58 protein-coding genes and 1 tRNA gene (1 of these 59 cut by a window edge) are annotated in these 56,371 nt (G+C 62.3%); 17 read left to right on the forward strand and 42 right to left on the reverse strand.

The features are described 5' to 3' along the window. Positions 1–91: 91 nt before the first annotated feature. Positions 92–292, reverse strand: a complete 201-nt coding sequence (locus tag ABIB99_RS10530) for a hypothetical protein (RefSeq protein WP_354175742.1) — start codon at positions 290–292, stop codon at positions 92–94. Between the two features lie 1,067 nt (positions 293–1,359). Between ABIB99_RS10530 and ABIB99_RS10535 the strand changes: the two genes are divergently transcribed. Continuing rightward, entirely contained in the window at positions 1,360–1,551 is a 192-nt protein-coding gene (locus tag ABIB99_RS10535; protein ID WP_028150075.1) for a ParB N-terminal domain-containing protein, read from the forward strand. Between the two features lie 173 nt (positions 1,552–1,724). On the opposite strand, the gene ABIB99_RS10540 is transcribed toward ABIB99_RS10535, so the two are convergent. The 14 genes from ABIB99_RS10540 to ABIB99_RS10605 form a co-directional block, all read right to left on the reverse strand. Then, complete coding sequence (locus ABIB99_RS10540; protein ID WP_354175743.1) at positions 1,725–1,913, reverse strand: hypothetical protein; 189 nt, start codon at positions 1,911–1,913, stop codon at positions 1,725–1,727. 345 nt (positions 1,914–2,258) lie between these two features. Beyond that, positions 2,259–2,789: a DUF1269 domain-containing protein gene (locus tag ABIB99_RS10545; protein ID WP_028150077.1), complete on the reverse strand. Its 531-nt coding sequence runs from the start codon at positions 2,787–2,789 to the stop codon at positions 2,259–2,261. Between the two features lie 790 nt (positions 2,790–3,579). Beyond that, a complete protein-coding gene (dhaK, locus tag ABIB99_RS10550) occupies positions 3,580–4,569 on the reverse strand; it encodes a dihydroxyacetone kinase subunit DhaK (protein WP_354175745.1) in 990 nt (329 codons plus the stop codon). 39 nt (positions 4,570–4,608) lie between these two features. Beyond that, positions 4,609–5,034 carry a hypothetical protein gene (locus tag ABIB99_RS10555; RefSeq protein ID WP_028160804.1) on the reverse strand — a complete coding sequence of 142 codons (426 nt, stop codon included), beginning with the start codon at positions 5,032–5,034 and terminating at the stop codon, positions 4,609–4,611. Next, positions 5,031–6,629 (reverse strand): phosphoenolpyruvate--protein phosphotransferase, encoded by a 1,599-nt coding sequence (gene ptsP / locus ABIB99_RS10560; RefSeq protein WP_208088535.1) that lies wholly within the window; start codon positions 6,627–6,629, stop codon positions 5,031–5,033. The genes ABIB99_RS10555 and ptsP overlap by 4 nt, the downstream gene beginning before the upstream one ends. 5 nt (positions 6,630–6,634) lie before the next feature. Next, positions 6,635–6,949, reverse strand: coding sequence for an HPr family phosphocarrier protein (locus ABIB99_RS10565; protein ID WP_028150081.1), 315 nt, complete (start codon positions 6,947–6,949; stop codon positions 6,635–6,637). After that, positions 6,942–7,343, reverse strand: a complete 402-nt coding sequence (dhaM, locus tag ABIB99_RS10570) for a dihydroxyacetone kinase phosphoryl donor subunit DhaM (RefSeq protein ID WP_028150082.1) — start codon at positions 7,341–7,343, stop codon at positions 6,942–6,944. Before dhaM ends, ABIB99_RS10565 begins: the two co-directional genes overlap by 8 nt. Then, a complete protein-coding gene (gene dhaL / locus ABIB99_RS10575; protein ID WP_354175748.1) occupies positions 7,340–7,954 on the reverse strand; it encodes a dihydroxyacetone kinase subunit DhaL in 615 nt (204 codons plus the stop codon). The genes dhaM and dhaL overlap by 4 nt, the downstream gene beginning before the upstream one ends. Then, positions 7,951–8,958 (reverse strand): ABC transporter ATP-binding protein, encoded by a 1,008-nt coding sequence (locus ABIB99_RS10580; RefSeq protein ID WP_354175749.1) that lies wholly within the window; start codon positions 8,956–8,958, stop codon positions 7,951–7,953. The genes dhaL and ABIB99_RS10580 overlap by 4 nt, the downstream gene beginning before the upstream one ends. Beyond that, positions 8,951–10,048: an ABC transporter ATP-binding protein gene (locus ABIB99_RS10585; protein ID WP_063981215.1), complete on the reverse strand. Its 1,098-nt coding sequence runs from the start codon at positions 10,046–10,048 to the stop codon at positions 8,951–8,953. The genes ABIB99_RS10580 and ABIB99_RS10585 overlap by 8 nt, the downstream gene beginning before the upstream one ends. Before the next feature lie 6 nt (positions 10,049–10,054). Further along, complete coding sequence (locus tag ABIB99_RS10590) at positions 10,055–10,267, reverse strand: hypothetical protein (RefSeq protein WP_166102948.1); 213 nt, start codon at positions 10,265–10,267, stop codon at positions 10,055–10,057. After that, positions 10,264–11,217 (reverse strand): carbohydrate ABC transporter permease, encoded by a 954-nt coding sequence (locus ABIB99_RS10595; RefSeq protein ID WP_028150087.1) that lies wholly within the window; start codon positions 11,215–11,217, stop codon positions 10,264–10,266. Before ABIB99_RS10595 ends, ABIB99_RS10590 begins: the two co-directional genes overlap by 4 nt. Continuing rightward, positions 11,214–12,173: a carbohydrate ABC transporter permease gene (locus ABIB99_RS10600; protein WP_166344242.1), complete on the reverse strand. Its 960-nt coding sequence runs from the start codon at positions 12,171–12,173 to the stop codon at positions 11,214–11,216. Before ABIB99_RS10600 ends, ABIB99_RS10595 begins: the two co-directional genes overlap by 4 nt. A 103-nt stretch (positions 12,174–12,276) precedes the next feature. Then, complete coding sequence (locus tag ABIB99_RS10605) at positions 12,277–13,623, reverse strand: ABC transporter substrate-binding protein (RefSeq protein ID WP_063981213.1); 1,347 nt, start codon at positions 13,621–13,623, stop codon at positions 12,277–12,279. A 249-nt stretch (positions 13,624–13,872) separates the two neighbouring features. Between ABIB99_RS10605 and ABIB99_RS10610 the strand changes: the two genes are divergently transcribed. Continuing rightward, positions 13,873–14,049, forward strand: coding sequence for a hypothetical protein (locus ABIB99_RS10610; RefSeq protein WP_354175751.1), 177 nt, complete (start codon positions 13,873–13,875; stop codon positions 14,047–14,049). Here ABIB99_RS10610 and ABIB99_RS10615 read toward each other — a convergent pair. Beyond that, the gene (locus ABIB99_RS10615; RefSeq protein WP_354175752.1) at positions 14,046–16,616 is read right to left on the reverse strand and encodes an ATP-binding protein; all 2,571 of its coding nucleotides are present in this window, start codon (positions 16,614–16,616) and stop codon (positions 14,046–14,048) included. The two genes, ABIB99_RS10610 and ABIB99_RS10615, sit on opposite strands and share 4 nt — an antisense overlap. Before the next feature lie 783 nt (positions 16,617–17,399). Between ABIB99_RS10615 and ABIB99_RS10620 the strand changes: the two genes are divergently transcribed. Beyond that, positions 17,400–17,822: a hypothetical protein gene (locus ABIB99_RS10620; RefSeq protein ID WP_080586612.1), complete on the forward strand. Its 423-nt coding sequence runs from the start codon at positions 17,400–17,402 to the stop codon at positions 17,820–17,822. A gap of 364 nt (positions 17,823–18,186) precedes the next feature. Here ABIB99_RS10620 and ABIB99_RS10625 read toward each other — a convergent pair whose 3' ends face one another. Further along, a complete protein-coding gene (locus tag ABIB99_RS10625; RefSeq protein WP_354175753.1) occupies positions 18,187–18,402 on the reverse strand; it encodes a hypothetical protein in 216 nt (71 codons plus the stop codon). A 191-nt stretch (positions 18,403–18,593) separates the two neighbouring features. Between ABIB99_RS10625 and ABIB99_RS10630 the strand changes: the two genes are divergently transcribed. Continuing rightward, positions 18,594–18,881, forward strand: coding sequence for a PilZ domain-containing protein (locus ABIB99_RS10630; protein ID WP_354176191.1), 288 nt, complete (start codon positions 18,594–18,596; stop codon positions 18,879–18,881). A 624-nt stretch (positions 18,882–19,505) separates the two neighbouring features. On the opposite strand, the gene ABIB99_RS10635 is transcribed toward ABIB99_RS10630, so the two are convergent. Further along, positions 19,506–19,883: a hypothetical protein gene (locus tag ABIB99_RS10635; RefSeq protein WP_208088545.1), complete on the reverse strand. Its 378-nt coding sequence runs from the start codon at positions 19,881–19,883 to the stop codon at positions 19,506–19,508. Between the two features lie 372 nt (positions 19,884–20,255). On the opposite strand from ABIB99_RS10635, the gene ABIB99_RS10640 reads away from it, so the two are divergent. After that, a complete protein-coding gene (locus ABIB99_RS10640) occupies positions 20,256–22,052 on the forward strand; it encodes a flavin-containing monooxygenase (protein ID WP_354175755.1) in 1,797 nt (598 codons plus the stop codon). A gap of 222 nt (positions 22,053–22,274) precedes the next feature. Here ABIB99_RS10640 and ABIB99_RS10645 read toward each other — a convergent pair whose 3' ends face one another. From ABIB99_RS10645 to mnmA, 5 genes are all read right to left on the reverse strand, one after another. Beyond that, positions 22,275–22,592 carry a hypothetical protein gene (locus ABIB99_RS10645; RefSeq protein WP_354175757.1) on the reverse strand — a complete coding sequence of 106 codons (318 nt, stop codon included), beginning with the start codon at positions 22,590–22,592 and terminating at the stop codon, positions 22,275–22,277. 239 nt (positions 22,593–22,831) lie between these two features. Beyond that, a tRNA-Met gene (locus ABIB99_RS10650) sits at positions 22,832–22,908 on the reverse strand. Between the two features lie 247 nt (positions 22,909–23,155). After that, on the reverse strand, positions 23,156–23,518 hold the full coding sequence (locus tag ABIB99_RS10655) for a hypothetical protein (protein ID WP_354175758.1): 363 nt from the start codon (positions 23,516–23,518) through the stop codon (positions 23,156–23,158). 187 nt (positions 23,519–23,705) lie between these two features. Next, positions 23,706–24,344, reverse strand: a complete 639-nt coding sequence (locus tag ABIB99_RS10660; RefSeq protein WP_063981205.1) for a class I SAM-dependent methyltransferase — start codon at positions 24,342–24,344, stop codon at positions 23,706–23,708. A gap of 21 nt (positions 24,345–24,365) precedes the next feature. Further along, entirely contained in the window at positions 24,366–25,547 is a 1,182-nt protein-coding gene (gene mnmA, locus ABIB99_RS10665; protein WP_166080957.1) for a tRNA 2-thiouridine(34) synthase MnmA, read from the reverse strand. A gap of 355 nt (positions 25,548–25,902) precedes the next feature. Here mnmA and ABIB99_RS10670 point away from each other — a divergent pair, with 355 nt between their 5' ends. The 9 genes from ABIB99_RS10670 to ABIB99_RS10710 all read left to right on the forward strand — a co-directional run bounded on the left by ABIB99_RS10670 (position 25,903) and on the right by ABIB99_RS10710 (position 35,685). After that, on the forward strand, positions 25,903–27,465 hold the full coding sequence (locus ABIB99_RS10670) for a flagellar hook-length control protein FliK (RefSeq protein ID WP_354175760.1): 1,563 nt from the start codon (positions 25,903–25,905) through the stop codon (positions 27,463–27,465). 13 nt (positions 27,466–27,478) lie between these two features. Then, positions 27,479–28,186, forward strand: a complete 708-nt coding sequence (locus ABIB99_RS10675; RefSeq protein WP_208072931.1) for a flagellar hook assembly protein FlgD — start codon at positions 27,479–27,481, stop codon at positions 28,184–28,186. Between the two features lie 372 nt (positions 28,187–28,558). Then, the gene (gene sciP, locus ABIB99_RS10680) at positions 28,559–28,834 is read left to right on the forward strand and encodes a CtrA inhibitor SciP (RefSeq protein ID WP_002714638.1); all 276 of its coding nucleotides are present in this window, start codon (positions 28,559–28,561) and stop codon (positions 28,832–28,834) included. Between the two features lie 188 nt (positions 28,835–29,022). Continuing rightward, a complete protein-coding gene (fliF, locus tag ABIB99_RS10685; protein ID WP_354175761.1) occupies positions 29,023–30,633 on the forward strand; it encodes a flagellar basal-body MS-ring/collar protein FliF in 1,611 nt (536 codons plus the stop codon). A gap of 17 nt (positions 30,634–30,650) precedes the next feature. Continuing rightward, positions 30,651–31,742 carry a flagellar motor switch protein FliG gene (gene fliG, locus ABIB99_RS10690; protein ID WP_028153248.1) on the forward strand — a complete coding sequence of 364 codons (1,092 nt, stop codon included), beginning with the start codon at positions 30,651–30,653 and terminating at the stop codon, positions 31,740–31,742. Beyond that, positions 31,742–32,365, forward strand: coding sequence for a FliH/SctL family protein (locus ABIB99_RS10695; RefSeq protein WP_063981200.1), 624 nt, complete (start codon positions 31,742–31,744; stop codon positions 32,363–32,365). The genes fliG and ABIB99_RS10695 overlap by 1 nt, the downstream gene beginning before the upstream one ends. A gap of 3 nt (positions 32,366–32,368) precedes the next feature. Beyond that, positions 32,369–32,719: a flagellar motor switch protein FliN gene (gene fliN, locus ABIB99_RS10700; RefSeq protein ID WP_018318401.1), complete on the forward strand. Its 351-nt coding sequence runs from the start codon at positions 32,369–32,371 to the stop codon at positions 32,717–32,719. Between the two features lie 51 nt (positions 32,720–32,770). Beyond that, entirely contained in the window at positions 32,771–34,156 is a 1,386-nt protein-coding gene (flbD, locus tag ABIB99_RS10705) for a sigma-54-dependent transcriptional regulator FlbD (RefSeq protein WP_166344298.1), read from the forward strand. A 380-nt stretch (positions 34,157–34,536) separates the two neighbouring features. Further along, positions 34,537–35,685, forward strand: coding sequence for a M20 family metallopeptidase (locus ABIB99_RS10710; protein WP_354175762.1), 1,149 nt, complete (start codon positions 34,537–34,539; stop codon positions 35,683–35,685). Positions 35,686–35,815: 130 nt separating this feature from the next. Here the strand turns inward: ABIB99_RS10710 and ABIB99_RS10715 are convergent, their stop codons facing one another. The 19 genes from ABIB99_RS10715 to ABIB99_RS10805 all read right to left on the reverse strand — a co-directional run bounded on the left by ABIB99_RS10715 (position 35,816) and on the right by ABIB99_RS10805 (position 54,534). Next, entirely contained in the window at positions 35,816–35,971 is a 156-nt protein-coding gene (locus ABIB99_RS10715; protein ID WP_354175763.1) for a hypothetical protein, read from the reverse strand. A gap of 97 nt (positions 35,972–36,068) precedes the next feature. Continuing rightward, complete coding sequence (locus ABIB99_RS10720; RefSeq protein ID WP_354175765.1) at positions 36,069–36,650, reverse strand: flavin reductase family protein; 582 nt, start codon at positions 36,648–36,650, stop codon at positions 36,069–36,071. 32 nt (positions 36,651–36,682) lie between these two features. Continuing rightward, entirely contained in the window at positions 36,683–37,519 is an 837-nt protein-coding gene (locus ABIB99_RS10725) for an ATP-binding cassette domain-containing protein (protein WP_063981197.1), read from the reverse strand. A 7-nt stretch (positions 37,520–37,526) separates the two neighbouring features. Further along, on the reverse strand, positions 37,527–38,333 hold the full coding sequence (gene ssuC / locus ABIB99_RS10730; protein WP_063981196.1) for an aliphatic sulfonate ABC transporter permease SsuC: 807 nt from the start codon (positions 38,331–38,333) through the stop codon (positions 37,527–37,529). Then, positions 38,330–39,496 carry an FMNH2-dependent alkanesulfonate monooxygenase gene (gene ssuD / locus ABIB99_RS10735; RefSeq protein ID WP_063986101.1) on the reverse strand — a complete coding sequence of 389 codons (1,167 nt, stop codon included), beginning with the start codon at positions 39,494–39,496 and terminating at the stop codon, positions 38,330–38,332. Before ssuD ends, ssuC begins: the two co-directional genes overlap by 4 nt. Positions 39,497–39,504: 8 nt before the next feature. Beyond that, on the reverse strand, positions 39,505–40,467 hold the full coding sequence (locus tag ABIB99_RS10740; RefSeq protein WP_354175769.1) for a sulfonate ABC transporter substrate-binding protein: 963 nt from the start codon (positions 40,465–40,467) through the stop codon (positions 39,505–39,507). A 38-nt stretch (positions 40,468–40,505) separates the two neighbouring features. Continuing rightward, positions 40,506–41,456, reverse strand: a complete 951-nt coding sequence (locus ABIB99_RS10745; protein ID WP_354175770.1) for a sulfonate ABC transporter substrate-binding protein — start codon at positions 41,454–41,456, stop codon at positions 40,506–40,508. 378 nt (positions 41,457–41,834) lie between these two features. Next, positions 41,835–42,278 (reverse strand): hypothetical protein, encoded by a 444-nt coding sequence (locus ABIB99_RS10750; RefSeq protein WP_354175772.1) that lies wholly within the window; start codon positions 42,276–42,278, stop codon positions 41,835–41,837. A gap of 81 nt (positions 42,279–42,359) precedes the next feature. Then, positions 42,360–43,526, reverse strand: a complete 1,167-nt coding sequence (locus ABIB99_RS10755; RefSeq protein ID WP_354175774.1) for a cytochrome P450 — start codon at positions 43,524–43,526, stop codon at positions 42,360–42,362. Positions 43,527–43,746: 220 nt separating this feature from the next. Then, on the reverse strand, positions 43,747–44,985 hold the full coding sequence (locus tag ABIB99_RS10760) for a hypothetical protein (RefSeq protein WP_354175775.1): 1,239 nt from the start codon (positions 44,983–44,985) through the stop codon (positions 43,747–43,749). A 337-nt stretch (positions 44,986–45,322) separates the two neighbouring features. Continuing rightward, positions 45,323–46,198 carry a L,D-transpeptidase gene (locus ABIB99_RS10765; RefSeq protein WP_063981191.1) on the reverse strand — a complete coding sequence of 292 codons (876 nt, stop codon included), beginning with the start codon at positions 46,196–46,198 and terminating at the stop codon, positions 45,323–45,325. Positions 46,199–46,544: 346 nt separating this feature from the next. Continuing rightward, positions 46,545–47,468 (reverse strand): dienelactone hydrolase family protein, encoded by a 924-nt coding sequence (locus ABIB99_RS10770; RefSeq protein WP_187387926.1) that lies wholly within the window; start codon positions 47,466–47,468, stop codon positions 46,545–46,547. A gap of 149 nt (positions 47,469–47,617) precedes the next feature. Further along, on the reverse strand, positions 47,618–48,406 hold the full coding sequence (locus tag ABIB99_RS10775; protein ID WP_354175777.1) for a helix-turn-helix transcriptional regulator: 789 nt from the start codon (positions 48,404–48,406) through the stop codon (positions 47,618–47,620). Positions 48,407–48,677: 271 nt separating this feature from the next. Then, a complete protein-coding gene (locus tag ABIB99_RS10780) occupies positions 48,678–49,883 on the reverse strand; it encodes an LLM class flavin-dependent oxidoreductase (RefSeq protein WP_354175778.1) in 1,206 nt (401 codons plus the stop codon). A gap of 56 nt (positions 49,884–49,939) precedes the next feature. Continuing rightward, positions 49,940–51,178 carry an acyltransferase family protein gene (locus ABIB99_RS10785; protein WP_354175779.1) on the reverse strand — a complete coding sequence of 413 codons (1,239 nt, stop codon included), beginning with the start codon at positions 51,176–51,178 and terminating at the stop codon, positions 49,940–49,942. Between the two features lie 86 nt (positions 51,179–51,264). Further along, a complete protein-coding gene (locus ABIB99_RS10790) occupies positions 51,265–52,404 on the reverse strand; it encodes a helix-turn-helix domain-containing protein (RefSeq protein WP_354176193.1) in 1,140 nt (379 codons plus the stop codon). Positions 52,405–52,569: 165 nt separating this feature from the next. Beyond that, positions 52,570–53,064 carry an SLC13 family permease gene (locus ABIB99_RS10795; protein ID WP_354175780.1) on the reverse strand — a complete coding sequence of 165 codons (495 nt, stop codon included), beginning with the start codon at positions 53,062–53,064 and terminating at the stop codon, positions 52,570–52,572. 236 nt (positions 53,065–53,300) lie between these two features. Further along, on the reverse strand, positions 53,301–53,549 hold the full coding sequence (locus ABIB99_RS10800) for a hypothetical protein (RefSeq protein ID WP_166080580.1): 249 nt from the start codon (positions 53,547–53,549) through the stop codon (positions 53,301–53,303). A 121-nt stretch (positions 53,550–53,670) separates the two neighbouring features. Further along, positions 53,671–54,534 (reverse strand): transglutaminase family protein, encoded by an 864-nt coding sequence (locus ABIB99_RS10805; protein WP_063981184.1) that lies wholly within the window; start codon positions 54,532–54,534, stop codon positions 53,671–53,673. Between the two features lie 329 nt (positions 54,535–54,863). Here ABIB99_RS10805 and napE point away from each other — a divergent pair, with 329 nt between their 5' ends. The 3 genes in view from napE to napA are tightly spaced (at most 26 nt apart) and all read left to right on the forward strand, a layout consistent with a single transcriptional unit that may run on beyond the window. Beyond that, a complete protein-coding gene (napE, locus tag ABIB99_RS10810) occupies positions 54,864–55,049 on the forward strand; it encodes a periplasmic nitrate reductase, NapE protein (RefSeq protein ID WP_027532529.1) in 186 nt (61 codons plus the stop codon). A 26-nt stretch (positions 55,050–55,075) separates the two neighbouring features. Further along, positions 55,076–55,390 (forward strand): chaperone NapD, encoded by a 315-nt coding sequence (locus tag ABIB99_RS10815; RefSeq protein ID WP_063981182.1) that lies wholly within the window; start codon positions 55,076–55,078, stop codon positions 55,388–55,390. Positions 55,391–55,407: 17 nt separating this feature from the next. Then, positions 55,408–56,371, forward strand: partial view of a nitrate reductase catalytic subunit NapA gene (napA, locus tag ABIB99_RS10820; RefSeq protein WP_063981181.1) — the start only. 1,550 nt of this gene lie beyond the right edge of the window; only the first 964 of its 2,514 coding nucleotides appear in the window; the start codon lies at positions 55,408–55,410; its stop codon lies beyond the right edge, outside the window.

Here is a 56,371-nt window from a genome sequence, read left to right on the forward strand (position 1 = left end):
ACTGCTGCCATGGAATTGGCGCTCTGCCATCCGGAACGTTGATCAAGCCGCCTGAGCCGAAAATGACCCGCGCGCGGTCTTCGCCGGATGCTTACCTCGGATCGTGCTGCCCAGCGGCACCGAGCTCATCACGTTGCGCGATGCGATCCGGCACTTCAGCGAGACGGTGCCGAAACGCGAGCACAAGCACCCGCGCGTACTTCTCGCCGCCGCCGCGCTGACCGACGCCGCCGAGGGCCGAACCGCGCAGCGATTGCCTCGGATACCGCTGCGCACCTCCTATCGTCCGCATCTCAACATATCCTCGGATTGTCGCCATTGTCGCAAATGCGGCCGGGCACGCCCCGGACCGACGGACCGAACCATATTGGAATGCCCTCCCAGACAATCCAGCAGCCGCCGGGGCCGGTATTGAATATATGACAGGGCTTGCCGTACACCGTGATGCGCGTTGGCCCGGCTGCGAATTTCTCGCGAGCCACGGCGGTCGTTGTAAGGACGGTGATCGCGATCAATCCAGTCGCCAAGAACTTGATTGTGGTCATCAAGCTTGTCCTTTTGACCCTTGATGGGGGCTGCGACCTTAGCCTGTTTCCTGGGCCAGTGGAGGACCGGATGCGCTTGCTCGTTCGCATCCTGCCTGACGAAGCTCACAGTAGGTAACGGCAAGGACCTATTTGCCCAATCGTCGCAAAGAGTGGCGTTTGGCGCTGGAACGAGGACAAGAGCAAGACGCCCCGGCTCTGTGATTTATTGGGCCTCAAGCGCTTCACGCCGCACGATCTCCGCCGAACGGCGCGCGTCGGCGGTCAAGGCGTCAAGTAAAGCGCGAGCCACGCCAGTCGATTAGACTATTAGGCTCGTAAAGAAGGGCTTGGTTATCTCGACGACCGAGGGTTCTCTCTCATCAGGAGTGGCGGCGGTGACAAACTCGCTTTTGCACGCCAAAGGTCATGGATTTCTTGGGCATTGACGCGCTCGCGCCACTCTAGATGGACCAACCCAGAACCACATTGAGGGCATTTTTCTGGATGGGGCGTCGAGAAGATTGATGCCATGTGGAACCTCCCTCGTTTTCGGCGCAGCGTACGACTGTCTGGGCACATTGGAATTGATCCACAACAAACAATTTGCCCATTTGTCATCGCCGGGCGGCTTCCAGGCCCGGGACCGTCGAGTGCTGGCGCGCGCCCTCCGCAATCGGGCCTTGCCAGTTGGTACACAAAGGGCGGCGATGTGGCGCATGTCGAATACGGAAGCCATGATCTTCATGGGTTGGAACGCCCAGGGCCCGCATAAGGTTAGATAGATTGCGCACCATCGCGGCGGCCTGACCGCACGCTGGATTGGAGGCAGCACATGAAAATCGTGGACGAAGACGGCGAGATCATCGCAACAGCATCCGATGACCATACTTTAATCGGCGGCCACCACCGCCTCGCAGTGGCGGCCAGCCTCGGTAAAAGACTGTTCTGGCGAGATACCGGCGAACCAGTGAAGCTTGATAACTTCTTCAAGCATTATGGAAGTTCTCTTCGACATACAGCCTGAGCCGCTCGCCGAGCGTACGTTGTTCGGCGCATCGCAACAACGCCAACGAGGATTTTTGCCATCGCGCATTCCTGGTTTAATTTTTATGCGATCCCGTACACAAAGGCGGCGCGCCATGTGGCGCAAGTGCGACAATCGATCACTCCGACTTGCGCGGGCCCGCCGCCGATCTATCAGGTCTGCCTCTTCACGATTTCAAATCCCTTTGCGTGCAATTCCAGCAGTATGCCCTGTGCCAAGTGCGTGCACTCTTCAGACTTGATCCAGTGCAGACTTCTCCAATCCGGGTCATCTTCCTTTGGGTAACTGGTGAAGGCGGAGCGAATGGCGGCTTCGATCACGTCGATGGGATTGTCCGACATCTGCATCCCTCACGCATTTGGCGAAATAGATCAAAATCCGGGGAATTAAAGAACAAGCCCACCCGGACACTCACGCGGCCCTCTCCGTTCAGAAGAACGTCACCGCCATCAATGGCTTGATCTAGGTCAACGCTGTGCCTCGGGCTCAGGCACGTGAACGGATCTCACTAAATTTGACGCGGTATGATGAATTGCAAATATATTCATACGGCGCGGTCGCGCGGTCCCGGCACTTGCCTCTAGGACCCGGAACTGCACCAATGACCGCACCCGGCGCGGCGTCACTGGGCCAGAGAGGGCTGCGGTAATGCCGAGAGCGGTCGTCGGCAGGCGGTCGCCATCGTTTCAAGCGCCCGGCAAATCAGGAGGCGAAGCCGCCGGTACCGCCGCTTTGACCTCCGCCAGCGCCGCTTGCAAGGCGGCTTCCTTAGTGTGGTCGAGAGAAGTCTTTAGCACCGTGCCGCCTTCGCCTTTTAGCCTCTCAAGAACCTTGTCTGCCGTGACTTTGCGCACCAGTACGAAGAGCGCTGCGGTTCCGGGTTGAACGGCGGCAGCGGTCTCTTTCATCCATTTGTCGTTGATGCCGACATCCGTTAAATATCCGCTGAGTGTGCCGGACGCGACGCCAAGGGCAGCACCAGCAAGCGGCATCAAAAAGATCAGGCCAATCAGCGTGCCCCAAAAGGCGCCAGTAGCCGCACCAGCAGCCGTGGTATTGATCAGTTGATTTAGTTTGATGTTTCCGTTGCTGTCTTTCACGGCGATCACGGCATCGCCGAGTTCGATCAAATACTCCTTCTGCATGGCCAGCAATTTTTGACGAACTTCCTCCGCCTTCGCCTCGGTTGGAAATGCAATTACGACAAGGTCGCTCATCTGTTCTGCTCCTCTACTCGAACGATTGCTGCCCATGCGAGAGAGGATGCGCCCGGTCGCGCGGGACAGGCAAGCCGCTACGGATAGCGGATGACGGCGCTCCGGGCACAACGGAAGGCGGCGGGCACACCCGGCACGGGCGGACCGGCTCGCGAGAACCGACAAGATGAGGCGTCAGGGTTCGAGTCAGGAGACCGCTAACGCCTCTCCCCACACGACGCAGATCTGCGATATTTCCTCCGATCGTCCGCCTAAACTCAGAAGCTTGTCGAATGGCGGGTTCAAATCTGGCCCATGATTTGAACCAACGCAAACGTCTCAAACGCGACAGTCATGCGGGTCTGCCGCAGACAAACCAGGGTCGTTACCGGCTCAGAATTTGGAACGATGTTGGCTCCCCAAATTGGGTGCGTTAGATTTTTGTGAATTCTCGGTGCACACATCGTGCATACGCACTGTTCCAACTATTGAAACAATCAAACTCTCGCCCCGATCCATGATTGGGAAGTTTGAGCTAGATTCAGCCAGCGGGAGCTATTCAGCTCCAACATCTACACCCCAACGTCCCTTTTTGCGCTACGAGTGGATCCTCTGATCGGGTCCTTCTTGTTGAATCTTACTTCTCATTGCCCTCGATCCAGGTTTTCTCGGCAGCCACACTACCTTGGCGGCGCGGACGCCACTATTCGATCGATCGAGCCGACGAGAAACGGCTCCCTTGCATGGACGGGCCTAAGCGGGGCGGAGTCGATAGGACTTCGATTGCAGCAAAAAATGAGCCGCGCGGAAATCAGACGCCCCAACGCAGAGCTGCGGTCTGCACCGGGGCATCCCACAATGTCATGGCTTTGCGATCGAGCACCGATACGGTGATCGAGACACCGGCCATGTCGAGGGATGTGACGTAGGAACCGGTCAGGAAGCGCGTCACCGTGATCCCCGCGCGATCCAGAGTCCGCTTTGCGGCATTGACCATCAGATAGAGTTCGATCAGAGGCGTCGCACCAAATCCGTTAATGAGAAGCAGCGCTTCACTGCCCTTGCTCGGCGCAAGATCCTTCAGGATCGCGTCGAGCACCTCGGCGGCGATCGCATCGGCGGAAGCCAACGGTACCCTGCGCCGGCCAGGCTCGCCATGAATGCCGACGCCCATTTCCATTTCATCGTCGGCCAACGTGAAATTTGGTCGTCCGGCGGCCGGCACAGTGCATGGCAATAGAGCTACCCCCATCGAGCGCGTACGCCGGTTGACTTCATCGCCGAGCGCCTTGAGCGCGGCAAGCGGCATTCCGGTCTCGGCAGCGGCGCCGACCATTTTTTCTACGATCAACGTTCCAGCGACACCGCGACGACCGGTCGTGTAGGTCGACTTTTCGACCGCCACGTCGTCGTTCGTCACCACGCTTGCGACCTCTCGGCCGGCCATCTCGGCTGCCATGGTGAAATTCATCACATCGCCTTCGTAGTTTTTGACGATGAACAGCACACCTGCGCCGGTGTCGACGGCCTCCGCAGCCTCGATCATCTGATCTGGCGTCGGCGAGGTGAAGACCTGGCCAGGACAAGCCGCGTCGAGCATGCCCAGGCCGACAAAGCCCGCATGCAGCGGCTCATGTCCCGAGCCGCCTCCCGAAATCAGCGCAACCTTGCCCGGTTTCAACGTGCGACGGCGCACAAATTTGCGCTCGGCGCCGAGAAGCAGGATATCCGCGTGCGCTGCGGCGAGGCCGTCAAGACTTTCTTCGAGTACCGTATCGGCGCTGTTGATCAGCTTTTTCATGAGCGTTCTCCCAGTCCGGTCTAAAGTTCGATTCAATGGCTAACCGACGCTTTCCGCAAAGCGCGCGAGCTGCGCGGCTAAATCCACGATGAGCTGCTCGAGCGCACGATTCTTCTTGTCGTCACCAAGTTCAGGAACGGTCACGGTAATGACACGCGTGCGCGCTTCGCGGTGGGGTGCGCGCAGTCTTCCGGGGTGCGCGCGGCCATACGCATCGAGAAATGCCGCACGCTCGGCGCTGGACAGATGGCAGACGTCGAAGATGACCGCGACATGCTTCGCCGGGATCGGCACCAGATAAGCCGGATTCGTGATTTGACTCACGAACGAACGATTCTTGCCCAGCGCCGCCGCAAGCTTCAGGCGCGTCCCCGAGGGCCGATTGTCGAGTACCTTTCGCAGGATTATTTTGTATTCTGCGACATTCTTGTCACCGGGCGTGTCCTTGCCGACATCGTCCTTCATGAACTCACCTTTGCGATTGCGGCCTTGAGCCGTGCGACGGCAATCGGCGACACAGAGAGAGTTGTCAATCCGGTCGCGAGCAGCGCCGCCGTGAGGTGAGTGTTGGCCGCGGCGTCGCCACAGAGCGAAACCTCGACGCCTCGCTTTAGCCCGGCCTCGACGGTCGCGGCTATCAGTGCCAGCACAGCCGGATTGCTGGTATCATTGAGGTCAGCGACTGCGCCGATGTCGCGCGCCGCCGCCATGGTGTACTGGGTTAGATCGTTCGAACCGATGGAATAGAATGCAGCGCCAAAATCCGCTGCACAGAGCGCCGCCGCTGGAACCTCGACCATAATGCCGAGCGGCGGTCGAGCGCAGGCAACTCCTTTCGCTTGGAGGGCTGTGAACTCCGCGTCAAGTATTTCGTTCGCGCGGTCCAATTCCGACGGGACCGCAACCATAGGCAACATCACTTTCAGCGTGCCATGGACAGCCGCACGGCAGAGCGCGCGGAGCTGCATGCGAAACACCTCCGGCCGCGCGAGCGAGAGGCGGATACCGCGGAGGCCGAGAAACGGATTGCTCTCACCTTCGACCGTCAAACCGGGAACCTGCTTGTCTCCGCCTGCATCCAAGGTCCGGATCGTCACCGGCTTATCTTGGGCCCAGACGAGAATGTCTCGATAGACCCTGTATTGCGTTTCCTCGTCCGGCAGGCCGTGGGCCGCCTCGAACAGGAATTCCGTGCGTACAAGGCCGATGCCGTCGCAAATTGCGGAATCAAGGTTTGCAAGATCTTCAGGCCCGGCGACATTGAGCAGAACCGCTATCCGCCGACCATTGGCGACGAAGGCAGGCGCAAGGGTGGTCGCCTCGGCGACAGCCAGTTCGGCCTTCGCAGCCGCCATACGCAGCTCAAAGAGACGGATGGTCTCCGGCTCCGGATCGAAGATGACCCTTCCGGCGTCGCCGTCTACCAGCGCCAAGACTGGTGGCTGTCCATGCCACGACAACGGACCTAACCCAACGACCATCGGCGCCCCGCGCGCACGCGCCAACATGGCGACATGCGAGGAAGGTGAGCCACTGGCCAGCGCGATCGCGCCGCCTTGCGACCAGTCAGTCGCAAGAAAGGTCGAAGGCGTGATATCTTCAGCCGCAACAATCGAACCGCCCGCGATTCCGGCGACGACATCCACACCGCCCAGATGCGCAAGCACGCGATCGCGGATGTCAACGATATCAACGGCCCGGGCACGGAAATATTCATCTTCAGCCGCGCGATAGCCGGCGATCTCTAGGTCGAGTGCCCGGCGCCAGGCATGGTCGGCAGCGATCCCGATCGCGATAAGTTCATATGCCGTATCTGTGAGTGCATCGTCTTCCAACATGGCGGCCTGGAACTCCAGAATGTCTGCCGCCTCACTCTGAATCGTCTTGATCTGCTCGGCGAGTTGCGCCCTTGCCCCCCCAATCGCCGCCCGCAGCGCCGCAGCCTCCTGCTCCGGATCCTCGCTCGCCATTCGCCCGGCCACGGCCGCAGTCAGCACCGCGACCGGCCCGAACGCGAGGCCCGGCGATGCAGCACGGCCGATAAGTTGGATCTCTGCCACTGCCGTTAAGCCTCACCAAAACCGTCATGCACAAGCGCAAGCATGGCAGCAAGCGCCACCTCTCCGTCCGGTCCGGCGACCCGGAAATGCAGCGTCGCCCCCTGCGGAGCTTTTACACGCATCACCTTCACCGGACTCTTGGCATCCGTCCAAGGCCCGTCTCCAGAGAGGGCGAGTTCGATCTTTGCGGCAAACCTCTTCGCACACTGCGTGAGCTTGACCGACGGCCGCGCATGAAGTCCGACCTTGTTGACGAGAACCGCCGAGGCGGTCAGCGGCACCGACGTCTCACCTGCCCGGCTGGCGTGGGCATCATGCATAGAATTCCTCCGCGCTACGCTTGACGGCTGCGAGCGATGAGCCACCCGAGGATTCCGTCGCTGCAATCACCGCTCCTTCGACCACCGGAGCATTGCAGACGACGACGCGCGCCCTTCGATCTTCAGCCAACATTTCCACCGCCATCTCGGAATTTGTCTCCGCTCCACCGAGATCAACGAGCACAGCCACACCTGCTGCGGACCACGCCGCCTCGATCGCCTCCAGGATTCCAGCAACATTCGTGCCGAGCCCTCCATCGACATCACCGCCGGTCCAGGCGAGCGGCACCGCATTGCCCACCATCTGGCGCACCATATCTGCCGCGCCTTCCGCTATCTTGGGCGAATGTGAAACGATAACGATTCCGACATTGCCGCCATTTGGATTGTTCATGACCTTGCCTCGAATTCCAATACTTTGACTGCAGCCCCGATCAACAGGGACGTTGAGCGCGAACCGGGGTCCATGTGACCGATGGAGCGTTCGCCGAGAAAAGAAGCCCTGCCGCGAATAGCGAGCATCGGCGTCGTGCGATCGGCCGCCTGCACCGCTGCTAACGCAATCGCCCGCGCATCGCCGCCTGCAGCCAATACCGCTTGCACGGGCACCAGGACATCCAGCAAGGTTTTCTGTCCTGCCTCCGAGCGTCCGCGCGCCTTTACGGCATTGATTGCCATATCCGTAGCCGCGACAAACTCCGCGCGTGTTGGCTGCTCTGGAAGCGCCTTGCCCAACTCCATGAAGAAGGTGCCAACCAGCGGCCCAGAAGCTCCGCCAACCTTCATGACCAGCGTCATTCCGATCGACTTCAGCATTTCTGGCAGAGACTTGTCCGCAAGGCCGGGCAACGTCGCGAGCACAGCCTCGAAGCCGCGTTTCATGTTCAGCCCATGATCGCCGTCACCGATCGCCTGGTCGAGGCTGGTCAGTTCGTCGGCGTGCTGGATCACCGATTCCGCAAGCGCCCGCACCAGATTCTCCCTAGAGGTCCGATCGAGACTCATGCCGCGACCCTCCCGCCGGCCGCATCGAAGAACAGCGGCCTGTTAAGGCGTAGCGACACGATGTCGCCGACGTCTAACCTCGCCTCAGGGTCCGCCAACGTCACGACAGGTTGGCCGCCGAGATCGAGATGGACATGGCTCTGGTCGCCGAGATGTTCGACCCGCGTGACGGTGGCCGACACGTCCCCGCCGCTGCGTGCGATCGCCAGGTGCTCGGTACGAGCGCCAATCGTCTTAACGCCGGACGGAACGCCGGCAAATAGAGTTGCCGGCAGCAAGTTGATCATCGGCTGGCCGAGCCGGGCAGCGACATAGGCGTTGACCGGGTTCTCGTAAATCTCGCGCGGCGTGCCGATCTGCATCAGCCGCCCGGCCTCCATCACGCCGATGCGCGATGCCATGGTCATAGCCTCGGTTTGATCGTGGGTGACGTAGAGGATCGTCGCGCCGAGATCGATCTGGATGCGCTTAAGCTCCAGGCGCATTTCACCGCGCAGCTTGGCATCGAGCGAAGAAAGCGGCTCGTCCATCAGGTAGATCGAGGGCGAGCGCACCAGAGCGCGGCCAATCGCAACGCGCTGCATCTGCCCGCCCGACAACTGGGTCGCCTTGCTGTGGAGCTTGGCCTCGATATGGAGAAGACGCGCAACCTGTTCGACCTTTGCGCGAATTTCGGTCTCCGGCAGGCGCCGAGTCGGCGCGCGTAGCGCAAAGGCCATGTTCTCGAACACGGTCAGATGCGGGTACAACGAATATTGCTGGAATACGAAGGCGACGTCACGATCCGCCGGCGCGTCACTGGTCACATCGCGTCCATCGATGCGGACCGAGCCGCTGTCGGGCGCCTCTAATCCGGCAACGAGACGCAGCGTCGTCGTCTTGCCGGCGCCGGTCGGCCCCAGCAACGCAACGAATTCGCCATCTCCAATCGTGAGGGACAGATCGACGACGGCTTGCGTCTTGCCAAACGCCTTGGAGACCGCCCCGATCTCGACTTCAGCCATGCTTGCCTCCCTCGTGCAATGCGGTGCGTATTGCCCGTCCCGACCCCTGGTCGAAGAGCGACAACGTATCTGGCCGAAAATCGAGCCCGACATTCATCCCAATCCGAAAGGGCATGCTGGCGGGCGAGCGGGCCTTGAGAGCGCCGTATGGCGTCGTCACCGTCACGATCTGCGTCGTGCCGAGATATTCCGACCCATAGATCTCGCCCCGCACCATGCCGCTATCGGAAAAACGCACATGCTCGGGTCTGACGCCCAGGACAAGGTCGCTCTCCACCAGAGCCTCGCGTGCGGTGGGTATCGCAACGTCGCGGTCCCCGAGCCGGATCGCCTGCGCCCCGGCTTGCAGGCTGCCGCGAAACGGCAGGAAATTCATCGCTGGAGAACCGATGAAGTCCGCGACGAAGAGCGAAACAGGCCGGTCATAAATGTCGCGCGGACTCGCAATCTGCTCGACCACGCCGTTGTTCATCACCGCAATCAGGTCCGCCATTGCCATGGCCTCCAGTTGATCATGCGTGACGTAAACGGTAGTCGCGCCAAGCCGGTCATGCAGCGCGCGCAATTCCTGGATCATCGCCTCGCGCATCTCGGTATCGAGCGCTCCGAGCGGCTCGTCCATCAGGAAGCACTTCGGCTTGCGGACGATCGCCCGCCCAAGCGCGACGCGCTGACGGTCGCCGCCGGTGAGAGTCGAAACCGACCGATCAAGGAGGTGGGAGATACGCAGGATCCGAGCGGCCTCCACCACGCGCCGGTCGCACTCCGCGGCTCCGATGCCCTCGCATTTGAGCGGAAAGCCGATATTGCGCCGGACATTCATGTGCGGATAGAGCGCAAATAGCTGGAAGACGAAGGCGATATCTCGCGCGGAGGCACGGTTCATCGTCACGTCCTCACCGTCGAGCCTGATCGTGCCGGATGTCGGCAATTCCAGTCCTGCAATCATCCGTAGCGTTGTCGTTTTGCCGCAGCCGGACGGCCCAAGCAGACAAAGGAACTGTCCGTCATCCACCGTAAAGCTCGCGCCCTTGACTGCGTGAAACTCTCCAAAGGATTTGTTGAGCGCTTCGACCCTGATCTGTGCCATCGAGCGCTACTCCCGGACCTTCGAGACGATCATGAACATCACCGTCCCAAAGAGAGTGACCGCGAAAGACCAGGAATAAAGCGTTAGAAAAAACGGCTGCATCAGCATGACCACGCCTGCGGCAATGATCGCCGTCGCGATGGCCTCCAGCGGACCGCGCCGCAACATTCTGCTCGTCAGGCTGACGTTCGGCGTTGACGTGTTCACATCAAGGTTCATTTGCGAACGGCCCCAAAGGTAATCCCGCGCAGAAGATGCTTGCGAAGCAGCACCGTGAACACGACGATCGGCACAAGAAAGATCGTCGTGCCGGCGGCTACGGCCGGCCAATCCTGGCCGCCTTCGCCAATGATGATCGGAATGAATGGGGGCGCGGTCTGAGCGTTGCCAGAGGTCAGAAGCACAGCAAAGGCGTATTCGTTCCACGCAAAAATAAGGCAGAAAATCGCCGTCGCCGCGATCCCCGTCGTCGCCTGCGGTAGAACCACCTTCACGAACGCCTGAAAGCGCGTATAGCCATCGATCATTGCCGCTTCTTCGTATTCACGCGGGATTTCGTCGATGAAGCCCTTGAGTAGCCAGACGGCGAGCGAGACGTTCACCGACGTGTAGAGCAGGATCATCCCGAGACGGGTATCCGATAGCCCGACGGTCCGGTACATCAGGTAGATCGGGATCGCGACCGCGATTGGCGGCATCATTCTGGTCGACAGAATGAAGAACAGGAGGTCGTCCTTGAGAGGCACGCGGAAGCGCGAAAAACCATAAGCCGAGAGCGTACCGAGCGCGACGGCAAGCACGGTCGAGCCAAAGGCGATGATCAGCGAGTTGATGAAGCGCGGCACGTAGTTCGACGGCCCGGCGACAACCATGTTGCGGCTGCGCGCGATGTTGTCACAAAGCCCCTGCGGCGGCCCCAGCGTCTGGATAAACTCCTGAGTCTGACGCGAGCGTGTTGTGAAGACATTGCAATAGCCTTCAAGGGAGGGCTTGAAGAGGACCTTCGGCGGATAGGAGATCGCATCGTCAGGCGACTTGAACGAGGTGAGCACGATCCATATCAGCGGAACCATCGTTATGATGGCATAGAGTATGACGAGCAGGCCGGCAAAGCGGCGAGTGCCAGTCGACGGTTCGACAACTGAGTGGGCTGCATTTGAGGCGCTCATCTGCTTTTCACCCGGTTCAGCGCCTTGACGTAGATGTTGGCAAGGCCAAACACTGTCACGAACAGAATGATCGCGAAGGCCGAGGAATAGCCGGTTCGCCAACTCTCAAAGGCTGCGCGCTTCAGTGTGATCGAAGCGACTTCCGTGGTCGAGCCCGGCCCTCCTCCGGTCAGGAGGTTGACCATGTCGAACATCTTGAAATTCTCGATCCCGCGAAAGAGCACCGCGAGCATGATGAACGGCAGAGCCATCGGCAGCGTGATCGACCAGAACTGCCGCCAATTCGACGCGCGGTCGACCTCCGCTGCCTCATAAATGTAATCCGGGATCGACCGTAGCCCCGCCAGGCAAATCAGCATCACGTAAGGCGTCCACATCCAGGCGTCGACGATGACGATGGCCCACGGGCTGAGGGTCACGTCTCCCAGCATCTGGAACGACGAAGCGCCGCGCCCCGTGAAGAAGGCGACCACGTAGTTGAACAGCCCGATCTGCGGCTGATAGAGGAAGGTCCAGAAATTGCCGACAACCGCTGGTGAGAGCATCATCGGCAACAGAATGATCGTGGTCCACAGGCCATGGCCACGGAATTTCTTGTCGATCAGGAACGCAAGGCCGAATCCGAGCACAGTCTCGATCAGCACGGTCCAAACCACGAAATGCGCCGTGACCTGCATTGCCGCCCAGATATCCGGATCCGTCAGGATCGACTGGTACCAATCGGTCCCCAGCCATAGCGTCGGCGCGTTCGGCCGATTGGCGCGGTAGTTGGTAAATGACAGGTAGATCGTCCATACCAGCGGGAAGATATTGATCGCCAGCAGCAGCACGATCGTCGGTGTGATGAAAAGCCATGCGAGCGCCTGGTCCGAAAGGCCGCGGATACGACGTATCGCGCCTGGTCGGATCGGGACGGCCCGGTAGGTGATCTGCGACGAAGTGCTCAAATCGTTCATGGCCCTGGTCAATCCTGGCGTCGCGATTGTCGACTATGCGACGCCTGCGGGTTCTACCGAAGAGAGCCTGGAGCGCGCTCGGCGTGCGCTCCAGGCGTTTGCCCTAGAACTTCTTGCCTTCTTCCTTGAAGATCGCCTTCCAGTCCTTGACCAGGCCATCGAGCGCTTCCTGCGCGGTGCCCTTGTCCGCCACCACGTAGTCATGCACGCGCTTCTGTTCGGCTTGCAGGAGTTGGGCATAGGAAGGCTCGGCCCAGAAGTCGACGACCATTCCCATCGACTTCAAAAACTCGCCGGCAAACGGCGCGCTGTTCGGGAAGCCCGGATCGTTCAACACTGACTTGGCGCAGGAATAGCCGCCCAGCGCCCACCACTTCTTCTGCACATCTCCACCGGAGAACCATTTGATATATTGCAGCGCCTCGGCCTGGTTCTTGGAATAAGAAACGACCGAGATGCCCTGCCCGCCAAGCTGCGTCGCCCGGGTCGCGGGGCCGGCGGGATTGCTGAAGAAGCCGATCTTGTCCCCACCGACGTTCGGATCTTTGTAGAGGCCCGGGAAGAAGGCGAAGAAGTTCATCTGAAGCGCGACTTGCCCCGACTTGAACGCATCAAGCCCTTCGGACATGTAGGAGTTGGATGCGCCGGGCGGCGTACAGCACTTGTAGAGCTCCTTGTAGGCCTCGAGCCCCTTCACGGCGCCGGGCGAGTTGACGAACCCGTCCATTGAATACGGCTTCTTCGGATCCTGATACTGGAAGCCGTAATCATAGAGGTAGTTCGACACGCCCATGGTGATGCCTTCCGAGCCCCGCTCGGTATAGATCGAAGCGCCATAGACCTTCTTGCCGTCGATCTCGCGGCCCTGGAAGAATTTTGCGATGTCGCGCAGTTCATCGAGCGTCTTCGGCACGGCGAGATCGCGGCCGTACTTGGCCTTGAAATCCGCCTGGATCTCAGGCCGCGCAAACCAGTCTTTGCGATAGGTCCAGCCCACCGCGTCACCCATGGCGGGCAGCGCCCAATAGTTCGGGCTGTTCTTCGGCCACTCGGAATAGCCGACCACTGTCGCCGGCATGTAGTCGTCCATGCTGATTCCTTCCTTTGTGAAGAAATCGTTGAGCTTGACGTACTGACCGTTCTCGGCGGCGCCCCCGATCCATTGCGAATCCCCGATGATGAGATCGCACAGCGAGCCATGCGAATTGAGCTCGTTCAGGAAGCGGTCGGCATAGTTGGTCCACGGCACGAACTCGAACTTCATGCCGACGCCGGTCTTGGCGGTGAAATCCTTCGACAGTTCGACCAGGGCGTTGGCAGGATCCCACGCGGCCCAGCACAGCGTGATGGTCTTGGCCTGCGCATGCGCAGGAGTAGTCCCCACTCCGACACCGAGCGCGGATGCGAGAACTCCGAACGTAGTAAGAAGCGCCTTTACTGTCTGTTTCATAACGCTTTCCCTCCCAGTGGGGCCGGCCATCGACATGGCGCGACTCTCCAACCCGCTCGAATGCTTCGAGCAGAGCGATACAGTCCTTCACGGGCTGAACGACTAAACGGACGTTTCCTCGCGCCTGCCTGGATTCTTAGGGATTCAGCCAAGCTCGATTTGTTTAGTGAAACACTATATACTAAACATTGCAAGCACGCTCTTAAGTCGCTCGGTCATGGTGCCCCTCGCGAAATTGAGGCAGCAACCATGCGCTCAACCGGTGCTGGCTATGCGATCTGCGCCACCTTAAGTTACGTCAGGGACTTCGCGTTCGAGCACGGCTGCCTCGACCTGATCCGCAAGAACCGTGAGATGGCTGGCTCTAGAGACGAATACGCATTGTCGCTATGGGCGGCGATGCCGTCTGGCTTCGTGCCTGCCTAAACATCTTCTTTCTGAAGAAGAGAATGCAGACGTTGAGCGAGTTCGGCCACGCCAAAAGGCTTGTGAATAATCGGGAACTCGTCTGTCGCCCCGTGACGCGCGAGCACGTCTCCCACGTAGCCCGACGTAAGTAATATCTTGATCCTGCTGTTCCGCCGCTTTGCTTCGCGAGCAAGCTCGACGCCATTGGGACCATTCGGCATGACGACATCGCTGAACAGAAGATCGAACCCCTGATCGCTGTCGAGAATTCGGATGGCTTCGGTACCGTTGTGAGCAAGGCGAATCCGATAGCCAAAGCTCGTCAGCATTGCAGACACGACTTCCAACAGATCTTCATTGTCCTCGACCAAAAGAATTCGCTCGGAACCTCCCGGCATAGCCCGGGTCTGTTCAGTTTCCACCTCGTCGCGAGCCTCCTGATTGGCTCTCGGCAGGTACAGCGAGATCGTGGTGCCGGCGTTAGGGGCACTTTCGACTGAAATATAGCCACCGGATTGCCGGACAAAGCCATACACCATGCTGAGACCGAGGCCAGTGCCCTTGCCAACTTCCTTGGTAGTGAAGAAGGGCTCGAAAATCCGGTCTCGCACCTCGGGAGACATCCCCTGCCCCGTATCCGAGACGGACAGCCTCACATATGATCCGGCCGGACATCCAGCGACGGCTTCCCCATCCAGAACGACGTTCCGCGCCTCGATCTCGAGCACTCCGCCGCCCGGCATCGCATCGCGGCCGTTCAGCGCTAGATTGAGAAGGGCAGTCTCCAGCAGGGATGGATCCACCTGACAGAGCCACAATCGCTCGTCGATCTTCAGCCTAACCTCGCATTCTGCGCCGACCGCCTGACGGACGAGCCCCTGGAAGTTGGAGATCAGCTCGTTGGCATTAATCAGTTTAGGGTTGAGCTTTTGCCGTCGAGAGAAAGCGAGGAGCTGTGCGGTGAGCTTCGCCCCCCGGTCGGCGGCGCGCCGCGCAGTCGCGGCGAAGCGCCGGATCTTGCCGTCATTTGCCGCGCGCTCGATGAGATCAAGGTTTCCCGAAACGACGGCAAGCAGGTTGTTGAAGTCATGGGCAACACCGCCCGTGAGCTGTCCGACGGACTCCATCTTCTGGCTCTGATGAAGCTGCTCCTCGATGCGCTGGCGCGCCTCCACGGCATGCTTTTGCTCGGTGACGTCTCGAAAGAAGATCGCGATCCCTTCGCCAGAAGGAAACGCGTTGATCGCATACCATGTGGCACGACGAGGACAGTGCGCTTCGAACGAAACCGGACGGCGGTCCGACATGACTTCCCGAAGCTGCTCGACGATTCCCGTATCGGCGGCATCCAGAAGCGACGCCTGCAGGTGCATTCCAATCAGATCACGCCCCTGAGCGATCTGAGACCAGGCCCTCTGGTTGAAGAAGCTGATCCGCCAATCGTGGTCGACGATCACGACGCTGTCGGTTGTGCTTTCGAAGAGCATCGTAAGCCGGGCCGCGGCGTCCTCGGCCTTCTCTTTTGCATCGGACAATTCCTGCTCGCGGCGATCCAGCGCATCAGCCATGGTGTTGAAGGCGCCGGCTACGCCCGCGATTTCAGAACTGCCGCGGATGTTCACACGGCGAGCATAGTCGCCGAGGCGCCATCGGTTCGCGGCGTCAACTAATAGTCCGAGCGGCCGATGGATGAATTGCCGGGCGCCGAGCAGCGTCAGGCCCAGCACCATCATGGCGCTGAGGGCGATGAGGAAGATGTCGTGTCGGGTCCGGCTCTGGATCTCGGCAAAGGCGTTCGCCTTGTCGAGGCCGAAGCTGACGCGAAGTCCCCCAGAATCGGGCCCGAGAGCCGAGAAACCCACGATCCTCTCGACGCCGTCGACATCAACCAGGTCGGCTGCGAGACCGTCGCCATACTGCCTCTCATCACCAGCGCGAACCAATTTCTTACCGACAAATCGGTCATTGTCCGGATAGCGGGCAAGGTAGGTGCCGTTGCGATCGGTGATGGCCAGCGCGTCTCCCGCCGGAACACCCGCGCGCGCGATGTAGTCCGCTAACCAGTCCAGGCCGAGAGGCGCAATGATGACGCCCCCTGGCTGACCATCATCTCCGTAGAAAGGCAGCGCAAACTGAATGAGTTTCCGATCGACGGACAAACCGGTCGAGAATTGTCCCACCGTAAACGCACCCGTCTTCAACGCATCCGCAAAGTAGGGACGCCCGGAGACATTCACCGGCTTGCGATCCGTGTTTGTATCGCAGAAGGGCTGGCCACTCAGATCGGTAGCGACGAAAGTGAGGAAAGCCGGAAACCGGGACCTCATCCCTGCCATCGCCGCATTGCACCCCTTGCTATCTTTCGCCTTTATCGCAGGGAGTTCGGACAGCGCAATCAGGACCTGCCGAATGCCCTGAACGATCTGTTGCTGCTGTTCGGCGGCGAGCTTAGCGAGACCGAGCGCCTGATTCTGTACGTCCACTTGGCGCGCGCGTCGAAGGTTAACTTCGTTGTACGCCTGAATCGAGATAGCGGGCAATAACGCGACTGCGACAAGCGCCAACAGGCGCGACAAGATGGTCATTCTCTGCCGTATTCAAATCGTCCCGGAGCTTGCTGTGCATTTCAATCCCAATGGGGATACGCTTATAGGCGTTCGTCATTCCAATCACGATCGTGAGAACCACGAGTGACCGCTCGTTGAACATGCGCGGCGGCGCGAGCTTCATCCGCGCCCGCTTTCAAATGACACATGTTGCATCTTCGCCCCTGCAATCCCGCCCTACTCGCGAGCGCCATGACATCGCGCGGTGGTACAGCCAAAATCGACAATCTTGGTACTGTTTTTTTGAGCGGGCATCGCGCATCTATCTGCCAAGACCAACGGCAACTCGGATGTAACTTCGGCCTGTGGCACGACGGTTCGAATGCGTCGGGCGCGATCGCGCCACGGCGTCGGAATATTGCGTCGGTAATTTAGATCAAACCTACTTTGCTTAAAGCACCGCCTTGCTCATCATCGCTCATGAAATGCCAGGCGATCACAGATCCGATCTGGACCGCGCCAGCGATACCGGCAAGCGCCGGTACTTCATGGCCCAACCATCCTGGAAAAGCTGGCGGTGATGGAGTTATGGTCTAACGAATCGGCGGATGTGTTTCGGTAACGGAAGGAGCCGCCTGGATCGGTTCCGTTACAAGCGCTTTATCTTGTCGAAGTCTGCCTTTGACCCTCCAGGCACGATTAACCTTGGCGGTTAGGCTTACCGAGCAAGCATCTCCGCGAGAAGCTTGACGGCCGATCTATGAGCCGTTGGCCAGAACCGATAGATTGCAAGGATTGAGTCGTTGCGTTCGAGTGGCGCGCGTGAGTTTTCAGCTTTCCATTTTGAAGATTTTGGCAGGGCAGCCAGACGGCCGGGGAAACCTTGAGCTTATCAAGCTGCATCTCGCGGTTTTCTATACGAGCGGCCCTGAATGGACGTTGCGTATGAAGCGTCTCGCTGAACTTGCGCCGGATCTTGATGCGTTCAGCCAAGGACTCATCACTCGTGAACGCGGCGCATGGACTATCACGAACCAAGGACGCGACTTCCTTGCCAAACTCGAGGAGGCTGCCTTGGGTGCAACGCCGGCCATACGGCCCCCCGACCCAGCCGAGCCGGTTGAGGTCGAGCAAGCCTCGCCAATAGCTCCGCCAGCGGCGGCTTCTCTGCCGAAAGTACTGGAGCGATCGCACGGGCGCCCCCAAGGCAAACACCGCAAGAACCATCGCAAACGATCGGCTTAAGTCGCGTAATTGCGCGAGTGTTGTTCGGATACCTTTGTGGGCGAACCTAAGAACCAAATCACCAGATCGGCGTTATCCCGGCACTATGGAGCCGTTTCGCGGAGGTCTAATGATGGACCCGAATCGAGCAGCTTTAGTCCTATCTGCTATCGCTCTGGCCATCGCCATTGGATCGGCAATCATGTCAGAGCGCCTCGATACTCGTACGGCCAGCAACGACGCACCTCCCGGAACGGTAGGCCTCGCTAGGCCACACCCGCCGCTGGACCGTGCGGCAGGTGAACCGATACAAACGGTAGGCGGGCCGCCTGGCGCGAGTATTCGGCAGCGTCACTGACCGAACACTGGCCACCCAGCGAGAGCGCTACCGAATCTCCTTGATGTGGCCGGTGCTGTCGACGATGAGCGACCGCTCCGTACCCTCCTTGATTGCTCGGTAGGTCTTGATTTTGCCGCTCGGGACCTCCTGAATCTGCGAATAGCCCGCGGCACGTAGCTTGGCCTCAATCTCCCCCTGCGTCAGGGCGAGCACAGGCGAGGACGTCCCCACCGTTACAACAATGGCAATGACTGATCGCATCGTTCGCCTCCTGGCTCCGCCAGAGGATACGATGGCTCCTACCGTTTTTGGCGGCGCGCACTGTCTCACTGAAGTTCGCCAATTTTCGCTAGCGATTAGTCGAGCTACAAAGCGCGAATCGCTAACTCTTGTTAATCATTGGGGCACACGCTCTACGTCAGATATTTCATACTTCTATTTTTTTGCCGCGCATGGCCTTTGGTCGAAGAAAATCGGACCGTGTTCAATTTGCCCATCAGCACGCCGTCAACTTGATGGCTGTGGATGGCATCTGGAGCCGAGTCTGCGTTCTCAAAGACATTTCGGCAACGGGGGCAAAGCTAGAGGTTGAGGGCTCGACTGACGTCCTAACCTCGCGAGAGTTCTTCCTAGTTCTATCGTCAACGGGCCTCGCATTTCGTCGCTGTCAGTTGGTCTGGTTGGATGGACCAGCCGCTGGCGTGCACTTCATCCACGATAAGAGGAAGTCTGCGTCGTGAGCGCCATGCTGCAAAACATGGAGCTGATCGTCCAGCGCAGCTTGCCTACTCTTGACGTAGAGTCCCTTGAATGTTGTGAGGCGAAGGAAGCACTTTTCCGAAGCAAAGATGGCTTTATGCTCTATCTAACAGATGGAGCCCCACCGCCTCTTGGTAGGGAGCGACTGGTCCCATTGAGTCTTCGTCAGGCACTCCTCTGGCTCAACGAAAACCAGCTCTCCGAGGCTGGGTCTTTCTGGGCATAGCGGAGAGCAGCTTAGCTGCAATACCGGCAAAACCAAGTTTGCGTCTGGGCTCAACCCGCTTAAGCAGCTCGCGGAGTTGCGGATGGAGCATCCCCGCGCGAGACCGCAATCGCATTGAAACTACCCAAGCATATCATTCCTTAGCTCCCATGTTCATTGGGACGGCTAGCTTGGATCGATCGCCATCGGCGGCCACCCCGGATCCTGCCTTCAAATCACTTCCGCCGATGCTGTTGGCTTACGTTCTCAACCAGGCCCTGATCACGATCCGCCACCGGGTGCTGTTCTGGGAGCGTCTCGGACGGGTTGAGGCAAGCTTATTGCTCCCTGCCCTCACGCGACGCGCATCAACTCGGCGTCACGCCAATGCTCGACCCGCCTACTTGATCGTCGCGTGCACTGTGATGACCGATGTGCCAGAAACCTTCGGCCCCTTGCCGGTTGCTTTGATGGCAAAGGTGTCACTTCCTTTGTATCTCGCCTTCGTCCTGTACTCGTAAGTCGCAACGTCGAGCTTCTTCAGTTTGCCGTGTGCTGGCTTTTGCGAGATTTCCGAGCTACTCGCCGCGCCGCGCAACGTGATCGGGAAGATGCAACTGTCCCCAGACGCGACGCTGATGTCGCCGGTCGAGTTCTCGCCCCAATCCGCCAATTCCATTGATCTGGAACATTCCGAAGCCGCCAGGACGATAGAAACATAAGTTGGGCTGGAAGCCCCCGCGACAAGTGCCAGAGTGGCAAGGCTAGACAATCGCATCGTTGATCTCCCGGATCATGCCGCACCTTAGCGCGAATCGGTGAGCAGTAGTTTCGTTGATTTCAGTGGGGGACTGGCATCGGGTTGCAGTCCGCCGGATCATGGCGGTCGTGAGCTGTCCGGGTAGAGCGGACATGCTCTGCCCCTCCGTTACAGGAGCCTGCGGGCCAATTCCGGACGCATGCACCGCAGCAAATAGAGCTCTTAGTCTACCCGATCGCCGGTGGGCAAAGCGGCGTTGTTGCAGGCGAGCGCTGAGAGACGCCGAAGCCGACCGGGAACCCTGCCGCGCGAGTCTGGATTCCCGCGATGGTTGGAGTAAGGTCGTGCGGCCTGCGCAGAACAATTGCAAACGACATCCGGGAGGAAGTGATGCTCGACACCACGCTTAGCGCGCGCGTCCAGGTTTTCCTCGACAAGTTTGAAGCCGCGCTTGCGGCAGGCGATCTCGACGCCGCCGTAGGAATGTTCGCTCCGGAATGCTACTGGCGCGACCTCGTTGCCTTCACCTGGAACATCAAGACCATGGAAGGCCGCGATCAGGTCCGCGACATGCTCGCGCATTGCCTCGCGCATGTGAAGCCGCGCAACTGGAAAATCGCCGAGGGTGAAACGCCAACCGAGGCCGGCGGCGTGACCGAATCTTGGATCACGTTCGAGACCGAGGTCGCGCGCGGATATGGACTCATCCGCCTGCAGAATGGTCAGATCTGGACGCTCTTGACGACCATGGCCGAACTGAAGGCCCATGAGGAAAAGGCTGGCTTCAGCCGACCGCTCGGCGCCAGGCACGGCGTCAATCCCGGCGCCAAGACCTGGAAGGAACTGCGTGACGAGGAAGTCGAGCAACTCGGCTTCAAGACCCAGCCCTACGTGCTTGTCATCGGCGGCGGACAGGGCGGCATTGCGCTCGGGGCGCGGCTGCGCCAGCTCGGTGTGCCGACGATCATCGTCGAAAAGAACGCACGCGCCGGCGATTCCTGGCGCAACCGCTACAAGTCGCTCTGCCTGCACGACCCCGTCTGGTACGATCACTTGCCCTACATCGATTTCCCCAAGAACTGGCCTGTGTTCTCGCCCAAGGACAAAATCGGCGATTGGCTGGAAATGTACACCAAGGTCATGGAGCTGAACTACTGGACGAACACCACGGCCAAACGCGCCAGTTGGGACGACACCAAGAAGGAATGGACCGTCATCGTCGAACGCGATGGCAAGGAGATTACTCTGCGGCCCAGGCAGCTTGTGTTCGCGACCGGCATGTCGGCCAAGCCGAACATGCCGAAAATCAAAGGCATGGAAACGTTCAAGGGCGAGCAACACCATTCCTCACGCCATCCCGGCTCCGGCGGCTACAAAGGCAAGAAGGTGGTGGTGATCGGCTCGAACAATTCGGCCCATGACATCTGCGCTGCGCTGTACGAGGCCGGCATCGACGTAACGATGGTGCAGCGCTCGACGACCCACATCGTGCGCTCGGATTCGCTGATGGAGAGCATCAGCGATCTTTATTCCGAACGCGCCGTCCGCGGCGGAACGACGACGGCCAAAGCCGATCTGATCTTCGCTTCACTGCCCTACCGGATATTGAATCAGTTTCAGAAGCCGGTCTACGACAAGATCCGCCAGGATGACGCCGCTTTCTATGCCGGCCTGGAGAAGGCCGGCTTCAGGCTCGACTTCGGTGACGACGATTCCGGGCTATTCATGAAATATCTGCGCCGCGGCTCGGGCTATTACATCGACGTCGGCGCCTCGCAGCTTATCATTGACGGCAAAATCAAACTGTTCGCTGGACAGGTCGAGGAAATCACGCCCAACGGCGTCAGGCTCGACAACGGCAAGGAATTGCCAGCGGACGTGATCGTCTATGCCACCGGCTACAGCTCGATGAACGGCTTTGTCGCCGATCTCATGAGTCCGGAAATGGCCGACAAAGTCGGCAAGGTCTGGGGCCTCGGCTCGAATACGACAAAGGACCCCGGCCCATGGGAAGGTGAGCAACGCAACATGTGGAAGCCGACGCAGCAGGAAGGCCTATGGTTCCACGGCGGCAATCTGCATCAGTCGCGACATTACTCGCAATTCCTTTCCCTGCAGTTGAAGGCACGCTACGAGAGCATCCCGACGCCGGTCTACGGCCTGCAGACTGTCCATCACAAGGCCTGAAATTGCCGAGCGCACAGCGGGGCTCGCGGATTGCGAGCCCCATGCCATTTCCGGGTCTCCGCACTCGCCAGCGCAATGGCCGCCTTGTCAGCGCGCAGCAGAAAGGGCTCGGGAATGGTTAGGCCAAGTGCCTCCGCACTCTCCGGGTGTCATCAAAGCTGGTGACAGGGAGGTCACCGGTTCTGAGAGAATTCCCCTCGCCAGTGGAATTGGACCTTCTATTTAGACACGGTTGAGAGCGCAGTTCTCAGTGGTTTGCGGGCTGAATTGAGCGCGCCGAAAGTTATTGCGGAGTACGTGCGTACTTATCTCGAAGAGCGAAAGCGCCTCGCAATCACATCGAATGGAAAAAGGCAGCGCCTCGAACAACAGCTTAGACAGTTGAATCGAGAAATCGAACGACTGGTGGATGCGATCGTAAAAGGGCACGGCGATCCATCCATTCTCGGTCCGCAATCGACCGCCCTCGGCGCCGAACGCGAGCGAATATCTGAAGAGTTGCGGAGTGAACCGCCGGCCGCAAAAGAGGTCGCGCTGCATCCAACTATTCTCAAGCGATATGAAGAACAGCTAGGTCGGCTCGAGGAGGCGCTAACGAATGGTATCAGTTCGGGCGACGGAGAGGCCGCCGAAGCCATCGGAGACCTGATCGACACGGTCACCGTCTTCCGAGATCCATCACGCCTCGGTGGCGTAACGGTGGAGATATCAGGCCGGTTAAACGCCCTGTTGGGGGAAAAAAGCTTTCCCAAACCAAGTCAAAGGGGTGTGGGGAAAGATGGTAGCGGGAGAGGGACTCGAACCCCCGACCCCAGGATTATGATTCCCGTGCTCTAACCAGCTGAGCTACCCCGCCACAGGGTCGCGAGCGGCGGAACGGCCGATCTCGCGAACGCGCGGCATATAAGGAAGGGGGCGGCGGGCTGTCAATCCGCCTTCGCTAAAGCTTCGGCGCGACAAGTCCGCTTTGGCCCGATTTCGCACCGGATTTTGCGATTTTTTTCCGGCACCAGACTCGTGGAGAGTCCCCCTCACCCGGAACCGGCGCTTTGCGCCGATTCCGGCCTCTCCCCACGGGCGGGGAGAGCGAAGGAAGAGACCACCTATTTCGGCCTGACCGTCGGATCGCCGCCGGGGCTGCCGGGGGGCGGAATGACGGGGGTGTTGCCGCCGGTGTCCGGGGCCGGAGCATGCATCTCGGGGTCCACGCCGGAGGGCGGGCAGAGCACGCCGTCAGATTTTGCCAGTTTGTCGCCGAGCGGTTCCCGGGACTGGCCGGTGGTAGTGCCGTCGGGCGCGGTGGCGCGGTTCGGGCGGTCCTGCGGCATGCAATTGGCGGCGTGCTGGGCCGATGGCGGCGCGGTCGCTTGCGGCGGCGTTGCAGTTCGCGGCGGGGCCTGCGCAATCGCGGCGCCTGAGGCGGCGATCAGGAGGCTGGCCAGGATGATGTTTGATGTCGTGCGCATGGGAGGGAAACGTCTCCGGCCATGCGGAGGTTCCGGCCGACGCACGGCGAATTGAAGCGCTGGAAATTGGCTGGCGGTTTCCCCTGCGGCGATCCTTCGAGACGCCCGCCGCTGGCGGGCTCCTCGGGATGAGGTCGCGTTTTGCGGAGACAGTGCCGACTGACAGCACGATCCCCGCAAATCACGCTCACGATTTGACGTAGCGGATCAGCGAAAAGTGCCCCATCGGCGGCATGGGGCGGCGCTCGGCGAGCGTGACGCCGCGGTGCCTGGCGGCCCAATTGACGAGGCGGTCCCACGGGAATTCCGGGCGCCAGCCGAGGCGGCGGGCGATGGGCGCGAAGGCGAGCTCGAACAGCTTGCGCGGGCCGCTCTCGGCGCCGATGTGGTTGACCAGGATCAGCTCGCCGCCGGGCTTGAGCACGCGCACGAACTCGTCGAGCGTGCCTTCGGGATCGGGCACGGCGGTGATGACATATTGCGCCACCACCGCGTCGAAGAAGTTTTCTGGGAAGGCGAGGTTTTTCGCGTCCATCACCGAGAGCACCTCGACATTGCTAAGCCGCAGCGCGCGCACGCGCGCCTGCGCCTTGCGCAGCATCGGCTCGGAGATGTCGACGCCGCAGATTTTTGTGGTGCGCGAATAATCGGAGAGCGAAAGCCCGGTGCCGACGCCGACATCGAGGATGCGGCCGCCGATGCGGTCGGCCTCCGCGATGGTCGACTGCCTTCCGGCGTCGAAGACCTTGCCGAACACGAGATCGTAGACCGGCGCCCAGCGGCCATAGGCCTTCTCGACCCCGGCCCGCGAGATGTCTGCTGCCATGCCCCCTGCCCCGGAAATTTTCTAGCCGCGTACCGCTTCCACCAGCGGCCTCGCAGTGCTCGTTGCGACTTTCGCGGCGGCGCTCTGGATGAAGCCGCCACCGAGCACGCGTGCCTGCCCCGAGGGCGCGTCGTAGAACACGCAGGCCTGGCCGGGCGAGACGCCCTCCTCGCCGGCGACGAGCTCGACTTCGTAATGGCCGTTGCCGCCGCGCAGCCAGGCCGGCTGCGGGCTGCGGGTCGAGCGGACGCGCACGAACATCTCGAGGCCGGCGCCGATGGCGCGGTCGATGTCGCCGTCGCCGATCCAGTTGACGTCGCGCAGCACGATGCGGTGCATCTTCAGCGCATCGCGCGGGCCGACGACGACGCGGCGGCCCGGAGCATCCAGCCGCACCACGAACAGCGGTGCGTGAGCGGCAATGCCGAGGCCGCGGCGCTGGCCGACGGTGAAATTGGCGATGCCGTTGTGCCGGCCGAGCACGCGGCCGTCGAGATCGACGATGTCGCCGGGGTCCATCGCGTTCGGACGCAGGCGAGTGATGATGTCGGTATAGCGGCCGGTCGGCACGAAGCAGATGTCCTGGCTGTCGTGCTTGTCGGCGACCGCGAGACCGAAGCGGCGCGCGAGCTCGCGCGTTTCGGGCTTGGTCATGTCGCCGAGCGGGAAGCGCAGGAAGTCGAGCTGCTCCTGCGTGGTCGCGAACAGGAAGTAGCTCTGGTCGCGGTCGCTGTCGGCGGCGCAGACCAGCGCGCGCGAGCCGTCGTTGCGGCGGCGCGAGGCGACGTAGTGGCCGGTGGCGAGCGCCTGGGCGCCGAGCTCGCGCGCGGTCTTCAGGAGGTCGCGGAACTTGACCGAGCGGTTGCACTCGATGCACGGCACCGGCGTCTCGCCGAGCGCGTAAGAGTCGGCGAAATTGTCGATGACGGACTCGCGAAAGCGATCCTCGTAGTCGAGCACGTAATGGGGAATGCCGAGCTTGGCGGCGACGTCGCGGGCGTCGTGGATGTCCTGGCCGGCGCAGCAGGCGCCCTTGCGATGGGTCGCCGCGCCATGGTCGTAGAGCTGCAGCGTGATGCCGACGACGTCATAGCCCTCGGCCTTGAGCAGCGCAGCCGTCGTCGAGGAATCGACGCCGCCCGACATGGCAACGACGACCCTGGTGTCCTCAGGACGGCCTTCGAGATCCAGACTGTTCAGCATGGGCCTTAAAGCGTTGTGACGGCGGCGTTCGCGATCCGCGATGACTTGGACATTTCGGCTTCCGGCGGGACATCGACGCTCCCCGGGAACTTTGGTTCCCCCGGGGGCACGACTGCCCGGTCGAAAGCGGCTGAGAGCAGCTCTTTAATATAGGCGCCATTGCGGTGAAGCAATCACGCGGGCGGTCGCTTAGGGCAATTCTTGCCGGGGAGGCAGAAATGGCGGGGCTTTTGTGCCCCTCGCGGCGAGGACACAAATCAACCAAATAATTGATTTCGCTTGGTAAAACAGCTCGGCAGGGAGCTGGCCCGCTCCTTGCAACCCCTATGCCGAAGATGTTGCCAAGAGGTTTTCCGTGGTCGGTCGGGCGTCAGACGTAGCAGCCAGCGTGCAAGTCCAGAGCGCGCAGCAAAAGCCTGCCCGGTCGCAGAGCTCCAAAGACACGTCCACCAACGACTCCTTCGGCTCGCTGGTCGACAGCAACACCCAGGCCATCAGCAACAACGCGCCGCCGCAGGACACCGCGCCGCGCCGGACCGAGCCGTCGTCCGCCCCAGACAAGAGCCCGCGCGATACCGCCGCTACCGACCAGCCCTCGCAGAGCAAGGCGAACGACGACACCGACACATCGGCCCCCACCGCGAACGACGCCACGGCCGATCCGGCCAAGCCGACCAAGGACAAGTCCGAGACATCCGACGCGAAATCGTCGGAGAAATCCGACGGCACCAAGGGCGACAAGACCGACGGCACCGTTGCCGCCACCGCCGATGCCGCCGTGCAGCCCGACGCGACGCAGGTCGCTATGCCCGATCCGAACGCGATCGTGGTGGCCCCGCCCGTGGTGCCGGTCGATCCGAACGCGGCCGCGAGCCAGGCCGGCGATGCCGCCGCCTCGCCGCTGACGATTGCGGCCGCCGGCATCGCCGCCAGCGCTTCCACCGCGGCGCAGATCGCAGGCGGCAAGACCGACACCGCCACGGCGAGCGACAAGGGCGCCAAGACCGCGGGTGCCAAGGTCGATGCCGACACGACGACAACGCTGGGCGATGCCGCCACCGGCACGACCGACGGCACCGCGACCGATGCCAAGACCAATGGCGGCCTGGTCGCCGCAGTGGACCAGGGCACGCCGAAGCCTTCGTTCAAGGCCGTCGCGACCGCGCAACGCGAGAGCGACGTCTCCAATATCGGCCAGGACGCGGGCAAGGCGAACGCCACGCAGACTCCGGCGACGACCGCGCATGCGCAAGCCGCCAAGCCGCAGGCCGAGGCGAACCCGACCGACGCGAAGACCGGCGCCTCCGACCGCTCCGACGCGACGCCGGCGACGGCAACCACGCACGCGCATGCCGGCACGCAGGCCGCGGTGCCCACGACCGACACCAGCGCGCAGGCCGCCTCCACCATCCAGGCGCCGCTGACCAATACGACGTCGGCCGCCACCGCATCGACTGCGACGCTCACCGCGACCGCGGCAAATTCCACGCCCGTGCCGATCAGCGGCGTGCCGGTCGAGATCGCCGCGGCGGCGCGTGCCGGCAAGACGCGCTTCGACATCAGCCTCGATCCGATCGACCTCGGCCGCATCGACGTCCGCATCAATGTCGACCGCAACGGCCAGGTCACCTCGCATCTCACCGTCGAGAAGCCGGAGACGCTGCAGATGCTGCGGCAGGACGCGCCGCAATTGCAGCGTGCTCTCGACGATGCCGGCCTCAAGACCGGCAGCAACGGGCTGTCCTTCAGCCTGCGCGACCAGAATTCATCGGGCCAGAATTCCGGCCAGAACAACGACAATGGCGGCAATGCCCGCCGGCTGATCATCAGCGAAGACGACACCGTTGCTGCGGCGCCCGTCGGGCGCGGCTACGGCCGCATGCTCGGATCGAGCAGCGGCGTCGACATCAGAGTGTGAGGAGTATTCGAACATGACCACCACGAATGCCGCCACCGCCCCAACGCCCGTCTCCGGGACCACCGACGTCCCGAAGTCGTCCTCGTCGAACTCGCTAAGCTCGAGCACGGGATCGACGCTGGCCGGCAACTTCCAGACCTTCCTGACGCTGCTGACGACGCAGCTGCAGAACCAGAACCCGCTCGATCCGCTCGACACCAACCAGTTCACTCAGCAGCTGGTGCAGTTCGCCGGCGTCGAGCAGCAGCTCAAGACCAACGATTCACTGTCCCAGCTCGTCACCCTGCAACAGACCACGCAGGCGACTCAGGCGCTGGGCTTCGTCGGCAAGACCGCGCTGGTCGACGGCTCGACCGCGACCATGACGAACTCGTCGGCGACCTGGCATCTCAACGTGCCGACCGACTCGACCGTCGACATCACGGTTGCCAATTCCACCGGCCAGACCGTGTTCACCGGCAAATATACCGCCGCCGCCGGCACCGACATTCCCTTCACCTGGAGCGGAATGGGCAATGACGGCACGCAATGGCCGGACGGCAAGTACACGATCACGGCGACGGGTAAGGATGTCGCGAACAACAACGTCGGCATCGCCGCGCAGGTGCAGGGCGTGGTGTCGTCCGTCGACCTGACCCAGTCGCCGCCGCTGCTCACCATCGACGGTGCCAGCTACACCCTGAGCCAGGTGAAGAGCATCATCGCCACCAGCAGCAACTAAAGGCGCGCGCCTCGCCACACATGAGATGTGATCCCCGCGAACTCAGGGGATCCATCACCGCAGGACGTCGTTTTCGCGTGAGACCGTAACCCCGAGTCGTCGTCAAACTACGCGCTGGGGTTATGGGTCCCGGGCTCGCGCTACGCGCGCCCAGGGACGACAGTTGGGGCTTCGCCGGCTCCATTCGTTAGTAAAGTATTTACGAAGACCCCGCTCGGCCGGCTCGGATCATGGTGTCCAGCCCTCCGGGCCGGCTGTGTTCCAGCCATTTTCAACGAGAATTGTATTGAAGCCTTAGGCTTAGCGGATTTTTAAGCCCGCACGCGTAGGGTTACGGCGTGAGTTCAGTGGTTGAGAGTTTGTGAGTACGCCATGACAGAACCCCATCGCCCGAGGGTAAAATACGTCATCGGGCCGGACGGCAGTCCGCTGACGATCGCAGATCTGCCCGCACCCGGCACCAAACGCTGGGTCATCCGCCGCAAGGCCGAAGTCGTCGCCGCTGTGCGTGGCGGACTTCTCTCCCTCGAGGAGGCCTGCAGCCGTTATACCCTGACGGTCGACGAATTCCTCTCTTGGCAGTTTTCCATCGACCAGCACGGTCTGGCGGGTCTTCGCACCACCCGCATCCAGCAATATCGCCAGTAAGCGATCCGGAAATCTGCAGCTTTTGACGAAAATCGGCCTCGCCCCGCGAGGCCGATTTTTTTCATGTTTCCTTTTGGCGCGACTTTTGTCCCAGCTCTTAACCTTCGTTAACCATATCGAAACCATCACCTAGGCAATAATTGCCCAGTCGACCGCTCGGTTGCGGGTCGAAGCTTCGGGGCGGTTGCTTGCAAGGTCTTGCGGACTTTTTGAAGGGTATCGGCGCCGCCCGGTTCGGGGCGATGATCGCGGTCACCGCCGCGCTCATCGGCTTCTTCGCGTTCGTCATCATGCGCGTGACCACGCCGCAGATGACGACGCTGTTCACCGACCTCTCGGTCGAGGATTCTTCCGGCATTATCAAGGATTTGGAGCGACAGGGCATCCAGTTCGAGCTGCGCAATGAAGGCAGCATCATCATGGTGCCCAAGGACAAGGTCACCCGCCTGCGGATGAAGCTCGCCGAGGGCGGCCTGCCCAAGGGCGGCGGCGTCGGCTACGAAGTGTTCGACAAGTCGGATGCGCTCGGCACCACCTCTTTCGTCCAGAACATCAATCATCTCCGCGCACTCGAAGGCGAGCTCGCCCGCACCATCCGCGCCATCGACCGCATCCAGGCCGCCCGCGTCCACCTCGTGCTGCCCGAGCGCCCGTTGTTCTCGCGCGAGGCGCCGGAGCCGTCGGCCTCGATCGTGGTTCGGGTCCGCGGCTCGCTCGAGGCCCAGCAGATCCGCGCCATCCGTCACCTCGTCGCCTCCGCCGTCAACGGGCTGAAGCCGCAGCGTGTCTCGATCGTTGACGAGGCCGGCTCGTTGCTCGCCGACGGCGCCGCGACCGATCCGGAGCAGGCGGTCGGCGACGAGCGCCGCACCGCCTTCGAGAAGCGGATCCGCAAGCAGGTCGAGGACATCGTCTCCTCCGTGGTCGGCTCCGGCCGCGCTCGCGTCCAGCTCTCCGCCGATTTCGACTTCAACAAGATCACCCAGACCTCGGACAAGTTCGATCCCGAGGGCCGGGTGCTGCGCTCGAGCCAGACCCGGGAAGAGAGCAGCCTCACCGCCGACAACAACGGCCAGGTCACCGTCAACAACGAGCTGCCCGGCAGCCAGCAGAACAGCGGTCCGACGGCAAAGGACCAGAGCAAGAAAACCGAAGAGACCAACAATTACGAGATCTCCCGCACCACCAAGACCGAGGTGACCGAGGCCGGCCGGGTCAACCGCATCTCGGTCGCGGTGCTGGTCGACGGCATCTATTCCAAGAACGACAAGGGCGAGCTCGCCTACACGGACCGCACCAAGGAACAGCTCGACCGCATCGCCACCCTGGTGCGCTCGGCGATCGGCTTCGACCAGAAGCGCGGCGACCAGGTCGAGGTCGTCAACCTGCGCTTTGCCGACGCCCCCTCCACCGCCCCGATCGCCGAGCCCTCCGGCTTCCTTGGCATGCTCCAGTTCACCAAGGACGACGTCATGTACTTCGTCGAGCTCGGCGTGATGATGCTGCTCGGCCTGGTCGTGCTGTTCCTGGTGATCCGGCCGCTGGTCAAGCGCATCCTCGCCTCCGAGGAGGTCGCCGCCGCGATCTCCGGCGCCCTCGCCGGCCCCGCCGCTTCGGAGGAGGCCGCGTCTGCCGGGCAGGCGCTGCTGCCGGGCGGCGCCGCGAGCGCGATCGACGTCGCCACCATTCAGGGCCAGGTCCATGCCCAGTCCGTTCATCGCGTCGGCGAGCTCGCCGAGCGCAACCCCAACGAAACCGTCGCCATCATCCGCCAATGGCTGACCGAACCCGCGAAATAATCGAGAAGTGAACTGACATGGCCGGCAACCTGCAAAACGCCAACTCCAACGACATCACCAGCGTGATCTCGACGCTCGGTGCCCGCCAGGGCAGCCGCGCGGGCGGCAAGACCGAAGCGGTGACGGGACCCAAGCGCGCCGCGATCCTGATGCTGGCGCTGGGCGAGCAATATGGCGGTAAGATCTGGTCGATGCTCGACGACGACGAGGTGCGCCAGCTCTCGCTGGAAATGTCGACGCTCGGCACCGTCGAGGTCGATACGGTCGAGGACATGCTGCTCGAATTCGTCTCCCGCATGTCGGCTTCCGGCGCGCTGATGGGCAATTTCGACGCCACCGAGCGGCTGCTGCAGCAGTACCTGCCGCCGGAGCGCGTCAACGGCATCATGGACGAGATCCGCGGCCCCGCCGGCCGCAACATGTGGGAAAAGCTTTCCAACGTGCAGGAAGAGGTCCTCGCCAACTACCTCAAGAACGAATATCCGCAGACCATCGCAGTCGTGCTGTCGAAGCTGAAGCCGGAACACGCCGCGCGCGTGCTCGGCATCTTCCCCGAGGAGCTCGCGCTCGACGTCGTCAACCGCATGCTGAAGATGGAAGCGGTGCAGAAGGAGGTGATCGAGAGCGTGGAAAAGACGCTGCGCACCGAATTCATGTCCAATTTGTCACAGACCCGCCGCCGCGACGCCCACGAGGTGATGGCGGAAATCTTCAACAATTTCGACCGCCAGACCGAAACCCGCTTCATCACCTCGCTGGAAGAGGACAACCGCGAATCGGCAGAGCGCATCAAGGCGCTGATGTTCACCTTCGACGACCTCGTGAAGCTGGATTCCGGCTCGGCCCAGACCCTGATGCGCAATGTCGACAAGGACAAGCTCGGCGTCGCGCTCAAGAGCGCCAACGAGGACGTCCGCAACTTCTTCTTCGGCAACATGTCCTCGCGCGCGGCCAAGATGCTCCAGGACGACATGGCGGCGATGGGCCCGGTCCGCCTGCGCGACGTCGACGAGGCCCAGGCGCTGCTGGTCAACCTCGCCAAGGACCTCGCCGCCAAGGGTGAGATCATGCTGACCAAGAACCGCGCCGACGACGAGCTGGTGTACTGATGGGCGCCCCGGCAAAATTTCTGTTCGACACCGACTTCGCAGCGCCGGAGCGGTCGCCGCGCGAGAAGGCTGCGACCGCCGCCGAGATCGCCCAGAAGATCGCGGAAGCCGAGGCGCGCGCCTATCAGGACGGCTTTGCCGCCGGCCAGCGCGAAGCCAAGGCCGAGAGCGACCGCCGCGTCGCGCTCGCCATGGAAGAGATCAACATCGGTGTCCGCGGCGTCGCCGCCGGCATCGGTAACATCGAGACCAAGATGGAGACCGAGGCGGTCGACGTGGCGGTGGCGGTGGCGCGCAAGCTGTGCGCCGATCTGGTCGCTGCCGAACCGCTCGGCGAGATCATGGCACTCGTCAAGGACTGCTTCTCGCACCTTGTCGCGACGCCGCATCTCGTCGTGCGCATCAACGACGCACTCTACGACAGCGCGCGCGAGAAGATGGAGCGGCTCGCCAAGCAGAGCGGCTTCGAGGGCCGGCTGGTGATCCTGGCCGAGCCCGATATCGCCACCGGCGACTGCCGGATCGAATGGGCCGACGGCGGCGTCGTGCTGGAGCGCGGCGCCATCGTGGCCAAGATCGACGAAATGGTCGGACGCTATATCGCGTCCCGCAGGGGGAGCTAAGCCATGAGCGACACCGACGGACAGGTCCCGCTGCCCGATCTCAACGGCCCGATGCCGCCGACCGGTACGGACGTCGGCTACAACGAGGACGAATATGCGGCGCGCGCCGCCGCCGACCTCGAGGCCGTGTTCGACGTGCCGGTGCAGGTCTCGGCCGTGCTCGGCCGCTCCAAGATGGACGTCAGCGAACTGTTGAAGCTCGGGCCCGGCACCGTGCTCGAGCTCGACCGCCGCGTCGGCGAAGCCATCGACATCTACGTCAACAACAAGCTGGTCGCCCGCGGCGAAGTCGTCCTGGTCGAGGACAAGCTCGGCGTGACCATGACCGAAATCATCAAGACCGAACGCAGCTAGTAGCGCAAGGAATGACGCGCGGCAGCGCGACCAGACGGACAGGAGACTGACATGCGGCTTCTCATCGTTGGCACATTGAAGGGCCAGCTCACCACCGCCACCAAGATCGCGATGGAGAACGGCGCCACCGTGACCCACGCCGAGGATCACGAGCAGGCGATGCGCGTGCTGCGCGGCGGCAAGGGCGCCGACCTCCTGCTGGTCGACGTCGCCCTCGACATCCGCGACCTCGTGATGCGGCTCGAGGCCGAGCACATCCACGCGCCGATCGTCGCCTGCGGCATCACCAACGACGCCCGCGCCGCGGTCGCCGCGATCCACGCCGGCGCCAAGGAATACATCCCGCTGCCGCCGGATCCGGAACTGATCGCCGCGGTGCTGGCCGCCGTCGCCAACGATTCCCGCGAGCTGGTCTATCGCGACGAGGCGATGGCCAAGGTGATCAAGCTCGCCCAGCAGATCGCGGGCTCCGACGCCTCGGTGATGGTCACCGGCGAATCCGGCACCGGCAAGGAAGTGCTGGCCCGTTACGTCCACACCCGCTCGGCGCGCGCCAAGCGTCCCTTCATCTCGATCAACTGCGCCGCGATCCCCGAGCATCTGCTGGAATCCGAACTGTTCGGCCACGAGAAGGGCGCCTTCACCGGCGCGATCGCGCGCCGCATCGGCAAGTTCGAGGAAGCGACCGGCGGCACGCTGCTGCTCGACGAAATCTCGGAGATGGACGTCCGCCTGCAATCAAAACTGCTGCGCGCCATCCAGGAGCGCGTGATCGACCGCGTCGGCGGCACCAAGCCGGTGCCGGTGGACATCCGCATCATCGCGACCTCGAACCGCAACCTGGCGGAAGCCGTGCGCGAGGGCACGTTCCGCGAGGACCTGCTGTTCCGCCTCAACGTCGTGAACCTGAAGATCCCGCCGCTGCGCGAGCGTCCCCTCGACATCCTCGAGCTCGCCCAGCACTTCGTGAAGAAATATGCCGAAGCCAACGGCGTACCGGTGCGCCCGATCTCCGCGGACGCGCGTCGCGTGCTCTCCAGCAACCGCTGGCAGGGCAACGTCCGCGAGCTCGAGAACACCATGCACCGCTCGGTGCTGATGGCGCAGGGCGACGAGATCGGCCCCGACGCGATCCTCACCCCGGACGGCGACCGCCTCGACCTCGCCAAGACCGCCCCGGCCGTGGCGCATGCGACCATGGCCGCCGAGCAGGTGACGCGGGCGCTGGTGGGGCGCACCGTCGCCGACGTCGAGCGCGACCTGATCCTGGAGACGCTGAAGCACTGCCTCGGCAACCGGACCCATGCCGCGAATATCCTGGGCATCTCGATCCGCACGCTGCGCAACAAGCTCAACGAATATTCCGACGGCGGAATTCCGATCACGCCGGCGGGAACGCCGGGCGAATATCCGCGGATGCCGATGGTGGGGGCGTAGGTCTCCACGCTGGTTGAGACTGCAAATGCCCGGGCCAGCTCCAGGCATTTTCATTTGCGACGTACGCTAACTCCGTCATCCTGAGGTGCGAGGCATGGGACGCAACGCGTCCCATGGGGAGCCTCGAAGGATGCACGGCCACAGCCGGGCCGTCGTCCTTCGAGGCCCGCTTCGCGGGCACCTCAGGATGACGGTAGGAGATCTCGTAGCCCGGATGGAGTGAAGCGCAATCCGGGGTTAGCTCGGCGATCTGGATTCCCGGATTTCGCTTCGCTCCATCCGGGCTACGGGACCGAACACATGGCCGCACCGCATCCGGCGACTAGGTCGCGGCCGTGCAACGCACTATAACCCCGCGTGAGAACCACGCGAGGATACACATGTCGGAAGCTCAAATCACGGACTGGCTGGCGTCGCAGCGGCAGGCGATGATCGATCTGCTGCGCGATGTCGTGAACATCGATTCCGGATCCTACGACAAGGAAGGCGTCGATGCGGTCGGTGCGCGGTTCGAGCGGCATTTTGCCGAGCATGGCATTCCGTTCCGGCGCGAGAGCAACGCCACCTTCGGCGATGCGATCCATGCCGAGATCGCCAAACCCGGCAGCAACGAGAAGCCGGTGCTGTTGATGGGCCATCGCGACACCGTGTTCGGCAAGGGCGAGGCCGGACGGCGTCCATTCACGATTGAGGGCAAGCGCGCCTATGGTCCCGGCGTTGCCGACATGAAGTCCGGCGTCGTGATGAACATCTTTGTGGCGACCGCCTTCCACAAATTCGGCGGCAGCCCGCATCCGATCAAGGTGCTGATCACCTCGGACGAGGAGATCGGCTCGCCCTCCTCGCGCCCGGTGATCGAGCGCGAGGGACGCGCCGCACGCGCCGTGTTCAATTCCGAGCCGGGACGGCCGACCGGCAACATCGTCACCGGCCGCAAGGGCGGCATCTTCATGCACTTTGCCATTACGGGCAAAGCCGCGCATTCCGGTGCCAATTTCGCCGCAGGCGTCAGTGCGATCGGCGAGCTCGCGCACAAGATCGTCCAGATCCACGCGCTGACCGATCTCGACAAGGGCATCACGCTGAATGTCGGTCTCGTCTCGGGCGGGCAGTCGGTGAACACCACGGCGCCCTCAGCCGAGGGACAGATCGACCTGCGTTACGTCGATCCGGCGGATCGTGCGAGGATCATGGCGGCGATCGAGAAGATCATCGCGACGTCCTACGTCCCGGGTACCAGCGCGACGCTGACGGTGAAGGGCGAGTTCGTGCCGGTGGTGCAGAGCACGGAGTCGAAGGCACTGTTCGAAGGCTATCAAGCCGCCGCAAAGCAGGTCGGCCTCACCACGCTCCAGGGCGAGTTTTCAGGCGGCTGCGCCGATTCCGGCTTCACCGCCGCAGTCGGCACACCGACCATCTGCGGCCTCGGGCCGGTCGGCGGGCTCGCGCACACGCCGGAGGAATATCTCGAACTCGACAGCATCGTGCCGCGCGCCCAGGCGCTGGCGCTGGCGATTTTGCGGGGGTGAGCGAAGGTGTCGTAGGGTGGGTAAAGGCGCATTTGCGCCGTGCCCACCATTCGTCTCGTTCGATAGCAGCGGTGGGCACGCTTCGCTTTGCCCACCCTACGAGACTTCGGCTAAACCACCCTACGAAATCTCACGAATAACTCGGCGCGTCCGGCTTGCGGAAGATGTGGATGGGGTCGCCCGGCACGATCGGCTGGCCGCCAAACATCGCATAGGCATAGAGCGCGAGGTAGCCGATGGCGAGCGCGCCGATGGCGTAGAAGGCCCAGGTGGCGACGCGCTTCATCGTTCCGCTCCATGGCCGTCCCGGACGGGGCGGCTCAGGGCGCTTCTAGAGCGATGACGGGGAAAAGGCCAGCCTGCGGCCCACCCTAGCGCAGCGATCAAACGCCGCGCAGGCCGCGGGCGGGAACGCTGACCTCGGCGAGCCTCGCCGCGTCTTCGTCCTGGTCGACCGCCACATACTGGCCGTGCCAATAGGCCAGTGCAGCATTGCGGGTCGAATTCCTGACGCTCCTGACGCGCCCGATGACGATGCCGTGCGAATGGCGCTCGACGATCTCCTCGACCTCGCAATCGACCGCAGACAATGCACCGACCAGCAGCGGAACGCCCGAGACCGCGGTGACCCACTGGCTGCCCGCAAAGCGATCGGCCCCCTTCAGCCCGCCCTTGCCGGCAAAACGCTCGGCGACGTCCAGCTGGTCAGCCGCGAGGATGTTGACGCCGAAGGCGCCGTAGCGGCGGATCAGCGGGAAGGACGAGGCATCGCGGTTGATGCTGACCAGCAGCGTCGGCGGTTCGACCGCCAGCGAGGTCACCGAGGTCACCGTCATGCCGGTAATGTCCTTGCCCCGCCCGGCGGTGATGACGCTGACGCCGCCGGTGAGGTGGCGCATGGCGCCGCGGAAATCGGCGGACGAGACGGCAGTTTCAGTCATGAGATCGCGAGGCACTACATTCATGGCATGGTCCCCGAAGCGGGGTTCCCCTGTATTTAGGTACGATCGTCCGCCGACAAAAGATGGCTCAGGATCGAGCCTTCGAGGCTTGCGAGCTCGGCGGAACCGCGTTCGCGCGGCCGGGCGGTGTTAACCGTAACATCATGGGCAATCCGGCCCTCGTCGATCACCAGCACCCGGTCGGCCAGCGCGACCGCCTCGGCGACGTCGTGGGTCACCAGGATCGCGGTAAAGCCCTGGTCGCGCCAGACCCGCTCCAGCAGCCGCTGCATCGAGATGCGGGTCAGCGCGTCCAGCGCGCCGAGCGGCTCGTCGAAGGCGAGCACACGCGGATGGGAGACCAGCGCACGGGCGAGCGCAACGCGCTGCTTCTGGCCGCCCGACAGCACCGACGGCCACTGATCACGCTTGTCGGTCAGCCCAACCTCGGTCAGCGCCTTCTCGGCGCGCGCATGCGCATCACTGGATGAGCGATTACGGCCGAGACCGACCTCGACATTGGAGAGCACCCTCGCCCAGGGCAGCAGCCGCGGCTCCTGGAACATCACGCGGATGTCCTCGGGCTGGACATCCTGGCCGAAGCTGATGCTGCCGGCCTCGAACTTTTCCAGGCCGGCGATCAGCCGCAAGAGCGTGCTCTTGCCGCAACCGCTCTTGCCGACGATGGCGACGAACTGGCCGGCGGGAATGTGCAGGTCGATGCCGCGCAGCACCTCGTTGTCGCCGTAGGATTTGCGCAAGCCACGGATGCTGAGCGGCAGGCCTGTCGTCTGCGCCGGGCGCTCCTCGCGCACGACGCGTGCCTGCGGCACGAAATTGGCGCGGCTGGCGAGCTCGGTTTCGGGAAGGGCCGTACGAAGAGCTGTCTGCATGTCACTCTCAGCGTTTCTGGAAGGCGGGGTGCCAGGAGAGCGTCAGGCGCTCCAGCACACGGGAGGCGCTGTCGGCGAGCTTGCCGAGCAGAGCGTAAATCAGGATCGAGAGCACGACGACGTCGATCAGCATGAACTCGCGCGCCTGCATCGCCATGTAACCGAGGCCCGAGGAGGCCGCGATGGTCTCGGCGACGATCAGGGTGAGCCACATGATGCCGAGCGCAAAGCGGATGCCGACGAAGATCGAAGGCAGCGCGCCCGGGAAGATCACCCGGCGGAACAGCTCGCTGTCGGTCATGCCGTAGATGCGGCCCATCTCGATCAGCTGCGGATCGACGGTGCGGATGCCGTGCAGCGTGTTGAGGTAGATCGGGAAGAACACCCCGAGTGCTACCAGGAACAGCTTTGCGCTCTCGTCGATGCCGAACCACAGAATGACCAGCGGGATCAGCGCCAGATGCGGCACGTTGCGCACCATCTGCAACGTGGTGTCGGTGAGCTTGGCCGAGAGCTGCGACAGGCCGTTGGCGAGACCGAACGCGAAACCGATGCCGCCACCGATCAGGAAGCCGATCGAGGCACGCCAGAACGACACCCAGATGTTGCGGACGAGCTCGCCGGAGAGCAGCAGCTTCCAGCCCGCGAGCACGACGTCGCTCGGCGCCGGCAGCACGCGCACCGGCACGAAGCCGGTGACGCTCGCGACCTGCCAGACCGCGATGATGGCGAGCGGCACGATCCACTGGATCAGGCCGTCAACCCGCGGCAGGCGGAAGCTGCGCGGAAGTGAAACGCTGTCAATCAGGCTCATGACTCGGACACTCGCTGCTGCGGACGGTAATCGCTGCCGACCGTTTCGCCAAAAGGACCGCCATTGAAGTGCAGTTTGGTCACGTTGCTCGGCTGCTCCAGCGAGAGCAGCGGGAATACTAGCTCGGCAAAGCGATACGCCTCCTCCAGATGCGGGTAGCCCGACATGATGAAGGTATCGATGCCGATGTCCTGATACTCCCTGATGCGGGCCGCCACCGTCTGGGCGTCGCCGACCAGCGCCGTGCCGGCGCCACCGCGCACGAGACCGACACCGGCCCACAGGTTCGGGGCGATCTCGAGCTTGTCGCGCTTGCCGCCATGGAGCTGCGCCATGCGCTGCTGGCCGACGGAGTCCATGCGGGCAAAGTTCTTCTGCGCCAGCGCGATGGTGTCGTCGCTGACATGCCTGATCAGCTCGTTCGCGGCGCGCCAGGCCTCTTCGTTGGTCTCGCGAACGATCACGTGAAGACGAATGCCGAAGGAGAGCTTGCGGCCGCGCGCAGCTGCGACCTCCCTCACCTTCGCGATCTTCTCGGCAACCAGAGCCGGCGGCTCACCCCAGGTGAGATATTTGTCGACGGCGTCGACGGCGACGTCGATGCCGGCATCGGACGAACCGCCGAAATAGAGCGGCGGCCGCGGCGACTGCACCGGCGGAAACAGCAGCTTGCCACCCTCGACATGGATGTGCTTGCCCTCGACATTGACGGTCCTGCCGGCGAGCAGGTCGCTATAGACACTGAGGAACTCGCGGGTGACCTCGTAGCGCTCGTCATGGCCGAGGAAAATGCCGTCGCCCTTGTTCTCGACGGGATCGCCGCCGGTCACGACATTGACAAGGAGCCGGCCATTGGTGACGCGGTCGAGCGTCGCGGTCATGCGCGCCGCCACGCTCGGCGATTGCAGGCCGGGGCGGACAGCCACGAGGTAGCGCAGCCGCTCGGTGAACGGCGCAACCGAGGAGGCCACGATCCAGGAATCCTCGCAAGATCGCCCGGTCGGCAACAGCACGCCGTAATAACCGAGCTGGTCGGCGGCCTGCGCGATCTGGCGCAGATAGTTGAAGTTGACCTCACGGCCGCCGATGCCGGTGCCGAGATAGCGGCCGTCGCCGTGGGTCGGCAGGAACCAGAGGATGTTGGTGTTGGACTGCTTACTCATGTGCTTGCTCACGATCCTGGTTTCCGGGCCACGTCGGAAATCTTGATGGATTTGGGGATCAGGTTGAGCGCGAAGAACGCATCCGCAACCTGCTGCTGATCGGCGATGACGGCATCGGTGATCGGCCTGATGCCGTAGGCCTGCCGCTTCAGCGCCACCTCGACCACCGGGACAGACAGGCCGATCGCCGGCGCGAGCTGCTCGGCAACCGCGTGGATGTCGCCCTCGGCCCAATCGTCGACCGAACTCAGCTCAGCAAGCACGGCGTCGACGATCTTCGGGTTGGTGTCGAAGAATTTCTTCGAGGCGAAATAGAACTGGTAGTTGGCGACGATGCCGGTGCCGTCGGCGAGCGTGCGCGCGCCGGTGGCGGCTTCCGCGGCGGCCTGGAACGGATCCCAGATCACCCAGGCATCGACCGCGCCGCGCTCGAAGGCGGCGCGCGCATCGGCCGGCGCCAGGAACACCGGCTCGATCTCGGAATATTTGACGCCCGCCTTCTCCAGCGCCTTGACCAGGAGATAGTGGACGTTGGAGCCCTTGTTGAGCGCGACCTTCTTGCCCTTGAGATCGGCGACCGATTTCAGCGGGCTGTCCTTCGGCACCAGGATCGCCTCGCCCTTCGGCGCCGGCGGCTCGTAGGCGACATACTGGATCGGCGCGCCCGCGGCCTGCGCGAAGATCGGCGGGGCCTCACCGGTGTTGCCGAAATCAATCGCGCCGACATTGAGCGCTTCGAGCAGCGGCGGGCCGGACGGGAATTCGGTCCACACCACCTTGTAGCCGTCGGCGGCGAGCTTCGGCTCCAGCGTGCCCTTGCTCTTGAGCAGCACCAGCTTGCCGTATTTCTGGTAACCGATGCGAACCACCTTGTCTTGTTTGTCCTGGCCGTAGGACGTGCCGACCGCGGCGGCGACGATGCCGATCGACAGCACGATGGCGGCGATCAGACGTTGAACGATGCGCCTCATGTTCAGACCTTTTGATATGGGGAGATTGGTCGGCACGATCAGGTCGCCGCGCTGCGCCAGACGATGTCGCGAATGACGACCGGCTTCGGGATCAGGCCGAGCTTGTAGAAGCGGTCGGCGACGCCCTGCTGGGTCACGACGATGTCGTCGGTGACGGGGCCGACCACGAAGTTGGCGCGCTCGGCCGCAACCGTCTGGATGTCCAGCGGGACGCCGGTAACTGCGGCGAGCCATTTGGCGACCTCACCGCGGTGCTGTTCGGCCCATTTTCCGGTCGCGGTCGTCACATCGACGATCTGCTGCAGGATGGAGCCGTGGTTCTTCGCGAACTCGCGGTTGGCGATGTAGAAGGAATTGGTCTTGGTGACTTCGCGCGCATTGATCAGGATGCGGCCGCTCTGCTTGGTCTCGCCGATCGCGAAATAGGGATCCCAAATCGCCCAGGCCTCGATGCTGCCATTGGCGAAGGCGGGACCGGCATCGGGCGGCGTCAGATAGACCGGGGTGATGTCGGCATAGGTGAGACCGGCCTTCTCCAGCGTCTGCACCACGACATTGTGCGCGCTGGACCCCTTGGTGAAGCCGATACGCTTGCCCTTCAGGTCGGCGATCGAACGGATCGGCGAATCCTTCGGCACCAGGATGCCCTGGCCGTTGGTGATGGGCTGGCCGGCGGCATAGACGATCGCGGCGCCCGCGGCCTGGGCGAACACCGGCGGGGAATCGCCGACCGAACCGAAGTCGACACTACCGACGTTCATCGCCTCCATCATCGGCGGGCCCGAGGAGAACTCGACCCATTTCACGTCGATGCCTTGCGGATTGAAATGCTTTTCCAAGGAAGCCTGCTGGCGCGTGATAACCAGCACGCCTGTCTTCTGGTAGCCGATACGAATTTCCTTCACCGCGCCCTGCGCGTTCGCGCGCGAGGCAAATGCAGCGGCGGCCGCAGTTCCAACGGAGAGCTTGAGAAAGTCACGACGCTGCATTCCACACTCCCGGCCGCCTGCGGCCGTCATTCCCTTGCGTTGCAGGAATGATGGTGCGGGTCAGCGGAGGTGTCGAGACGCCACGGGAAATAGCGATGCGAGCACTGCGCGCGTGGCGAAGCGCATGATTAATCTTTCAAGCGGCCGCGCTCATGCAGAGGGATTCTTTTCCGCACGCGAATGTGAGAGCCGTGGGAATCCGGCCGACGCTCGCAGCGCCCAAACATAAATTGTCGAAAACAACCCCATGCACAGTAGCCGACCATAGTCCGATCAATGACTTACGCATTATCCGAAGTTAGTTTTGACACGTCGGGCAAAACAGGCGCATGATGGCATCATGGCAGTGTGTGGATCGGGGCCTCCGACAAGGCGCGGTCAGTGCTCGCGCACCCAGGGATCGGACGAGAAATAGCAATTCTCGAGCACCATGCGATCCCTGGCGCGGAAACTGACGCGACATCGACGCCACACCTTTGTCTGACGCTTGCCGTCGTCTGACGTATCGACGTCGGAGATCCACACGATCGGCCGTCGCCAGTGGTAACGTCCGTCCCGATCCCAACCGTCGCAACCGCCGCGGCCGCATGCGATGTGGACACTGGTCATCGTCCCATCTGGCCTGAAGCACCAGGTCCGCGAACCCCACTCCTTGCCGGGCGGCGTCTGGGCGTAAGGCACAAGCGAGGTCTGCGTCCAGCAGCCGGAAATGGAGGACGGTCCGGCGGCGCGCGCCGGTACGACGACCAGCAACGCGATCAGCGCCGATGCGGCAGCCAGAGACGATTCAAGCCACGGCTTGGGCCAGAACTGGATGGACATGACGCCATATGTGTCGCCGGGGAACGATGCGGTTCAATCGTCCGACGACACGAATTCGCCGTCACGGCGACCGTCGTCTGGTCAGTGCACCCACCTCACCGGCAGGTTCTGCAGGCCGCGAAACGCCCAGCCGCCGATCCGCACTGGCTCATCGTCGGCAAGTTCGAGACGACTCGCCCTCGCGAACACCGTCGGCAGCGCGACGTCGGCAATCATCGCACGCGAGGCCCAGGCGCCGGCGCAGAAATGCGGGCCGGCGCCGAAGGCGACGCTCTTGGAGGTGTCGCGCCGCACGTCGAACTGGTCGGCGCGCTCAAAATGCTTCTCGTCGCGATTGGCGGAGCCGAACATCAGGAACACGCGCTCATCCAGCTCGAAAGAGACGTCACGGATGCTCCACGGTTTTGCGATGCGCCGCGGCGACATGCCGATCGGCGAAATCCAGCGGGCATATTCCTCGAACGCCTCGAGCCAGGTCACCTCACCCTTGCGCACGAGATCGAATTGCTCAGGATGGCTCAGCAGCGCCCACACCGTGCCGGCGATCGCCTTGCGCGGCTCGTTCTGGCCGCCAGAGATCGCGAGTTTTACATTTGCGCGCACGCTCTCCATCGGCATGCCCGCAGCAAGGAGTACGCCGAGGATACTTTGATCGGGATGCTTGCGCATCACGGGCAGAATGTCGTCGATCGCAGCATCAATGCCCGACGTCGCGGCATGACAGCGCGCCTCGACCGCGGGGTCGCCGGTGTAGTTCGCGATGCCCTCGATCATGCCTTGCGACCACGCGTCCATGTCCTGGAAGCCGATATTGGTGAGGCCGGTGATCGACTTCAGGCATTCGCCGGAAAACGGCAGCGCGAAGTCGCGCATGAAATCGATCCGCCCCGGCTCGATCGCACCGATGATGCGGTCGGCATGGGCCTGGAACAGCGCGGTCCAGTGCGCCTTCACCGTCCTCGGCGACACCGTCGGAAACATCGCGCGCCGCTCGACCTGATGCGCCTCGCCGTCCTTGCGCATCATGTTGTGCCCCATCAGCCGGTTCATCAGGCCGGCGGGCTGGTGCGAGGAGAACACGTCGATCTGCTTCTCGGAGATCGAGATGTCGTCGCGGCTCGCAAGCAGCGTCGAGCCGAGCTGCGGCACGAAGGCGATCGGCGCTTCCTTGCGCATTTTTGCGAGCATCGGATAGGGATCGGCCCAGAACGAAGCAGGGTCGATGTCGATGCGCGGCGCGGTGCTCAAGCGTTGCTCCCCTGTAATTTCCTCGATCCCTCAAGTTACCGTTTTCGGAGGCGTCTGTCTGTCCCCAGCGATTGGGACAAGCCGGCAAAGATTCAGCCAAGCATCGCGAAAGAATCGGGCCGCCGTAAGGACGGTCTGTATGGCCTGCGCCTACAGCTTCTCACGGCCGGGGATCGAGCCGCCATCCGCGAAGCCCACGCAAAGCATCTACCGATCGCGTCTAAGGGCCAGGGACGGACGCGGCCTTATCAAGCGAAAATCCACGACTTCGCAGAATCGTTTGGATCGTCTTGTCGTGCTGATTCAGCTTTGCGGCGGCAAGCACCTCGGCTGCAAACGCCTTTGGCGCGCTGGTCTTGGACGGGTGGTCCAACAAAGACCACCATGCCTTCATAAGAATCGGATCGATCACATCCCCAGTTAGTCGATTGCGCATTTCCCAGAACGCACCGCCCCAAATCTCGCCGGTAGTCCAGGGATCATCTTTCAAAGCCTTTGTCGTCTTGAACTTCAGCCTGTTGTCGAGGCAACGGAGATATGGCTGACCCGGGCGGATGATCTCAGCGGAAATTTCACCTACCCGTGGGTTGTTCAAGAAGCTTGCTGGAAAGTAGTCGGCAAGACCCGACTCGATCCCGGCGAAGTTTCCCGTCCATGGATTGTTGGTTTTGGACGTTAGAGCGTGATGGCTATATTCTCGCAAGGCCACAAAAACATCGCGGGCGATCCTGGAGTCAATTTCGAGCGTGTTGTTTTGGTACCGGGCATACTGCCCGGGCACCGCACCAATCTTGATCTTCGCCTGAACCAAGTCGGGCGGCGAACCAATCTTGTCGAGGTAAGCAATGTATGCCTCGAGTTTTCCCTGTAGCTCGGTTTGAATGTCGGCCGTCAGATCAGTTGTAGCCTCAAAGGCAAATCGTCCCGGCGATGGTAGCGACGGACCTTTGCCCGGCTGCCGACGATCAAGATATTCTCGAAGAGAGATTGCCTGGTCCTTCTCAACGACCAAGCCTGCTCCGAGCAAGAATTCCAAGTTCTTGGCCGCGGCTTCCGTGTCGCCGGTCTTGATCATTTCAAGAATGCGCGTGGACTCCGCCTTGCTTGTCTCAAGCTTTAGCTGGGTCCTCCCGTTGAAAAAGGTGACCAAGAGGTTTCCCAATGCAGCCAGAGCGGCGGCGCAAATCGCGACAAAGAGAGGATTGAACCATTTAGAGCTGACTTGCTCGCCTTCCCGAAGCGAAAGCTCCCGCTCCTTTAGAGCAAGCTCGCGCACCCGCATCTCACGTTCGTCGCGCCATTTTTCCTTGTCGAGTTCAAGCCGAAGGGCCTCAGTACTCGGCTCGTTCTTGGCTGCCTGTGCAAGGCTTTTGGAATTCGCAAGGGCAAGGACAAGCGCCGCGATTGGCAAAGCCGCCACCGCACCGGCTAGTTGCGTGACAAACTCGCGACGTCTCATGTCGGGACTCGCTCCTCTCAGGAGTTGACAATGCGCGCGTAGATCTGTCTGCGAAATGCCTCACATTCCGAGGGCCGTAAGCGAGGCATTTGAAACCTAAGTCTTCCAATTCAAATGCCGGCCTTACCCGTCACCCCTCGATAGGGCGGGGATGATACGATGCTATCCCAAGTCATCGAAGCGATAAACCGCTCGCTTTAGTCGATTCGCGATTCCCCGACGGCGGACATCGGCAAGCGCATGAGCGAACGTTCGTTAAGTGCCCGCAACTGACTTAAACGCGACGACTTGAATTGCCTCCTTGTCCTCGGTTGCAGACCGAGGACCGAGGACTGACTTACCGAGCTTCGGCGATCTTCGGTCCGGATGACAACATCTGCGCGTTAGCCGCCAGGGGCCGCTTCGACGGCGATGCCGGGTCCGGCAGCCGGAAAGCGGCGTCGGCCGGCGCTCCCTGGGAGGGCCTGCGGGCTGCGGTTGCCGGAAGCACGATCACTTTCGCTCCGATCTTCACCCGCTCGTAAAGGTCCGCGACGTCGTCATTGGTCAGCCGGATACAGCCGGACGAAACCTTCTTCCCGATCGTATCGGGATTGTTGGTGCCGTGAATGCGATATTCGGTCTCGCCGAGATACATCGCCCGGGCGCCGAGCGGATTGCCCGGACCGCCCGCCATGAACCGCGGCAGATAAGGCTGACGCGAGACCATTTCCACAGGCGGATGCCAATCCGGCCATTCTGCTTTGCGGGCCACAGTCTGCTCACCGGACCATGTGAAACCTTCGCGGCCAACACCGATGCCGTAGCGCATCGCCTGCCTGTCGTTCAGAACGAAATAGAGGAATGTGTTTCCGGTATCGATGATCACGGTGCCCGGCGCCTGACGGCTGGCGTAGTCAACCACCTGCCGGACAAGTGCTCCGGGAACGCCAGCGTCGGCTTTGGGTGGTTCGACCAGAGGGGCCGGGATCGGAGCCGGAACCGGAATCGCAGCCGGAGCTGGCGCTGATGCACGAACTGGAGTCGACACGTAAACCGGAGTTGACGACGCCTGGGCCTGTTGTGCTGACGGTTTTCGTATCGGTTGCACGTCCGCCGGGCTAGACAGCAAGCTATACCCCACGACGGCGACGGCCACGGCGCCAATTGCGACTCTCGCGGCCATGGGTATTGCGAGGGCCTCTGCCTTCTTACGTTTGGCCCGCTTACTCATGTCTTTCCCCAGGTCACCATGCCTGGAAGAGGTACCCGGCAAGATTTAAGAAACTTCGAAGCGATGTCGCTCAGAGGGGAACCGTTGGCGATGGTTAACGCCCAACTCTTGTTCGGCGACGTGAAAATTGGGCGTACCGCTTGATATTGAGGTTGCGATGCGGACGACGCGCTTCTCATCGCGGAACGAGTCGGGGTCTGAATCGCCGGGCGGAGCGAACGCGCTCCGCTCCTTCATTGACGGCGGCTTCGGGCCACGAGCGGAAGTCGTTCAGGCGGACTTCCCGCATCTATCCGCCGCCATTCGGCCGTCGTCGCATACCTACAGGCTGTGCGACTCCGCGCGGTCAGTTTTCCGCTTTCTTGGCCTCGTTCAACGCACTAATGATTGCCTTGATGGTGCCTTCCGCAGCCGCGGCATTGTATCCGACATGGTAGCCATGGAAAACGTGGATTGGCTCGTGATCTTCGAAGCTGTGGTTCGCCCCCTTCCACAGCACCGTCTTCACGGGAATCGACCGCTTGCTCTCGGCCATCTGGCCGCAGAGGATGGGGCTGGTCGCCTCGTCCTTCTCTGCTAGGAAGAGATGGACCGGGGCGTAGAACTCGACGTTCTTCATCAAATAACAGGACGGCTGCATCGCGAAGCCGCCCGCGAACATGTGCTCGTGCAGGTCGCCGATCGCCCGGTTCATGATGATCAAGGTCGTGGTCGCACCGTTGCTGCGGCCAAGGACGTAGACCCGCTTGGGATCGGCGATCTTCTGTCCGATGAGCCAGTCCAGCGCCGCATACGCATCGTCAGCCCGGCGCCGCGCCCAAGTCAACTGGCTGGGATCCGAGCAGACGCCGTCGGGTCCCAATCCCCGGCTGCCGAAGCTGTCGAGCAGGAGAACACCATAGCCTGCTCCGACCAATCTGCCGCCGTAGTCACGCCCCCATTTCCTCTCGACCCGGCCGAACCCGTCGCAGCCGTGCAGCATGATCACGAAGGGGTCTGGTCCCTTGGCGCCCTGCGGCCGTATAATGTCCGCCGACAGTTCGCCCTCGGCCTTTACCTTACCCTTTTCCTCGACGGTGCCATCCATGAAGTTTTTCGACCTGCCGTCGATGTATTCGTTGCCGGGAATCCAAGGCAGGGACTGCGCTGAAGTATGCCAAGGTATCTTGACCATCTCAGCACGCGCAGATGAGAACGACAAAACAGCGACTATTGAGAGTATGATTTGCCTCATTGGAAATTGCACCTTTGCCCCCTTGATTCTGGTCAACACCATATCCGACTTGGGAAAGCGTAAGTATCCTTGAAGAGGATTCGCGCCGCGGATGTCGGCCTTGGGTCAAAAGGCGACGACCCCGGAGGGCCGGCTGCGCGTCGGCTTTGCTCTCGGAAGCAGATATCGTGGATCTAGAGTCCCCTTTAGTTCAGGTGGCCCGGCCCCGAGAGCAAGCCCAGCACGATCGCAAACAACTCGTTCTGCGAGGAGATGCCGAGCCGCTCATAGGCGCGCTTGCGGTAGGTCAGGGTCGAATGCAGGCTGATGCCCAGCGCTTGCGAGATCGCCTCGGAGCTGAAACCGAGCAGGATGCGGCGGCAGACGTCCTGCTCGCGCGGCGTCAGTGCGGAGAGGGGCGCGCGCGTTGCGAACAACGCGGCGAGGTTCTGGTCGGGCGTCGCGGTGGCCGCCTGCTGGAAATGACGCGCAACGCTGGCGCCAATCGCAGGCGCAATGGTCTGAAGCCGCGCACGCTCGGCGTCGCCAAAGCGGCCCTGGGCGGTGATGCGGTAGAAGTTGACATAGAAGCAGGTGTCGCCGACCCAGATCGCTGTCGCATATTTGTCGACGATATCAGAGTCGTTGAAGAAGATTTTCCGGTATCGCGCGCCATACATGCGCGGCGCGAACGACGGCAGCATGATCGGCGCGCTGCCCTCGCCTTCGAACAGCGCATCACGATTGGGATCGGATTCGTGGAACTGACCGGCATAGGCGGCGCCGAGATCGCTACCGATCGGGATGTTGCCGGCGTCGAGCAGACAGCTCGCCGCGCCGGTGCGCGTCAGGGCGAACACCATGCAATGGCCGACGCCGGCCTGCCGGCGCAACGTGTCGATCAGGACATTCGGGAAATCAGGTCGGCCGATGGCGAGCACCGCCGGCGCGATGTTGTTCGCCGCTGGAGTTGAGGCCATGCCGTGGGGCCGCATCGGTTTCCTCCGCAAAAGTTCTTTTGGCGGACGATATCAGCAGCCGGGTTTGACCGAAAGTCGGAGACGGCGGCTTATGCCGCTTCTGGGTCCCGGCTCTGCGCAGCAACGTTGCACGCTGCAGCGCGTCCGGGACAGGAGAGTGTTGCTGGTCGATGCAGAGGATGGTCTCGTGCCCCGGACGCAGCGCAGCGTGACATAAGCGCGTTTACGCGCGTCTTCGACGCGCTATGGCGCTGCTAAGCCGGGGCCCATGCCGGATGCAGCTCCCCTACCCCGCTGCAGCCTTCGCCGGCGCGACGTTGATCGCGAGCTTGCCGTAGCGATCCGTAAACGCCTCGGTGTCGATCTCCTCCAGCTTGATCTCGCCGCTCATGACGCCCTGCTTCCACGCCGCTTGGGCCGGATCGTTCTGGAACTCCGGCATCACCTCGCGGCCGAACAGCTCGAGCGATTCGCAGATGTGCTCGTGGCTGTTCTTGCCGGCCTGGTTGAGCAGGATGACCTGGTCGATATTGGAGGACTGGAAGCGCTTCAGCTTCTTGCGAATGGTCTCGGGCGAGCCGATCAGGCCGCCGCGCAGCGCCGCCTCCTGCGCCTCCGGATTGTCGCGCTTCCACTTGTTGTACTCGTCCCACATGTTGACGGTGTAGGGCGCGGGACGCTGGCGGTTCTGCGAGGCGCCGTAGAAGCGCAGCGCGAACTGGAAGAAGGTGGCGCCGTCGGCGCGCGCACGCGCCTCCTCATCCGTCTTGGCGCACATGAAGAACGACACCAGCGCCATGTTCGGGTTGATCTCGTAGTCGGCGAGCTTGTGCAACCGCTTGGTCATCGCGTTGTAATAGGCGTGCACCCAGGCATGCGCGGCATCCGCGCTGACGAACTGGAAGCCCAGCGCGCCAAAGCCGTGACGGCCGGCGCGTTCGATGGTCGGCAGTTGCGAGCACGCCATCCACAGAGGCGGATGCGGCTTCTGCACCGGCTTCGGCACGACATTGCGCAAGGGAATGTCGAAGTACTTGCCGTGGTGCTCGGACCCAGCGTCCTTGAACATCGGGAAGATCGCCTGCACGGCCTCCTCAAAGACCTCCTTCTTGGTCTCCATGTCGCGGCCGAACGGCGTGAGCTCGGTGATGGAGGCGCTCTCCCCCATGCCGAATTCGCAACGGCCGTTGGAGAGCAGGTCGAGCACCGCGACGCGCTCGGCGACGCGCGCCGGATGATTGGTGGTGAGCTGGAGGATGCCGTGGCCGAGCCGGATGTTTTTCGTGCGCTGGCTGGCGGCGGCGAGGAACGATTCCGGCGAGGGTGAGTGCGAGTACTCTTCGAGGAAGTGATGCTCGACGACCCAGGCGTGGTCGTAGCCGAGCTTGTCGGCAAGTTCCATCTGCGAGAGCGCGTTCTGGTAGAGCTTCAGCTCGTCGCCGGCCACCCAGGGCCGTGGCAGCTGCAGCTCATAGAAGATGCCGAACTTCATGACGCCTCTCCCGCTTATTCTTGTTGCGCTCATCTTAGTGAGCGGGGAGGCGCTGTCTACGCGGTCGCAATTCCGCCGCGCGGGAGAACGCGCTTTTCGGCGCGGCGGCCATTCAGCACCACGCCGATGAAGGTGAAGCGCACCAGCAGATGATAGCTCGCCAACATCGGGAGAATCGCGACGACGAGAATGATGGCGAACTTGATCGGCCCGGGCCAGTCGAGCTGCGACAGCACGACCTGTAGCGCCATCACGATCGGCATGTGGATCAGATAGAGCCAGTAAGACGCATCGGCGAGGTAGCGCCGGGTCGGGCTGAAGCCGGACATGAAGCGAAGTGCGAGGCCGAGGACCGCGAAGGTCGAGATCCATATCGCCGGTGCATACAGGATGGCGGAGACAAGCCTGAGCGTGGCGAAACTAACCGGCAGTTTCGGCGCACCCGGCACGGACATCATCACCCCGACAAGCACGAAACTGATCAGAATCAGGACGACCGCGAGCAGGAGGTGCGGCAACCAGCGTCGCTCGATGAGGCGCAGCAGATCGAGCTGCCGATGCAGCAGCCAGCCGACGGCGAATGCGGAGCCAAAGCCGATCCAGGCCTGCGCGTTGGTGACGAATGATTGATCTGGCGTCCTCACCCCCATCACGTTGATCCATCTTGGGTCGAGGCTGAAGGCGATGCCGATCGGGATCGCCAGAACCAGGGGCGCCAGCGGATTTCGCATGACGCTTGCGAAGAGACGGTCAACGACCGTGCGCAGCTTGCCGGACACATCAAGCCGGACGACCACGCCGCGCAGCAGGAGCATGGCGACATAGAGCTCGAGCAATACGTAGAGAAACCAGAGATGGGTCAGCGGGAAATTCGGCAGCACCGGCGGCCAGCGAGGTGCGCCGGGGATCGGACCGCCATTCGGAAAGCCCGCGGCCCAGATGACCACCAGAACCATCGGCGTAAACACGATCGGCCAGCCGATCACGAGCGGCAGTCCGATCCTCTGCAACCTGTCCCTCAAGAAGCCCAAGGTCCCACGGCGATGGAAACTCATCCGGGCGAAGAAACCCGCCATCAGGAAGAAGGTCGTCATCCGGAAGACGTGGATGACGAAGAACAGCAGGCCCAGGGCCAGGCTTTGATGGGTATCCTGTATGACCCAGATCCTGGTCGGGGCCGGCACGAACGACAGGGTTGCGTGCAGGACGATGCCGAGCAGCAGGGCAAAACCCCTGACCGCGTCGAGCGCGTGCAACCGTTCCGATGCGGGGGCGATGGCGGTCGATCGGGACATGGACGGACTCGGCTTGCTGGTGAAAGGCTTGTTTCCGGCAATCTGCCCGATCATGTCAGGGCTCTCTTGCCCAATCCTATAATCGGCTAGCCGATTTCTCGGCGCAGCTGGCCGATTTCGAAATTGCGGTCGGCATCCGGCGCCGTTTGCGGCCGGCTCAGCGCCTCGCGCCGGAATTCGGTCGGAGTTGCGCCGGTTTCGGCCTTGAAGGCGCGATTGAAAGGCCCGATCGACTGAAAGCCTGCATCCATGGCGATGGTCAGCACCGGCACCTCCCGTTGCGTCACATCGGACAGCGCCAGCTTGGCATCCTCGATGCGATAGTGATTGAGGAACGCGTTGAAGTTGCGATAACCCAGCCCTTCGTTGATGGCCTGGCGAAGTCGGTGCTCGGGAACATCGAGCCGCGCCGCGAGCGCGCCGATCGCAAGACCTTCCTGCCGGTAGATTCGCTCCACGGTCATCAGATGGTCGAGGCGCCGCAACAGGACGGGGTCGGCCGTGCCCCGCCCTGTGGGTGCACGATCGGTCACCGGTCGCCCGGCCGTGTCGCCGGGTTCGATCGCCGCCGCGGCATCATTGACGCTGACAATCGCCCGCAGGTCCAAAACGCCGAGGCCGGCGAGCATCGCCAACACGAACAGGCTGATCGCGGTCGGAAGACTGCTGGGCTCGCCGGGAACCGCGACGGGGACCGCAGCGACGCCCGCTCCGGCCACGCCCCCGATGAACACGACATTGATCGCGAGCACAGCCAGCCGCAGCCGGCGCCGCCGCGCGACCAGATCGACACGCCAGGTCTTGACCGTCTGGACCGCGGCCGCGAGCGCCAGCAGCACAGCCACGGCCGACAGGACCTTGCTACCGCCCCTGGCCAAATTGGGCCAGGTCGTCCAACCGAGCGACACCGCAAATCCGACGGCCAAGATGGTCAGCCACAGGACGCCATGCCGTCGCCGGAGCACGAAATCGTCGTCGAACGACGCGCGCGCCCACAACCAGAAGACGGCGGGCAGCGAGGACAGGATCGGCAACGTCCACCACAATAACGATTTAGGAAAGACCGGCGCGGTGACGATTGCATAGAACGCTCCGCCGGCGGCCATGGCCGTGCCGAGCAAGGCGAGCTGATTGGTGGCACGACGCTGCAGCACCATGAGAACGATCAACAGGAACACGCCGCTCGCCGCGCCGCGAAGCCCGAGATCGATGGCCGAGAGCCCCATCGCGTTCACAATCCGCGTTTCCCCGTTCGAGATCAGACTCTCGCACCGCCCTTGCGCGGGCACAATCCAAAATTGCGGCGGTGGTCCCGGCCCGCCAATCTCCCCGCGGTGACCGACGAGATCGCGAAGCAAATCACGTTTAACAAATTCAGGACGTTACCCGGTTCAGAGCGGCAACAGCCAGGGCACGAGCAAGGTGCAGACGATCAAGACGACCCGGGAAAACGGTACGCCGATGCGCACAAAGTCACCGAACGTGTAATGTCCGGGGGCGACCACCAACGTGTTAACCGGCGACGACACAGGCGTCATGAAAGCAGTCGAAGCAGCCAGGCCCACCGTCATTGCAAACGGATACGGCGAGGCATGCATTTCCTTCGCGACAGCGATAGCGACGGGGGCCATCAATACTGCCGTCGCGGTATTCGAGATAAACATCCCAAGCAGCGCCGTCATGGCAAAGAGCGTGGCGAGCATGACGTGATGGCCGGCACTGCTGGTGATGGCTCTTAGCCCATCAGCCGCAAGTTCAACCCCGCCGGTTCTCTCCAGGGCGACTGAAAACGGCAACATTCCAACAATGAGGACAATGGTCTTCCAGTCGACCGAACGGTAAGCGCTGGTAATGTCGATACAGCCCAGTGCGCCATCAGCATGCATCCGATCAGGGCGGCCTGCACATTCGGGATCAGGCCGCTGACCATCAAACGACGGGCGCCAGGCAAATCACCGCCTGCGGCGCCTTGCCCGGCACCTGGAGAACCTGCTTGGACTCGGCGGGGCAGGCTGATGGTGACCAAATCTGCGGCTGCGTTCCACGGCCACAATGCTTGCTCCGGCCGAGCCGCGAAGGTCCAGGGCTTCAATGGTCATGCCGGCGAGAGACGATTGTTCCGTCACGCGCAGCCGTTATTCGCGGTCCGCGAGTTTGTACTCATCGATCCAGACCGAGAGGTTCGGGTTGCCGACGTTAGCACAATGTTCGGATCGCTGAAACCTGCCAATGCTTCGCTCATGGTGAGGACACCGGTGAAGGGGAGCGCAAGGAGCATGATCAGTGCGACCACATCCAGGCGCGGCCTGTTGATCGCGAACATCAGGATCGCAGCCCCGAGAAGGACCAAGACAATCGTCGGATCAAACATGGATGCCTGCCATGGAAGTCGCCGACTTCAATTCAAATGATGATGACAAGACGGGCGAGGGATCAGGGACACACCGACTGGCCGCCAACCCGCGCTTGCCGTGATCGACCGTGGACTACGATCATGGCGATGCTGGAATTGATATGACTTGCACCGAGACGTTCATCCGGCTGAATGCATCCGCCGGACCATCCCACGTCCCGGAAAGCGGAGAGGCCCTTTCCTGTTCGCGCGTCACGGCGACGGGTATGTGTTCACTGCCGACGATCTTGTTGTTGGTGGGATCATAGCCGCGCCACCCGGCTCCGGGGATATAGATCTCGGTCCAGGCGTGCGTGGCGCCGTGTTGTCCCTCGGCCATCTGGATGTAGCCGGTGACAAAGCGCGCACCAAATCCCCAGTAGCGGGCAGCTTCCATCATGAACACCGCATAGTCGCGACAGGTCCCGCTGCCGAGCCGCAGCGTTTCGTTGGGTGATTGAACCCCGAGAGCCTCGCGGGAAACGTATTTGAACGATCGGTAGATGTGAGTATTCAAATTGTTCAGAAGGTCCAGCGTGCCGATCAACTGACCGGGTTTGTAGAGATCGCGCAACCATTCGAGCAGGGCGGTGGCGTCGTAGAGATAGCTCGGGAGACGATACACCGTCAGCTCAAGCTGCTCCTCCGGGGGATATTGGAAGGGAAATGAACTGGCGAATGGCGCAATCCGCCATTCAATGGGGTCGTCGTGGTAAAGGTCGACGTCGACCTCGCTTGCGATCCTGAGCGTGTCGGATAATTCCAAAAAGGTCACGACTGCGATGGCATTGTCGTAATTGTCGCGCAACCAGCGAACTTCCGCGTTCGGCTCGATATCGATCGACCCTCTCACGATGTGGACGTCATGTCCCTCGCGAGGCCGCATCATGGCTCGATGAGTGCCGAAGGTGACCGGCTGATTGTAAAAATATTCGGTCTTATGAATGATTCGGATTCGCCTCATATGTAGCTCCCGCCACGTAGCAGCGATGGATGTTGCGGCGCCCGCTACCACTGGTAGTAGGTCGCGGGCATTTCCGAGGCAAGAGAAGATGTATGCGGCCTGACCCCCGAGCCGCAAAGCATCTTCGCTTTTGGGTAACGATCGTTGCCGCTTGCTTCTCTCGCGCGCACGGAGCGCCGCGGCTCGGTCCGTTGGCCGCGCCGCGACATCCGGTCAAGTCGACGGGTTGATCCAGATCAACGCGGCAGCGGCCCTGCTGCATCTAAAGTGCAGTAAGGCAACGGCCCGGATGCCGTCCCGATTCCAGCACCATTTCAGAGAGACCGAATATGTCGGCCCCTGACGACACGACTTCGCGCGTGCGCCGTAAGCGCATGGAGATTTTCGCTTTCCTGTTCCTGACCGCGGTCGTGATGCCCGTCCTCGCGGTCGGAACGGTCGGCTCATACGGGCTCGGCGTCTGGATCTACCAGATGTTCGCCGGCCCTCCCGGCCCGCCACCCTCCCCGCATTGACCTCCGAACAGCGAAAGACAGGCATCATGGCCCAATCCACACTCAACCGCCGCGCATTGATCACCGGCCGGGTGCTCACCGCCGACCGCGTCGTCGCGCCGCCAGGTTGCGAGATCGCCAGCATCATCGTGCAGGCCCGCCCCGAGCGCCTGGACGAACTGGAAGCCGAGATCGCAGCACTTCCCGGCTGCGAAATTCACGGACGAGACCCGCGCGGAAAACTCGTCGTCGTGACCGAAGCGCCGGATGCCGGCAGCCTCGGCACCCTGCTCAACACCATCCAGTCGCTGCCCAACGTCTATTCCGCGGCGCTGGTCTTCCACGCCATCGAAACCGCCTAACGGCCGGGAGAGCCATCATGACATCGCCAAAGCTCGACCGCCGCCAGATGCTGAAGCTCGAGGCCGCCGCGATTGCGGCTGCCGCAGCAGGCATGCCGGCACCGGCGCTCGCCGCCAATCTCGTCTCCGAGCGCGACAACAGCGAATTGAAATGGGACAAGGCCGCCTGCCGCTTCTGCGGCACCGGCTGCTCCGTGATGGTCGCGACCAAGGACAACCGCGTCGTCGCCACCCATGGCGACATCAAGGCCGAGGTCAATCGCGGCCTCAATTGCGTCAAGGGCTATTTCCTTTCCAAGATCATGTACGGCCACGACCGGCTGACGCAGCCGATGCTGCGCAAGACCGGCGGCAAGTACGACAAGAACGGCGAGTTCACGCCAATCAGCTGGACCGAAGCCTTCGACATCATGGAGGTGAAGTGGAAGGAAACGCTGAAGAAGCGCGGGCCCAACGGTCTCGCCATGTTCGGCTCCGGCCAGTGGACGATCTGGGAAGGTTACGCCGCCTCGAAGCTCTACAAGGCCGGCTTCCGCACCAACAACATCGACCCCAACGCGCGGCACTGCATGGCCTCTGCCGTCGCCGGCATGATGCGCACCTTCGGCATCGACGAGCCGGCCGGCTGCTATGACGACATCGAGGCGACCGACGCCTTCGTGCTGTGGGGCTCCAACATGGCGGAGATGCATCCCATTTTGTGGACGCGCCTCGCCGACCGCCGGCTGTCCGCGCCGCATGTCCGCGTCGCCGTGCTGTCCACCTTTGAGCACCGCTCGTTCGACCTCGCCGACATCGGCATGGTGTTCAAGCCGCAGACCGATCTCTACATCCTCAACGCCATCGCCAACCACATCATCAAGACCGGACGCGTCAACAAGGATTTCGTCGCTGCGCATACGATCTTCCGGCGCGGGCAGACCGACATTGGCTATGGATTGCGGCCCGAGCATCCGCTGCAGAAAAAAGCAACCGGTGCGG

The sequence above is a fragment of the Bradyrhizobium sp. LA6.1 genome (assembly GCF_040547805.1).
GTDB classification, from domain to species: Bacteria; Pseudomonadota; Alphaproteobacteria; order Rhizobiales; family Xanthobacteraceae; genus Bradyrhizobium; species Bradyrhizobium barranii.

Coding starts and splice junctions, on each gene's coding strand:
- flbD (WP_166344298.1), top strand. CDS start 32,771: ATGCGGCTTCTCATCGTTGGCACATTGAAGGGCCAGCTCACCACCGCC.
- ABIB99_RS10715 (WP_354175763.1), bottom strand. CDS start 35,971: ATGAAGCGCGTCGCCACCTGGGCCTTCTACGCCATCGGCGCGCTCGCC.
- ABIB99_RS10800 (WP_166080580.1), bottom strand. CDS start 53,549: ATGTTTGATCCGACGATTGTCTTGGTCCTTCTCGGGGCTGCGATCCTG.
- ABIB99_RS10710 (WP_354175762.1), top strand. CDS start 34,537: ATGTCGGAAGCTCAAATCACGGACTGGCTGGCGTCGCAGCGGCAGGCG.
- ABIB99_RS10595 (WP_028150087.1), bottom strand. CDS start 11,217: ATGAGCGCCTCAAATGCAGCCCACTCAGTTGTCGAACCGTCGACTGGC.
- ABIB99_RS10540 (WP_354175743.1), bottom strand. CDS start 1,913: ATGTCGGACAATCCCATCGACGTGATCGAAGCCGCCATTCGCTCCGCC.
- ABIB99_RS10545 (WP_028150077.1), bottom strand. CDS start 2,789: ATGAGCGACCTTGTCGTAATTGCATTTCCAACCGAGGCGAAGGCGGAG.
- ABIB99_RS10655 (WP_354175758.1), bottom strand. CDS start 23,518: ATGCGCACGACATCAAACATCATCCTGGCCAGCCTCCTGATCGCCGCC.
- ABIB99_RS10615 (WP_354175752.1), bottom strand. CDS start 16,616: ATGACCATCTTGTCGCGCCTGTTGGCGCTTGTCGCAGTCGCGTTATTG.
- fliN (WP_018318401.1), top strand. CDS start 32,369: ATGAGCGACACCGACGGACAGGTCCCGCTGCCCGATCTCAACGGCCCG.
- ABIB99_RS10790 (WP_354176193.1), bottom strand. CDS start 52,404: ATGGGGCTCTCGGCCATCGATCTCGGGCTTCGCGGCGCGGCGAGCGGC.
- ABIB99_RS10590 (WP_166102948.1), bottom strand. CDS start 10,267: ATGAACCTTGATGTGAACACGTCAACGCCGAACGTCAGCCTGACGAGC.
- ABIB99_RS10805 (WP_063981184.1), bottom strand. CDS start 54,534: ATGAGGCGAATCCGAATCATTCATAAGACCGAATATTTTTACAATCAG.
- ABIB99_RS10630 (WP_354176191.1), top strand. CDS start 18,594: ATGGCCTTTGGTCGAAGAAAATCGGACCGTGTTCAATTTGCCCATCAG.
- ABIB99_RS10605 (WP_063981213.1), bottom strand. CDS start 13,623: ATGAAACAGACAGTAAAGGCGCTTCTTACTACGTTCGGAGTTCTCGCA.
- ABIB99_RS10625 (WP_354175753.1), bottom strand. CDS start 18,402: ATGCGATCAGTCATTGCCATTGTTGTAACGGTGGGGACGTCCTCGCCT.
- dhaK (WP_354175745.1), bottom strand. CDS start 4,569: ATGAAAAAGCTGATCAACAGCGCCGATACGGTACTCGAAGAAAGTCTT.
- ABIB99_RS10750 (WP_354175772.1), bottom strand. CDS start 42,278: ATGTCCATCCAGTTCTGGCCCAAGCCGTGGCTTGAATCGTCTCTGGCT.
- ABIB99_RS10635 (WP_208088545.1), bottom strand. CDS start 19,883: ATGCGATTGTCTAGCCTTGCCACTCTGGCACTTGTCGCGGGGGCTTCC.
- ABIB99_RS10530 (WP_354175742.1), bottom strand. CDS start 292: ATGCGGACGATAGGAGGTGCGCAGCGGTATCCGAGGCAATCGCTGCGC.
- ABIB99_RS10675 (WP_208072931.1), top strand. CDS start 27,479: ATGACCACCACGAATGCCGCCACCGCCCCAACGCCCGTCTCCGGGACC.
- ABIB99_RS10610 (WP_354175751.1), top strand. CDS start 13,873: ATGCGCTCAACCGGTGCTGGCTATGCGATCTGCGCCACCTTAAGTTAC.
- ABIB99_RS10645 (WP_354175757.1), bottom strand. CDS start 22,592: ATGCAGCGCGACCTCTTTTGCGGCCGGCGGTTCACTCCGCAACTCTTC.
- ABIB99_RS10815 (WP_063981182.1), top strand. CDS start 55,076: ATGGCCCAATCCACACTCAACCGCCGCGCATTGATCACCGGCCGGGTG.
- mnmA (WP_166080957.1), bottom strand. CDS start 25,547: ATGCTGAACAGTCTGGATCTCGAAGGCCGTCCTGAGGACACCAGGGTC.
- ABIB99_RS10795 (WP_354175780.1), bottom strand. CDS start 53,064: ATGCATGCTGATGGCGCACTGGGCTGTATCGACATTACCAGCGCTTAC.
- ABIB99_RS10660 (WP_063981205.1), bottom strand. CDS start 24,344: ATGGCAGCAGACATCTCGCGGGCCGGGGTCGAGAAGGCCTATGGCCGC.
- ABIB99_RS10565 (WP_028150081.1), bottom strand. CDS start 6,949: ATGCATGATGCCCACGCCAGCCGGGCAGGTGAGACGTCGGTGCCGCTG.
- ABIB99_RS10640 (WP_354175755.1), top strand. CDS start 20,256: ATGCTCGACACCACGCTTAGCGCGCGCGTCCAGGTTTTCCTCGACAAG.
- ABIB99_RS10785 (WP_354175779.1), bottom strand. CDS start 51,178: ATGTCCCGATCGACCGCCATCGCCCCCGCATCGGAACGGTTGCACGCG.
- dhaL (WP_354175748.1), bottom strand. CDS start 7,954: ATGAGTCTCGATCGGACCTCTAGGGAGAATCTGGTGCGGGCGCTTGCG.
- ABIB99_RS10775 (WP_354175777.1), bottom strand. CDS start 48,406: ATGCGGCCCCACGGCATGGCCTCAACTCCAGCGGCGAACAACATCGCG.
- ABIB99_RS10555 (WP_028160804.1), bottom strand. CDS start 5,034: ATGAAGGACGATGTCGGCAAGGACACGCCCGGTGACAAGAATGTCGCA.
- ABIB99_RS10580 (WP_354175749.1), bottom strand. CDS start 8,958: ATGGCTGAAGTCGAGATCGGGGCGGTCTCCAAGGCGTTTGGCAAGACG.
- ABIB99_RS10695 (WP_063981200.1), top strand. CDS start 31,742: ATGGGCGCCCCGGCAAAATTTCTGTTCGACACCGACTTCGCAGCGCCG.
- sciP (WP_002714638.1), top strand. CDS start 28,559: ATGACAGAACCCCATCGCCCGAGGGTAAAATACGTCATCGGGCCGGAC.
- ABIB99_RS10745 (WP_354175770.1), bottom strand. CDS start 41,456: ATGCAGCGTCGTGACTTTCTCAAGCTCTCCGTTGGAACTGCGGCCGCC.
- ABIB99_RS10725 (WP_063981197.1), bottom strand. CDS start 37,519: ATGCAGACAGCTCTTCGTACGGCCCTTCCCGAAACCGAGCTCGCCAGC.
- ssuC (WP_063981196.1), bottom strand. CDS start 38,333: ATGAGCCTGATTGACAGCGTTTCACTTCCGCGCAGCTTCCGCCTGCCG.
- dhaM (WP_028150082.1), bottom strand. CDS start 7,343: ATGAACAATCCAAATGGCGGCAATGTCGGAATCGTTATCGTTTCACAT.
- ABIB99_RS10600 (WP_166344242.1), bottom strand. CDS start 12,173: ATGAACGATTTGAGCACTTCGTCGCAGATCACCTACCGGGCCGTCCCG.
- ssuD (WP_063986101.1), bottom strand. CDS start 39,496: ATGAGTAAGCAGTCCAACACCAACATCCTCTGGTTCCTGCCGACCCAC.
- ABIB99_RS10760 (WP_354175775.1), bottom strand. CDS start 44,985: ATGAGACGTCGCGAGTTTGTCACGCAACTAGCCGGTGCGGTGGCGGCT.
- fliG (WP_028153248.1), top strand. CDS start 30,651: ATGGCCGGCAACCTGCAAAACGCCAACTCCAACGACATCACCAGCGTG.
- ABIB99_RS10765 (WP_063981191.1), bottom strand. CDS start 46,198: ATGAGTAAGCGGGCCAAACGTAAGAAGGCAGAGGCCCTCGCAATACCC.
- ABIB99_RS10585 (WP_063981215.1), bottom strand. CDS start 10,048: ATGGCACAGATCAGGGTCGAAGCGCTCAACAAATCCTTTGGAGAGTTT.
- napE (WP_027532529.1), top strand. CDS start 54,864: ATGTCGGCCCCTGACGACACGACTTCGCGCGTGCGCCGTAAGCGCATG.
- ABIB99_RS10780 (WP_354175778.1), bottom strand. CDS start 49,883: ATGAAGTTCGGCATCTTCTATGAGCTGCAGCTGCCACGGCCCTGGGTG.
- ABIB99_RS10740 (WP_354175769.1), bottom strand. CDS start 40,467: ATGAGGCGCATCGTTCAACGTCTGATCGCCGCCATCGTGCTGTCGATC.
- ABIB99_RS10720 (WP_354175765.1), bottom strand. CDS start 36,650: ATGAATGTAGTGCCTCGCGATCTCATGACTGAAACTGCCGTCTCGTCC.
- ABIB99_RS10535 (WP_028150075.1), top strand. CDS start 1,360: ATGAAAATCGTGGACGAAGACGGCGAGATCATCGCAACAGCATCCGAT.